Annotated in this window: 27 protein-coding genes; all 27 read left to right on the top strand. The window is 37.3% G+C overall.

Features of this window, described 5'->3' with window-relative positions; translation table 11 throughout:
• Positions 1-120 precede the first annotated feature (120 nt).
• Positions 121-1,572 (top strand): glycoside hydrolase family 30 beta sandwich domain-containing protein, encoded by a 1,452-nt coding sequence (locus ABYT26_RS10130; RefSeq protein WP_372753473.1) that lies wholly within the window; start codon positions 121-123, stop codon positions 1,570-1,572.
• A 124-nt stretch (positions 1,573-1,696) separates the two neighbouring features.
• Positions 1,697-3,343, top strand: coding sequence for a hypothetical protein (locus ABYT26_RS10125; protein ID WP_372753471.1), 1,647 nt, complete (start codon positions 1,697-1,699; stop codon positions 3,341-3,343).
• 68 nt (positions 3,344-3,411) lie between these two features.
• On the top strand, positions 3,412-5,061 hold the full coding sequence (locus ABYT26_RS10120; RefSeq protein WP_372753469.1) for a hypothetical protein: 1,650 nt from the start codon (positions 3,412-3,414) through the stop codon (positions 5,059-5,061).
• 45 nt (positions 5,062-5,106) lie between these two features.
• Entirely contained in the window at positions 5,107-5,907 is an 801-nt protein-coding gene (locus tag ABYT26_RS10115; protein WP_372753467.1) for a DUF1961 family protein, read from the top strand.
• Between the two features lie 161 nt (positions 5,908-6,068).
• On the top strand, positions 6,069-7,805 hold the full coding sequence (locus ABYT26_RS10110) for an alpha-L-fucosidase (protein WP_372753465.1): 1,737 nt from the start codon (positions 6,069-6,071) through the stop codon (positions 7,803-7,805).
• Between the two features lie 38 nt (positions 7,806-7,843).
• On the top strand, positions 7,844-11,335 hold the full coding sequence (locus tag ABYT26_RS10105) for a hypothetical protein (RefSeq protein WP_372753463.1): 3,492 nt from the start codon (positions 7,844-7,846) through the stop codon (positions 11,333-11,335).
• A 409-nt stretch (positions 11,336-11,744) separates the two neighbouring features.
• On the top strand, positions 11,745-13,763 hold the full coding sequence (locus ABYT26_RS10100; protein WP_372753461.1) for a glycoside hydrolase family 97 N-terminal domain-containing protein: 2,019 nt from the start codon (positions 11,745-11,747) through the stop codon (positions 13,761-13,763).
• Positions 13,764-13,782: 19 nt separating this feature from the next.
• Positions 13,783-15,234 carry a sulfatase-like hydrolase/transferase gene (locus ABYT26_RS10095; RefSeq protein WP_372753459.1) on the top strand — a complete coding sequence of 484 codons (1,452 nt, stop codon included), beginning with the start codon at positions 13,783-13,785 and terminating at the stop codon, positions 15,232-15,234.
• 37 nt (positions 15,235-15,271) lie between these two features.
• Positions 15,272-18,103, top strand: a complete 2,832-nt coding sequence (locus tag ABYT26_RS10090) for a hypothetical protein (RefSeq protein ID WP_372753457.1) — start codon at positions 15,272-15,274, stop codon at positions 18,101-18,103.
• A gap of 20 nt (positions 18,104-18,123) precedes the next feature.
• Positions 18,124-20,868: a six-hairpin glycosidase gene (locus tag ABYT26_RS10085; protein ID WP_372753455.1), complete on the top strand. Its 2,745-nt coding sequence runs from the start codon at positions 18,124-18,126 to the stop codon at positions 20,866-20,868.
• Between the two features lie 5 nt (positions 20,869-20,873).
• On the top strand, positions 20,874-21,539 hold the full coding sequence (locus ABYT26_RS10080) for a hypothetical protein (RefSeq protein WP_372753453.1): 666 nt from the start codon (positions 20,874-20,876) through the stop codon (positions 21,537-21,539).
• Between the two features lie 121 nt (positions 21,540-21,660).
• A complete protein-coding gene (locus ABYT26_RS10075) occupies positions 21,661-23,103 on the top strand; it encodes a sulfatase (protein WP_372753451.1) in 1,443 nt (480 codons plus the stop codon).
• 72 nt (positions 23,104-23,175) lie between these two features.
• Positions 23,176-25,134: a right-handed parallel beta-helix repeat-containing protein gene (locus ABYT26_RS10070; protein WP_372753449.1), complete on the top strand. Its 1,959-nt coding sequence runs from the start codon at positions 23,176-23,178 to the stop codon at positions 25,132-25,134.
• 37 nt (positions 25,135-25,171) lie between these two features.
• On the top strand, positions 25,172-25,978 hold the full coding sequence (locus ABYT26_RS10065) for an SGNH/GDSL hydrolase family protein (RefSeq protein ID WP_372753447.1): 807 nt from the start codon (positions 25,172-25,174) through the stop codon (positions 25,976-25,978).
• A gap of 97 nt (positions 25,979-26,075) precedes the next feature.
• On the top strand, positions 26,076-27,434 hold the full coding sequence (locus ABYT26_RS10060) for an alpha-L-fucosidase (RefSeq protein ID WP_372753445.1): 1,359 nt from the start codon (positions 26,076-26,078) through the stop codon (positions 27,432-27,434).
• Positions 27,435-27,486: 52 nt separating this feature from the next.
• Positions 27,487-30,282, top strand: a complete 2,796-nt coding sequence (locus ABYT26_RS10055; RefSeq protein ID WP_372753443.1) for a right-handed parallel beta-helix repeat-containing protein — start codon at positions 27,487-27,489, stop codon at positions 30,280-30,282.
• Between the two features lie 108 nt (positions 30,283-30,390).
• Complete coding sequence (locus ABYT26_RS10050) at positions 30,391-31,917, top strand: arylsulfatase (RefSeq protein ID WP_372753441.1); 1,527 nt, start codon at positions 30,391-30,393, stop codon at positions 31,915-31,917.
• A 17-nt stretch (positions 31,918-31,934) separates the two neighbouring features.
• Positions 31,935-33,077 (top strand): glycosyl hydrolase family 28-related protein, encoded by a 1,143-nt coding sequence (locus ABYT26_RS10045; protein ID WP_372753439.1) that lies wholly within the window; start codon positions 31,935-31,937, stop codon positions 33,075-33,077.
• Between the two features lie 105 nt (positions 33,078-33,182).
• Complete coding sequence (locus tag ABYT26_RS10040) at positions 33,183-35,162, top strand: SGNH/GDSL hydrolase family protein (RefSeq protein ID WP_372753437.1); 1,980 nt, start codon at positions 33,183-33,185, stop codon at positions 35,160-35,162.
• Positions 35,163-35,208: 46 nt separating this feature from the next.
• On the top strand, positions 35,209-37,008 hold the full coding sequence (locus ABYT26_RS10035; RefSeq protein ID WP_372753435.1) for an arylsulfatase: 1,800 nt from the start codon (positions 35,209-35,211) through the stop codon (positions 37,006-37,008).
• A gap of 109 nt (positions 37,009-37,117) precedes the next feature.
• Entirely contained in the window at positions 37,118-39,037 is a 1,920-nt protein-coding gene (locus tag ABYT26_RS10030; RefSeq protein WP_372753433.1) for a glycoside hydrolase family 97 catalytic domain-containing protein, read from the top strand.
• An 11-nt stretch (positions 39,038-39,048) separates the two neighbouring features.
• Positions 39,049-40,059 (top strand): family 43 glycosylhydrolase, encoded by a 1,011-nt coding sequence (locus ABYT26_RS10025; RefSeq protein ID WP_372753431.1) that lies wholly within the window; start codon positions 39,049-39,051, stop codon positions 40,057-40,059.
• Between the two features lie 74 nt (positions 40,060-40,133).
• Positions 40,134-41,525: a sulfatase gene (locus tag ABYT26_RS10020; RefSeq protein WP_372753429.1), complete on the top strand. Its 1,392-nt coding sequence runs from the start codon at positions 40,134-40,136 to the stop codon at positions 41,523-41,525.
• 11 nt (positions 41,526-41,536) lie between these two features.
• Complete coding sequence (locus ABYT26_RS10015) at positions 41,537-43,216, top strand: family 16 glycoside hydrolase (RefSeq protein WP_372753427.1); 1,680 nt, start codon at positions 41,537-41,539, stop codon at positions 43,214-43,216.
• 149 nt (positions 43,217-43,365) lie between these two features.
• Positions 43,366-44,259 carry a ThuA domain-containing protein gene (locus ABYT26_RS10010; protein ID WP_372753425.1) on the top strand — a complete coding sequence of 298 codons (894 nt, stop codon included), beginning with the start codon at positions 43,366-43,368 and terminating at the stop codon, positions 44,257-44,259.
• A 146-nt stretch (positions 44,260-44,405) separates the two neighbouring features.
• A complete protein-coding gene (locus ABYT26_RS10005) occupies positions 44,406-45,629 on the top strand; it encodes an alpha/beta hydrolase family protein (RefSeq protein ID WP_372753423.1) in 1,224 nt (407 codons plus the stop codon).
• An 86-nt stretch (positions 45,630-45,715) separates the two neighbouring features.
• On the top strand, positions 45,716-46,037 hold a 322-nt coding region (locus tag ABYT26_RS10000), incomplete at its 3' end, for a glycoside hydrolase N-terminal domain-containing protein (protein WP_372753421.1).

The following is a 46,037-nucleotide window of genomic DNA, read 5'->3' as shown; positions in this document are numbered from 1 at the left end:
GAAGCTTTGTTACGATTGAAGAAAATTGAAGACTCAGAAAAAGAATAAAGGAATTATTGCGAGAAATTATCTATTTGAAAGCGTTAAAATAGGTTGATATCACTTATTAAAAAATGAATTATGAATAACAAGTTTTGTGATGTAAATATAAAATTGATCATGCTGTTGGTGTTGTTGGCAATAGGTAATATAACACATGCGCAGAAGGTAGATTTAGTCTACACTACATCATCGGCTAGATGGGTGAAGGGAAAGAAGGCAGTTCGTCTTACTAAAGATAAACTTGCTAAAGCAGACATTACCGTTTTTGCTGATAGTACATTACAGGTAATTGATGGAATAGGTGGAGCTTTTAATGAGCTAGGTTGGACTGCCGTTAAGGAACTTTCCGATGAAGCTGCAAATGAAGTCTTTGATGCTTTATTTAGTAAAGAAGGTTGTAATTTTTCAATGGGTAGGGTGCCAATAGGCGCAAGCGATTATGCTTTAAGTTACTACTCGATGGACGATGTGCCTGAAGATTTTGAAATGAGAGATTTTAATATCGACCGCGATCGTTTTATAATGATTCCTTACCTAAAAGAAGCTTTTAAACGTCGTCCCGATTTTAAATTGTGGGGATCTCCATGGACTCCTCCAGCATGGATGAAAGTAAATGAACATTACTCGTTGCGAGCAGGTGAAATGGGAGAAGGTCGTACGGGAGGTAATAAAATGGATCCTGGTAAAGAAATTAGAACCAGTTCGACAGCATTTAAAATGCAAAAACGCTATTTAGAAGCTTATGCTTTGTATTTTTCAAAATTTGTGAAGGCCTATAAAGAAGCTGGAACACCTGTTTTCATGATTCAACCACAAAATGAAATATTGTATGCGCCAAACTGGCCTGCTTGTACTTGGTTTACTGAAGATATGTCCTATTTTATTGGAGACTTTTTAGGTCCTAAATTTGAAGCGGATAGTTTAGATACAGAAATATGGTTGGGAACAATAAATAGTCCCGATCCACGATATGTACAATATGCATTGAAGCATAAAAGTGCAAAAAAATACATCAAGGGTGTAGGTTTTCAGTGGAATGGCGAACGTTCAATTCCAACGATCTCGAAAGAATTCCCAACTATTAAATTAATGCAGACAGAGAATAAATGTGGCGAACAGGAAAATGATTGGACGTCATTAGAAAGATCTTGGAAATCGATGGTACATTATTTTAATAACGGTGCAGGATCTTATTTATACTGGAATATGATTTTAGATGAAACAGGTAAAAGTTCATGGGGATGGCCTCAAAACTCGATGGTAGTTATCGATAGTGAATCTAAAAAAGTTACCTATAACGATGAGTTTTACTTATTCAAGCACCTTTCTCACTTTGTACAGCCTGGCGATCATTATCTGAAATCATCGGCAGGAGAGAACCATTTGGCATTTAAACTTCAGAATGGTAGTACAATCTTATTGGTTTATAATCGTGAAGATAAAGCAAAGACGGTAAACATTAAGGTAGGTGATATTGCGATTACAGCCGATTTGGAAGCTGTATCTATAAATACAATTTTGTTGAATTAATTTAGAAATTAATTAGAGGTTCCATTCTGCTATACAAACGGAATGGAACTTCTGTTTGTAAAGGTTTTGCGAGCACAATTGTTGAGGACTGGAAACAAAGCAATAGATTTAAATACAAGGGAAAATGAAAAAAATACATCTTAAAATATCAGCTTTACTATTACTTATGCTGTTTGTTGTATCAGGAACTGGTATTGCTCAGAATAAGGTAGAAATAGATACAAAAACCGAAGGAGTTACCTTTGAACATTTTTGGAGTAATTGTGTTGGGGCTGGCCGTGCAAATGAAGGATTGCGTGCAGGTTGGTTAGAGCAATTAGAATTGACACAGAAAAATTGTGGTTTTAAATCGGTTCGTTTTCATGGACTATTTCATGATGATATGTTTCCGGTATTGCAAGAGAAAGGGAAAACGGTTTACAACTGGCAATATATCGATGATTTATTCGATCGAATGTTAGATTTAAACGTGAGACCTTTTATCGAGCTTAGTTTTTTTCCAAAAAGTATAGCTGCTGAAAATAGCAAAACACAATTTTGGTGGAAAGCCAATATTACCCCTGATGAATCGAAATTTGGCGAATGGCACAATTTAGTGAAAGCATTTACTCAGCACTGTGTCGACAGATATGGTATTGATGAAGTATTAACCTGGTATTTTGAGGTTTGGAATGAACCGAATCTAATCAGAGGTTTTTGGGATGGTTCAAAATCGCAATATTTTGCTTTGTATAAGCAATCGGTAACAGCAGTACGCTCAGTTGATGAACGATTAAAAGTTGGAGGTCCTTCAACCAGCAACTTTGTTCCAGATGCTCGTTATGATGGGGAGCGTGAAAATAACAAAGGTTTTGAGGATGCTTTTTCGGTGAAAGATATTAATACATTGAATTGGAGAGGCGTTTGGATTAAAGATTTCTTGGACTATTGTGCAAAAGAAAAATTACCTGTTGATTTTATTAGTTGTCATCCTTATCCAACCGATTTTCCATTTAATCCTAAAAGCGGAAAAGGAAGAAATTTATCTCGCCACGTAACTTCTACCAAGGAAGATATGCAGTGGTTAAATAAAGTTTTAGAAGGAAGTGAATTTCCAAATGCTGAAATACATTTAACAGAATGGAATACCAGTCCAAGTAGTAGAGATGCAATGCACGATTTTCTTCCACCTGCTGCATACATTGTAAAAACGAATTTAGATTGCATTGGCTTAGTCAACTCTTTAGCATATTGGACTTTTACCGATATTTTTGAGGAAAAAGGCGGTGCGGCAAGTATTTTTCATGGCGGATTTGGTTTGATCAACTATCAAGGTCTCGTGAAACCAAGTTATCATGCCTATAGAATGTTGCATCAATTGGGTGATGAAAAATTATTTAGTGATGATCATCTTTTTGTGAGTCGCAATTCTGATAATGGAAAAATCATTGCTTTGGCCTATAACTATCCAGAAGAGTATTACAAATCTGTACCTAGAGGAAATAATAAGCGAGAAGAAGGAACCGCTAAAGAACTTAATTTCAAACTCAAAGATCTTCAACCAGGAACTATGTTTAAAGTAGAGGTTCTTGATAAGGATCATGGAAATATTCATAACTACTGGGAGAAAATGGGTAAGCCAGAACCTCCTACACGCGAACAAGTTAAGGTTATGAAAAAAGTAGCTGAAAACCTTAAAACTTCTATCCTTAAAGCGGATGAAAAAGGAGAGATCAGCATTCAGCAAGAATTATCTCCTTGGAGTGTTGTATTGATCGAGCAAATTAATTAGAAGAATAAAATAATTGTCGATTTGAGGATTGAAGAGAGAGAATTAGTTTATCAATAAAAATATAAAAAATGCGTATTAGAGTAATCATATTTATACTATTTGCAGCATTTCTGTCCAATAGCAATGCTGCAAACGCTCAAAAAAAGGCAACTGTTTCGGCAAATTCGGAAGGAGCTACTTTCGAGCATTTCTGGAGCAAGTGTGTGGGTGCTGGTCGTGCTAATGAAGCATTGCGTGCCGGTTGGTTAGAGCAATTGGAGAAAGTGGAAGAGAATTGTGGTTTTGAATACGTTCGCTTTCATGGGCTTTTTCACGATGATATGTTTCCAGTGTTTCAAGAGAAAGGAAAAACGGTTTACAACTGGCAATACATCGATGATGTTTTCGATCGTATGTTGGATATGAATGTTCGTCCTTTTGTAGAACTTGCCTTTCTTCCAACAAGTATGGCTGCTGAAAATTCGAAAACTGTATTTTGGTGGAAAGCCAATATCACACCAAAGGAAGATTCTTTTGTGGAATTTCATAAGTTGGTGAAAGCTTTTACACAGCACTGTGTAGATCGTTATGGAATTGATGAGGTCCTAAATTGGTATTTCGAGGTTTGGAATGAACCTAATTTGTATCCATTGTTCTGGGATGGTACTAAATCGCAATACTTCGAACTGTATAAGCAATCGGTGCTAGCAGTTCGTTCGGTAGATAATCGTTTGAAAGTTGGCGGACCAGCAACAAGTAATTTTGTTCCTGATGATCGTTTTGATGGAGAAGTGGAAGATCGTGAAGCTTCGAAAGAAGTATTTACTGTAAAAGATATTAATTCTCTTGATTGGCATGGTGTGTGGATCGAAGATTTCTTGAAATATTGCAAGAAAGAAAATCTACCTGTCGATTTCGTAAGTTGTCATCCTTATCCAACCGATTATGCTTTTAATCCGGAAACGGGTAAAGGTAGAGGTCTTACTCGTTTTGTTGGATCTGCAAAATTAGATTTAGAGTGGTTGAATAAAATTGTGAAAAATAGTGCTTATCCAAATGCAGAATTGCACTTAACCGAATGGAGTACGAGTCCTAGTAGTAGAGATAAAATGCACGATTTATTACCAGCGGCAGCTTATATTGTGAAAACAAATTTAGATTGTATCGGATTAACTAATTCTCTTTCGTATTGGACATTTACCGATATTTTCGAGGAAAAAGGGGGAGCTGCAAGTATTTTTCATGGCGGTTTTGGAATGATCAATTTTCAGGGTTTGGTAAAACCTTCCTATCATGCTTATCGGATGTTGAATCAATTGGGTGATGAGAAAATATACCAGAATGATAATTTAATGGTAAGCCGAAAATCTGCCGATGGAAAAATTGTTGCCTTGGCCTATAATTATCCTGAAGAAGCAAATGATGCAGTTCCTGCAGGTTATATGAGCTACGAAAAATTGGTAAATGGAACGCCTAAACAACTTAACTTTTCACTTAGCGATTTAAAACCAGGAACAATGTTTAAAATTGAAATTTTAGACAAAGATCATGGAAATGTAGAATCTTATTGGGAAAAAATGGGCAAACCAGAACCTCCAACACGCGAGCAGATTAAAGTAATGAAGGATGTTGCAGAAAACCTTAAAACCTCTTTCGTTAAAGCGGATGAAAAGGGAGAACTTATCATTCAACAAGAATTGGCTCCTTGGAACGTAGTGCTGATCGAACAAATCAACTAGGAAAATCTTAATAGATCCTTAATGTCAATTAACACATTTAACAATATGCAAAAGAAACTTACTTACTCTATATTATCAGCAATTATTTTACTGATGTGTTATAGCTGTAGTTATGATGCAAAATATGAATTTGAAAAAGTAAAAGAATCCGAAGAGTGGTCTCTACAGTTTTCAGATTCTTGCACGGGAAATTGGCAGGACAATTGGTTTTTAGATGGATTAATTGCAAAGGTAGAGAATAGTGATAAGGGAATGAATCTCATTGCAGGTCCTGAGCATAAAAATAATGCTCATCATTCGGTATTGTGGACGAAGCAGTCGTTTAAGGGCGATGTTAAAGTTGAATATGAATATACTCGAACAGATACTCAGTTAATCAATGTTAACATTCTTTACATTCAGGCTCAAGGAATTGGAAAAGGAGTTTACGATAAAGATATTTCGAAGTGGAATAAGTTAAGAGAAGTGCCTACAATGAGTATATACTACAACTATATGGATCCAATTCATATTAGTTACGCGGCATTCCCAATGACAAACGATGATCCAACTAAAGATTACATAAGGGTTAGAAAATATCCTGTAAAAGAAGGAATCACTTTCGATGATATGGCAGTAGAACCTTCTTTCTACAATATGGGATTGTTTTTACCGAATGTGCCTTATCAGGTAACTGTAATAAAAGCGGATTCGAAACTACACATGCAGGTAGTTGGCGATGGTAAAAATGAACTTTATACTTGGGATATGTCCGATAAAGAACCTTCGCTTGAGGGTAGAATTGGCCTGCGACACATGTTTACCCGTTCGGCCAGATATCGTGATTTTAAGGTTTCGGTAAAATAGGAATTGAACGATCAAGATATTCTTCATTCATTTTTATATGCAAGTTAATTTACAAGAGGACTTGTTGAGTTAACTTGCTTTTCGCTTTGTATAGTGATTTAATCTCTTTTTAAGCTTACAAAAAAGACGAAAAAAGAACCACAACTGATTAGCAAATAAGTATGAAAACGAAATTAATAGCAATTGTATTTTTGATGATGACTCTTGCTTCCTGCAATAAGAAAGTTACATCGGATAGTAATGAAATTACGGATGAAGAACGCATGGAATGGTGGCAGGAAGCACGATTTGGAATGTTTATTCATTGGGGTATTTATTCAGTTCCTGCTGGATTTTATAAAGGAGAGGCTCAAACAAATAGTGGTGAGTGGATCATGAATAAAGGTAAAATTCCAATTGCCGAGTATGAAAAATTTGCTGGACAATTCAATCCAACAGATTTTGATGCAAAAGCATTTGTTGGCCTGGCAAAAGAAGCAGGAATGAAATACATTGTTATTACAGCGAAACATCACGATGGTTTTGCCATGTTTCATTCCAAATGCAATCCTTTCAATATTGTAGATGCTACACCTTTCAAACGTGATGTGCTAAAAGAACTATCTGAAGAGTGCCAAAAGCAAGGTCTTCGTTTTGGATTTTATTATTCTCAGGCGCAAGATTGGCATCATCCTGGTGGAATGGGTAATAATTGGGATAAAACAATAAAACGAGTGAGTAGTGAGGAATATATTCTTGAAAAAGCGCTTCCTGAGGTGAATCAATTGCTAACAGAATATGGTCCAATCTCTATCTTTTGGTGGGATACTCCGCGTGATATGGGAAAAGAAGTGGTGGATAGCTTGTATCGAGTGACAACTGCGCTACAACCAGCCATTATTACCAACGATCGATTAGGAGAAGATTATCCTGGCGATCATAAAACTTATGAGCGAAGAATTCCACACAGAGCACCCAAAGATAAGTATTGGGAAGAGTGCATGCCAATAAGAGGCAGTTGGGGACACCGTAGCGATGATCGTAACTACAAATCAAAAACAATTTTAATTCGTAACCTAGTTGATATCGCGAGTAAGGGAGGAAACTATTTATTAAATGTGGGTCCAACAGCACAAGGTACTTTGTTACCCGAGTCGGTGGAACGTTTAAAATATATGGGACAATGGATGAAACGGAACAGCGAATCGATTTATGCTACACAAGCGAGTCCTTGTACACAAGCAGAGTGGGGAAGAGTAACAATGAAAATTAATGACCAAAAGGCAACGCTTTATTTAAACGTATTTAATTGGAAAAATGGAGCTGATATTGCTTTGGATTTAAACAATAATGTGGAAGCTTGTTACTTGTTGGAAGATAGTGAAAGAAGCTTTCTTACAGAATCATCTAAAGAGGGTATAGTGGTAAAACTTACTGGAGAAGCTGTTGATACAGTATCTACTGTAATCGTACTAAAACTGGATAGTTTGCCCAATCGTTTACCTCTTAAAGATATTGCGCAAGATGAGAAAGGCAATATTACCTTACTAGCAGAAAGAGCAGAATTTCAAAGTCTTGATGCTCCCGGTGCAGAATACGACGTTGAATTCAATTGTATTGGTTCTTGGAATCACGAAAAAGCAAAGGTTTACTGGACTTTCAATGTGAAAGAAGCTGGAACTTTTACACTTGAATCTAAATATACTGCAGAAAAACAATCAAAATTCACACTTTCATTAGCAGGTCAATCGGGTGAAGTGACTCTTGAACCAACAAAAAGCAGAAAGAGGTTTAATAAAGTGAATCTGGGTGAATTTGATATTCCCAAAGTAGGTGAATATACCCTTTCAATTAAGCCAGTTATGGGAGAATGGAATGCGGTACAACTTCAAGATATTTATTTGAATTGTGCGAAATAAATCAAGCTATGAATGATAGGACACCACAAAAAAATAGGATGAAGCAGAACAAGATGAAGGGAATTATATTAGTTGTCGTTCTTTTATTATCAGGAATAGTAAATGCGCAGCTTAAAACAGAGATTGGACAAGCTGATTTCTCTGATTGGAAAGGGATATCAAAAGTAAAAAATGCAATTGCTACGTTTAAAAATAGAAAAGTAATATCTTATGAATATTCAAATTGCAATCGGGTATATCCCGGTTTAATGCGCGATTTTTATGGCGATGCTGCTGATTTTAGTATTTATTCGGGATTAAGCTTCGATCTATTTTTGAAAGCGGAGACAATGGCCGAAGTTAGCCTGGTTTTAAAAGTAGATTCTCTAGATATTAATGAGCTAAACCCTGTGAATACTGCTAACCTTTGTGTGAGTGGTCAGGGCTGGCAAAAAGTATATATTCCTTGGGAACTACTCGATGTAAATGTGGGGCAACGTGGCAACACGCTTCAGGCGATTAAAAAGGTGGAGATTTGCGTAAAATCAAAAGACAATTCAAGCTATCAAATTAAAAATTTGCAGCTTACAAAAGGCGAATTAATTTCTGCAAATGCTAAAGTACTTGGTCGTTCGGCAAAGGGTGGAGAAAATGTAAGTTACGAGTTCGAAGTAGGCAATACTACCGATAAAAAACAGGGTGTACAATTGAAGTTGGAGACTCTGGGTTGGGAATCAATGAATGTGGCTCTAACACCTTCAAATTTTGAACTAGCTCCCAACGAAACTAAAGTATGTAAACTCGAAGTAAGTATTCCTAAATCTTTGCCACAAGGAATTCGCGAAAAGCAAACTGTGAAAATTATTCCCAATGGAAAAGGTTCTTCGGTACAGAAACTTGTGTTTACAACGGCAGTGGAAATCCCAACTCCTAATCTTGTTTTTACAGCTGATAAATGGCAAGATGTTAAAGATAAAATCGGAAATTACGATTGGGCGAAAGAGGCTTTGGCTGAATATGAAGAGAAAGCTTCAAGTTGGGAAGTACCCGAAGGGAATAAGGCGGTTCGAAATAAACAGATTTTTAACAAAGGGGAAGGCGATAGAATGTACGACTGCGGTGTTGCCTGGCAATTAACAGGTAATAAACTCTACGTTAAAAAGGCTTTAAAACTCTTGCGAAGATTAACGAGTCTTGAAAATGGATATCCAGTTACTCTTCATGGTGGTGGAAATTCTTTTGTTGCCGAAGGTGTTTTTTTTCAAGGTGTTGCTCGTTCCTATGATATGATTCGCGATTGCGATTTATTGACTGATGAGGATCATAAACTTATTGAGAATACATTCAGAATATTCATTGATAGAACAATTAAAGCAAATACTCGTGGGGGAATTAGCAATTGGAATGTTGCCGAAATTACCGGAGCTTTGTATTGCGCTCTAGCTCTTCAGGATTGGAATTCAATTGAGTGGTTATTGGAATCGCCAACTGGTATTTACAAGCAAATTGCCCATGGGGTGATGAGTGATGGTTGGTGGTACGAATGTGCTGTTGGCTATAATTTGTGGGTAGCTAGTGAATTCTCCGAAATTGCCATTGCCTTGCAGCCTTGGGGTATCAATTTAAAAGACATGCAGGTTCCCATTGGTACAACGCCTCATTTTTCTTTGAATCCAAGCCGAAGAGTGGGTGGGTTACATGGAATGCAATTTATGAAATGGGGTACAATTCAAAAGAACAATATTGGGATTAAAGACATGTGGGATGCGGTAATTCCATTTCTTGATTATCGTGGTGTTTTGCCTGCGGTAAACGATGCCAAAGAAGATATGGTGACAGGGAAGCCTTATGAATTGGCTTATTACCTATATCGTGATCCTGAATATGCAGCGGTAATTAATCGAGGAACTAAAAGAGATTTATTGTACGGTGTCCCTGATTTGCCAAGCGTTACATCCGAAAAGATGAAACAATCGGCTTATGCTGATAATATTGGCTTGGTTCAACTTCGTTCTCAAAGCAAAGGAAGAGAACAAAAAGATCAAATTCAAGCTGCTTTGCATTATGGTTCTCATGGAGGACATCATGGTCATTTCGATCGAACCAACTTTATAAGCATGATGCGTTATGGTCGAAGTTTCTACAATCCTGAAATGTATTGGTATGGATATGCGTCGTATTTGTATAAGTTTTTGGTGCAAACCTCCATCAATAAAAATATGGTGGTTGTCGATCAGAAAATGCAGGAACCCAAAGAGAGTTTTAAAACTCTTTTTTACACAGGAGATATGATGCAGGCAACTGCTGTTGAAACCAATACTCGCTGGAGTTATCCTCCTTATGGTGGTATGATTTACTCTAGTCAGCACGATATCGATTTTCCAGAAAAAATGTGGTTAGATGGTAAAAGCATCGAAATTCCTGAAGATAGACCCGAATATGGTTTGTGTACAGATTATACTGATCCTGTTTTGCAACGCCGTCTTATGATTATGATGGACGATTACATAGTTTTGGCTGATTATTTAGAGTCAGATCAAGAACATACTTTCGATTGGTTGATGCAGGTAAAAGGGTTCAAAGGCATTACTGCTGATGAAAAAGAATATGTTCGTCACGATAATCAAATGAGTACGGATCCGCTTGGAAGCTCTCAATTTATTATTGATTGCGATTGGTATAAAACAACAGGAACTTCAAGGACTAGTTTTGTAACTCGTTGGGGTGAAGGTGCTGATAATGAGGGTGCACGCATGCCTTTTAGTGAAGATGGTGAATTAAAAATGGATATTTTTAATGCTTGGCCACAACAAAATGAAGTGATGATTGGAACTGCTCCCGAAAGCTTTCGAGTTAGTAAGCAGTTGTGGTATTCGGTAATTGCTGATGATAAAACCATACTGAATGATAGTACGGGAGCTTGGATTTTAGGGAGTAAGCAAATCAATGTGGATATAAAAGGCAAATCGACCTTGGTTTTAGTAACAAAAACACCCGGTCGAAAATCGAACAATACCATTTTCTGGGGTGATGCAAAAGTAATTTTAAAGGATGGTTCCGAAGTATTTGTTTCAGATCTTCCAGTACAATACAAGAATGTTGAAATGCCTAAAACAAAAGGACTTGATTACTACGATGGACCCATAAAAATTGCGGGTGAGTTAATGGTTAATTCTACTCCAGCTAATCCAGAAAACACCAACGAGGAAGCTGTTATTACTGTTGATTTGTCGGGTATTGAAGCAGTAAGTTTCAGAGCCAAATTAGGCGGTGATTTTCCATTGGGAGACGAAACTCAACGTAGAAAAACCATGGCTGTTCGTAGCAAGGGAAAAACGGCTCGTTACTTATCGGTTGTGGAGCCTTACGAAACAGAACCCCTCATAAAATCGGTGAAAGCAGTAAATGCGAACAAATTGGTGGTTGAGTTAAAGGATGGAAGAGTTCAGGAAATTAGCATTTCCGAATTGGAAGGGGACGGGAAACATATTAATGTATCCGTTAAGGAAATGCTTGATGGGGTAATAATTCGAGAAGAGCAGATAAAATAATCTAAATTTCCAGAAGCATATTTGTTTAGAAAAGTTACAACAAAGAGTTTAAGTTGATAAGTGAAAATAGTGAGTAAAAGCGGAGTCCTAACCTAAAGTTAACGATTCCGCTTATTGTTTGTTGCCAAATACAACATTCTGCCTATTATTTGAACTTTTTCTCCGATTTTACGAGTCTGTTTTTAGCTAATTTTCAAGTGTATTTAAAGCACGATCCTCAATTCGAATTTGGTAGGTCTTTAAAAATGTAGGACAAATTTTAAGGGTGTACATGCAAATAAGAATTTGCTTGAAATTAATGTTTGATCAGCGGTGTGTTTTTCATAGAAAGCAGAAATATTTTTTGATCGTTTAAGGGGCGGAAACAACAAGAGTGAGTTTTTTTATTATTAATATTTAGATACTAAAAATGGCAAATAAGGATACAAAATATAATGTTTTGAGAATTAAGAACAGCTTATGTATTTTTCTGATTGGATTATTGCTAGTAGGCTGTTCTGAACAAAATATCGAACTACTATCCCCAGATGGAAATAATACAATTAAAGTTATTTCTTCGATTGAAAAGGAAGGAAAGAATGGATTTGCTTTCTCAGTTTCATACAAAGGAAAAGAAATTATTTTGCCTTCCATTATGGAATTGCGTTCAGCAGATATTGATTTTAATTCTGATTTTTCAATTGTGAAAACTGAAGAATCAACAGTTTGTAATGAGTGGACAGCGAAATTTGGTGAACGAAGTACAATTCCTGATAACTATAATCAAGTAAAAGTATATTTTGAAAGTAAATCAGCCAAACTTAATTTGATTTGTCGTGCTTACAACGAAGGTGTGGCTTTTTCTTATGAAATTCCAGAACAAAATAAGCTTACAAAGATAAATTTGGATGATGAAGTAATTAACTACCATTTTACTGCAGATCATGAGGTTTGGTCTACACCCAAAAGAGAGCCTGGGGTTTTAACAGCACAAGGACAATATCGTAAAATTCCATTGTCGGAATTAGAAGAAGGTTGTGAGCGTCCATTGGTAATTGAGATTGGTGAGGATGTGAAAATTGCTTTGGCAGAGGCTAAATTAGTTGATTATGCTCGTTTAAGTTATAAGGTGAGTAAAGAGTTCAAGTTCGGAATAACTTCTAGTCTGGATGGGAAATTGGAAGCATTAATGCAAGATACCATCACTGGAGCTTTGGAAGGACAATGGAGTCATCACTCTAAAATTGTAAAAAAGCTTCCTTTTCAATCGCCATGGCGAGTAGTGATGATGGCAGAAGATCACGGAAAATTAGTTGAAAATAATTATCTGATACAGAACTTGAATGATTCTTGTGCTATTAAAGATGTATCGTGGATTACACCTGGAAAAGTCCTTAGAGAAGGAACCTTAACAACGAAAGGAGCATTTGCGGCAATTGATTTTGTGGCTTCACACAATATGCAATACGTTCATTTTGATGCCGGATGGTATGGAAACGAAATGAACAGTAGCTCTGATGCAACGACTATTACCCTTGATCCGAAGCGCTCAAAAGGTCCTTTTGATATAGAGTCAATTTGTAAATATGCCAAAGAAAAAGGTGTTTTGGTGATGTTATATGTCAATCGTCGTGCTCTTGAAAAACAATTGGATGAAATTTTGCCTTTGTATAAAAAATGGGGTGTTGCTGGAATAAAGTATGGTTTTGTTCGTGTTGGTGATCAGGATGCAACTGAATGGTTACACAATGCGGTTCAGAAAACAGCTCAATACGAAATGATAATGGATGTTCATGATGAATATCGTCCAACCGGCTTTTCCAGAACTTATCCTAATTTACTGACTCAAGAAGGCATTGGTGGTGATGAAACTACAGTTACTAATGCTCAAACTTTAATCCACATGTTTACTCGTACTTTGGCAGGAGCTTCGGATAATACCGTTTGTTACTACAATTCTCGAGTTGAGAAAATGGGTTCGCATGCTTCTCAATTAGCTAAAACAGTGTGTATTTTCAGTCCACTTCAATTTCTATATTGGTACGATAAGGCTCCTTCTGCACCTGTTAAAAACGATGCACTGTGGGGAAATACCAATACCATTGGAAATGAGCCTGAATTGGAATTTTTTAACAATGTACCAACTACCTGGGATGAAACTAAGGTCTTAGAATGTAAAATAGGAGACTTAGGTGTGATAGCGCGCCGAAAAGGCGCCGATTGGTTTATTGGAGGCATTAACGGCGAGAAAGATAATAAAGTAAAAATCGATTTTTCATTTTTAAAAGAAGGAGTTAAATACTCTTCAAAAATATATACTGATGATGAGGAGGTTAAAACTCGAACACATGTAAAAATTGAAGAGAAACAATTGAATTCAAAAAGTTCTATCCAATTGAATCTAAAAGCCAATAATGGTTTTGCTATGCATTTGAAACGGAAAAATTAAGAAATATAAGTTTATAAATATGAAATTATCTGTATTTAAAATTGTTACTGTTCTGCTTGTCGCGATAAGCTTTGTAGGCTGTAAAAAAGAAGTGAGACAACCGAACTTTTTATTTGTTTTGGTGGATGATCAGTCACCCTTCGATTTAAATCTGTACGATTCGGCTTCTATATTAGAAACACCCAATATCGATAAGATCGCCAAAGGAGGAATGGTTTTCGAAAGCGCTCGCAATATGGGTTCAATGAATGGAGCTGTTTGTACGCCTTCTCGTCACATGATTATGAGTGGGCGTACGGTCTGGCATTTGCCGCCAAGTGCAGAGTTTCAGAAACAAACCAGTTTTAATTCTATCGATACCATGACCATTGGAGCTGTTTTTAATCGGGCAGGTTACAAAACCATGCGTACTTGTAAAAAAGGGAATTCCTATCCTGGTGCAAACAGACAGTTTACAGTGGTTCACGACAAAACAAAAAGAGGAGGAACTGAAGAGAGTGGAAGTGCTTGGCATTCGAAACAGGTACTGAATTATCTTAATGAGCGAGAAAATGCAAAAACGACTGATCCATTTTTTATCTACTTCGGATTCTCACATCCTCACGATACTAGAAACGGAACACCAGAACTATTAGCAAAATATGGAGCTGTAAATCACAAAGATCCGAACAGTTTGCCACCAGCGAATCCTAAACAACCCGAATTGCAGGATAATTACCTTGCTGCACAGCCATTTTTTCATGGGCATCCAAACTTGCGTGATGAAGAACGTGTGAGTGGTGTTTGGAAAAACAGAGATGAAAGAACTATCAGAAATGAGTTGGGACGAGAATATGCTTGTGATGAGAACATCGATATCCAAATAGGTAAAGTGCTGAAAAAATTGGAAGAAATGGGTGAGTTGGATAATACTTACATTATTTATACTGCCGATCATGGAATCTCTATTGGGCGACATGGTTTTATGGGAAAACAAAATTTATATGAGCACACATGGAGAGTTCCTTTTATTGTGAATGGTCCTGGAATTAAAGCAGGAACTCGCGTGAAAGGAAATATCTATTTACTAGATGTATTGCCTACTTTATGCGATTTGGCAGGTTTGGAAATACCTGAAACGGTAGAAGGAAAAAGCTTTAAGTCAGTTTTGGAAGGAAAAGAAAATACCATTAGAGATGTAATGTATGGTGTGTATTGCGGGGGAACAAAGCCAGGAATGCGTACCGTTAAAAAGGGCGATTGGAAGTTGATAAAATACGATGTGATGGATGGAGCCATTCATGAAACACAACTTTTTAATTTGGCCGAAAATCCAAACGAATATTTACCTGAACATGGTAAAACGGGAGAAATGGAAACCAATTTGGCAAATAACCCAAAATATACCGACAAATTGAAAGAGATGGAAGCGCTGCTGTTGGAGCAAATGGTAGAGAACGACGATCCTTACCGATTGTGGAATCAGAAATAATAGGATAGCCAAAATTATGAAGATAGAAAAGAAATAAATGGAGCGGGAACCAATGATATTTACCCTAAAAACAAAAATAGCGAAGAGCTTAATTACTTGTTTATTGTTAGTGTTTCCGCTTGTGGGAATGGCACAAATGCATAAACATCCTCGGATCTTAAATAATGAGGATGCAAAAGATGAGTTTCAGAAATCGATTTCCAATACTGAATGGAAGAAAAACTTCGTTGAAAAGAAAAAAGAAAACGTAGCTAAATGCCTGGAATTGTGCAAGAATGATCCAGAGTGGTTGGTGTCGCGTTTGCAGATGAACTGGAAAACCAAGCATTCAAATGTCTACTTGCGCGGAGGTGATTTTGCTTACTCTGATGGAGAAGCTCCTGTTCCAACCGTGCGGTATTCTGGAACACGCGATTGGGCTACCGATTACAAAGGCCTGGCACTTGAAGATATTGAGCCTTATTTTGATGATCCTAGAGGTTATTTTTTAGAGAACAAAGAAACGGGAAAAAAAGAGTGGGTGCATCCTTCAAAAACGGGGCATATGATAGAAGGCATTAACCGCCGTATTTTATCTATTGTTGAGGATGCTGCTTTTTTATATTGGTTAACAGGAGAAGAGAAATATGCTAAACTTGCTGAACCTGTGTTTAAAACTTACATCGATGGCATGTATTATCGTAACCCGCCTGAAATAATAGATGAATCAAGCCAGAGGTTTATTTCTGGATTGGCAACCTTCGAGGTGATTCACGAACAGGCTGTTATTCACTTGTCTGTAGCCTACGATTATCTGTATAATTATTTTGTTAATAACAAAAAAGACTTAAGTAAGACGGTAGCAGTATTGCAAAAATGGGGCGATCAGATTATTAAGTTTGGCATCCCAGATAATAACTGGAATTTATTTCAAGCCAGGTTCTTAACCTATATTGCATTGGCACTCGATAATGATTTTGAATACAAAAACGGTAAAGGGCAGCAGTATTATTTAAAGTATACTTATAATGAGTCTACACCAAGGCAAATTGCCATAAAAGATGCTTTACTGGTGTACGATCAGGAAACGGGTATTTGGCCAGAGTCTCCGTCATATTCCATGCATGTAAATACAAGTTTGCTCGAAATTTTGGCTTTGCTCGACAATGCAACAAATGCAAATGAGTTGGCTAATTTTCCAATTATTGAAAAGGCAGCATTAGCATGTTTTCAATACCTTTTTCCTAGTGGAAACAATGTAGGTTTTGGCGATTCAGGTCACGGGACTATACCCTTCGAAAATTTTGAAATGCTTATTGCTAACTACAATAAATACGATAATCTAGAAAAAGAGCGGCTGATTACTTCTTTGCTTAAACCTTACCTTGAAAATGGAGCCTACAAGCGAAGAGCCAAGAGCTTGTTTCAATTGTGTTTTTATGTAGATGAGCTATGCGATGTTCAGTCAAAAGCAGATTTGGAAAGCTCAGGTTTAATTACGCCAACTTTTTATGCACCCAATGTGAGTTGGTTTGTTCAACGAATGGGCAAAGGAGATGAAGCCATTATGGTTTCAACGGTGGGTTCTTTTGGTAATCATGCACATACAAATGGTATTGCTATGGAATTGTTTGCAAATAACTATGTTCACGGTCCAGATATGGGCAGAGGCAGAAGCTATTGGAGTGCTGACTTTAAGGAATACTATGCAAAAATGCCAGCGCACAACACGGTGGTGGTAAATGGGATATCCGACTATTCAAACATGCGTAGTTATCATCCCTTTAGTTTGGATAATTCTTTCCCAAAATCAGCTGTGTCAGATCCTCTTTTTAAGCAGATTTCCTTTTCTAAGGTTTCTTTTGTAGAACCTAAAACAAAAGCTAAACAACAACGATTATCGGCTATAATTAATACACCAACAGGTAAAGCTTATGTGTTGGATTTATTCAGATCGAAAACGGAGGATGAAGAAGAACAGAAACATGAATATTTTTACCATAACCTGGCACACTCATTCGATTTGTTAAGTAAGGATAATCAAACATTAAAACTTCATGAAACCAGTGATTTAACTTCGAAAGAAGGTCAGTTAAAAGCTTATGATTATTTAAGCGATAAAAAATCAGTTGCTTATGGAGAAGATGTAAAGGCTTTATTTACAATTGAAGAGGAGCTTAAGCCAAATAACCTCATGAAAGTTTGGATAAAAGGGGATAAAAGCCAAACGATATATTCCGTTAAAAGTCCAAAGAGTAATGCGATATCTAAAGGTACAGGTACTGCGCCAAAATCATTGATAGGTGAAAAAATGCCAACATTGATTCTTAAACGAGATCAGGAGGCTTGGCACAAACCATTTGTACTGGTTTTTAATCCATATTTCGAAAATAGAATCAATCCCATTAAAGATGTTCAGTTCAGGAACGTTGATGGTGATTGTCAGGAAATTATGATTACTCATTCCGACGCTGTTACAAATGATTTAATTCTAGCGACTCCTTCTGAAAATGATGTAGTATCCAACAAAACATTTTATCAGAAAGGTTTATTGTCTATCGTCAGGGAAAAGAAAGAAATAGTTATGCCTGAGTTTATTTTTGTTTCAGGAGTATTTCAATTTAAATACAAGCAATGGGAAGTGTTAGCTGTTAATCAATCTGCAACAGTTTCCATCGAAAAGAAAGAGGATGGATTTTGGCTTGAAAATGATGCGCCTCTTGTAATCAAAGTTCCGATTATTAGTGATTTTAAACCATCAAAGATTCGCTTGTTTGGCAAGGATGGAAGCTTTGTAGAACGAAAAGGAAATATCAACAGGAATAACCCAAATCAAATAGAATTTAGGTTAGAGAAAGCTTATAGTAAATCAATTATTGTTTCGGAATAAGAGTAAAAAATATTTAAACTATGATAAAAAAACTGACAATATTCATTGTATTTGCATGTTTGGCAAGTATCGTAAAGGCACAGGATAGTCATTTAATTCCGCTTCCTGAACATCTGCATGAAGGCTATCCTCGGTTGTATATCACGCAGGATGAAAAAGGAGCATTGGAAGAGACTATTCAACAAGAAGCCTGGGCCCAGGATGTGTTATCAGGGATTCACCAGCGTATTGACATGTATATCGATGATCCGGAATGGATGGTTTCGCGTTTGCAAATGCATTGGAAAACCAAAGCAATCAATGAATATGTAAACGGAATTTACTTTTCGCATTCCGATGGGGAAGCGCCGGTGCCTACGGTTCGTTTTACCGGTTCTCGCGATTATACAACAGTTTATGGAAGACCAAAATTGGAAGATATCATTCCATACATGGATGATGAGCGTGGCGTGTATTTGCCAAATTGTAGTAAAGAGGGAAATCCTTTCGAATGGGCAGAAGCATCAAAAACAGGAGGAATTATTCATAAAATAAATGAGGAGATCATTGGCTTAGCTCGCGATGCCGCATTTACCTATTGGTTGGAGAATGACGAGCGTTTTGCCAAATTTGCTTTCGAGGTATTCAATACCTATATGGCTGGAATGTACTATCGTCGCGAACCTGTTGACTTAATGAATGGACACATTCAAACACTGATCGGTTTTACTTGTTTTCAAGTGATTCATGAAAAAGCTTTGAAAGAGATTTCTGAGCTGTACGATTTTTTGCATCCTTATATTGAAGCGAATCATGCCGATAAAATTGACAATTACGATGTAACCATTAAGCGTTGGACTGATCAGGTGATAAAAAATGGAGTGCCACAAAATAATTGGAATCTTCATCAGGCAAATACCATTTTGAAGGCAGCCATGGTTTTGCGTGATAATAAAAACTACGAAGATCAAAAAGGTCGTGAGTATTACATCAATAGTATTTTAAATGTAACATCACCACGTCAATGGTCCATGGTTAAATTATTGGATTATGGATATGACGAAAGCAATGGAGTTTGGGCCGAATGTCCAGGTTATTCTCAAGGAGTGACCAAAGAATTGATGGCTTTTATTCGCGATTTCGATACTACTTTCGATCATAACATTTTGCCTTACACACCAGTGATGGATAAGGCGGTAAAAATGTTGCCGCAATATTTGTTCCCCAACGGACAAGCAGTAGCTTTTGGAGATTCTTATTACGATCACGTTTCTACCGAGCCAATGGCAGATATGATACATCTTGCCCAGAAATATCATAATACAAAGCAAGAAGAGGAATTTACGGCGATGTATCGTTTGTTCGGCGCTAATGCAGGTAAGAATGCCAAGGCATCTAAACCAAGAGCCAATGTATCGTCCTTTTTTGCAAATAAACCTTTAGAGTTGAATCCAAACTATAAAAAAGGAGTATTGGGCGATTATTTGACTCAAACTTTTTATGCACCAAATGTTAGTTGGCATGTACAACGTATGGGCACTGGCAAAGAGGGCTTAATGGTCTCCTTAAACGGATCTTTGGGAAATCACATGCATGCCAATGGTATCAGCATGGAACTGTATGGAAAAGGTTTAGTACAAGGAGCCGATCCTGGAAAAGGAGCGGGCTATCTTCAGCCTGTTTATTTGGAGTACTACTCTCAATTTCCAGCCCATAATACCGTAATGGTCGATGGAATTTCTTCCTACACCGAAATGTTAAGTTATCATGCTTTCGATTTAATGGGACAGTACCCAAAATCAGAGCAAAAAGAAGGCTTTTACAAGGATATTACCTATTCTGATGTTTACTTTTTAGAGCCAGAAAGTCAAAGTGACCAAAATAGGACGGTGAGTATTGTAAATACAGGAGAAACAACAGGTTACTATGTCGATATTTTCCGTTCTAAAAAACAACGCAGGGGAGATGTATATCACGATTACTTCTATCACAATTTAGGACAGACCATGACCATTACTGATACTAAAGGAAATCCGCTATCATTGACTCCAAGCGAGGAAATGGCTTTTGCTGGAGGTCACCTTTATGCATTGGATTATATGTGGGATAAAAAGTCGCTTCGTACTGCCGACGATTATCAGGCAGAATGGAAAATTGATAGACCTGAAGGTGAAGAAGATGTTTTCATGAGCCTTTGGATGAAAGGTACAGAAGGTCGCGAGGTCTTTTCTATCAAATCGCCTTCCTGTAAGTCATTTAAGGATAAAACAGGTATTCCTTACGATATTGATCATGAGCCATATTTAACCCTAGCGGCTCGTCAGCATGGCGAAGCTTGGGAGCATCCTTTTATTTCGGTGTACGAACCCTTTACCTCGACCGAAGGAAAGAGTATTAAAAGTATAAAAGCTTTCGCTGATGAAAATGGTAATAAAGACTTTGCAGGTCTGAAAATCACTCATAAATCGGGTCGTGAAGATCTTGTGTTTTCATCTTACAATGGAAAAATGGCTAGTTACCAAGATCAATCAAGTGATGCGACTTATGCTTTGGTTGGCAATAAAAAGAACGACGATTTTGTGTTGTTCATGGGTAATGGAACTCAGCTAGTGGCAAATGGATATGCTATTTCCACTACAGAAAAAGGAAATGTCGTTTTGGAAATGAAACAAGGCGTATTTTATTTAAATAACGAGGTAGATGTAACGATTACAGTAGGTAAAAAGCAAAAGCAATTTAGTGCGGGTGATTTAAGAGAAATTAAATTGTTGAAAAGAAAACGTTAAATCAGATGAAAGCAATTAAAACTTTAGCAATGACCTTACTGGTCATTGCTCCCTTTTTTCTGTCTGCTCAAAAAATAAGTCCTGAAGATTTGTTCAAATGGGATTTTTACGGACAGGGAACGAAGTTGGTAGAGAGTCATAATTCCTTTTTTATGAAGGAAGCTAAGGAGAGCAATGGTGTTATGATTGTGAGTCCTGAATCGTATTCAGAGGATGCCGTTTTTCAGTATGATATTATGACTTTGACACCAGCAACGGTTTGTGTGGCTATTTTATCCGCTTCAAATCCCGGTAAGGATACTAAATTAACTATTCCTAAAGATTACGACGGCTCTATGGATTTGTGGATTAATGATGTAGAAAGCTATTTTTATGCGTTCAGAAATTCACCTCATAATTACACTCCATTTATCAGAAAGTATCCTGTTGCCGAAGGGGAAGATCCCGCGTTGGTTTCTTTGGATAAAAACATCATGCTTCCTGGCATTTTTTATACTGTCGAAATTGGTCGTAAAAAGGACAGTCTTTGGCTAAAAATAGATGGGGAATTAGTACTAGAAACGCTTGATCAGAATGCCTTTTCAGGAGGTCATATCGCCATTAGGCTAAGAGGAACAGCTGGCGAATATGCAGCTTGCTTAATTCGGGATGCGGAATTGATTCATAAGTAAGTTGTAAGCTGTTTTAGATTATTTTTATTTTAAAAAATGTTTAAAACAGATATAAAACGGACAGAAGTAAGCATTTATTAATTAATCGAATTTTTACAGTTTTGTTAAAAAATATAAAGTGATGAAGAATAAGTTTCTACTAATTTTGACAGTATTATTTTCTGTACTGTTCGTAGCCTGCAAGCAGGAAGAATCTCAGCCTAACATTGTGGTTATTTTGTGCGATGATTTGGGCTATGGTGATTTATCTACATTTGGTCATCCTATTATTGAGACTCCGAATCTCGATCAGATGGCTGAAGAGGGAATGAAATTTACAAATTGTTATTCTGCAGCACCAGTTTGTTCGCCTTCACGAGCTGGTCTTTTAACTGGTAGAAGTCCTAATAAAGCAGGAATTTATGATTTTATTCCTAGTCCTAAACGAAGTGAAGATTGCCGAGATCTTGTTCATTTACAAGCAAAAGAGCAAACGATTCCAGCCATGTTAAAGACAGCTGGTTATGCAACTTGTTTGTCAGGAAAATGGCATTGTAGTTCACGCTTTAATAGCGATGCTCAGCCTACTCCGGGTTATTTTGGTTTCGATCATTGGTTTGCTACCCATAACAATGCAGCTCCTAGTCACGAGAATCCTATGAATTTTATTCGCAATGGCGAAAAGGTTGGCGAATTGAACGGTTTTAGTTGTCAGATAGTGGCAAATGAAGCAATTCAGTGGCTTACCAATAAAAAAGATGATAAGCCTTTTTACCTTCAGGTATGTTTTCACGAACCTCATGAACCTGTTGCTTCACCAAAGGATTTGGTTGATAAATATATGCCTCAAGTGGAAAATGAAAATCAGGCACAATATTTCGCCAATGTTACAAATATGGACAAGGCTGTTGGGCAGTTGATGCAATTTTTAAAAGAAAAGCATGGAGAAAATACCCTTGTGTTTTTCTCATCCGATAACGGTCCTGAAACACTTAATAGATACTACCGAGCTTCAAGGTCTTATGGTTCTCCTGGCGAATTGAAAGGAATGAAATTATGGACTAACGAAGCAGGATTTCATGTTCCTGGAATTTTATACTGGCTAGGAAAAAGTACTTTTCACGGAACAAGTGATGCCATTGTTTCATCGCTAGACTTACTACCTACTTTTGCCGAATTATCGGGCGCAGAATTACCAAACAGAAAATTAGACGGTGAGTCCATTACATCTCTTATAAAGACAGGAGAGAAGAAAAGAGTGAAGCCTTTAATTTGGGCTTTTTACGATGCCATAAACGAACATAGGGTTGCCATGCGAGTAGATGATTGGAAAATCATGTGTCGTTTGAAAGTAGATACTGCTTATTTAGGTCACGTGCATAATTTATGCGAAGGAAACGAGAGCTTGGTGAAAAATGCTGAAATGGTCGATTTTGAGTTGTTCGATATGAAAAATGACAGAGGCGAAACAAAGAATGTGGCGCAGCAATTTCCTGAAGTTTTTGGCAAGATGAAGGTACAGTTTGAATCGGAATATGCTGGTTTATTGAAAGAAAGTCATATTTGGAAAAGAGAATTGAAATAGCTTGATCAAAATGAAAATATCATAACAATTAAATTGAGAAAATATAAGATAATTAATCCATAGATTTTAAATATGAATAAGTTAAAAACTTTCGGACTACTTGTGATGTTGACGTTTTCGATGCTAGCACAAGCAAAGGAATATCATATTTCTACTTTAGGAGATAATTTTAATGCTGGAGATAAAGAGGCTCCATTCAAAACCATATCTAAGGCTGCTAAAATTGCTCAGCCAGGAGATGTGATTACTGTTCATCAAGGGGTTTACAGAGAATGGGTTAATCCAGTAAATGGAGGTGTAAACGATAGAAATCGAATTGTGTATCAGGCTGCTGAAAACGAAGAGGTCTGGATCAAAGGATCGGAAGAAATTTCAAATTGGAAAAAATACAAAGGAAATGTTTGGAAAGTTGTTCTGAATAATGAATTCTTTGGTGATTTTAATCCCTATCAAGAAATACTTTTTGGGGATTGGTTGACAAAAACTTATGGACGAGACCATCATTTAGGGGAAGTATATGTAAATGGAAAAGCCCTATATGAAATTGATAGTTTATCGAAAGTATTTTCTGAGACACCATTAGCAAGAGCGACAGATGGGGAGGCTTCTAAGTACAAATGGTACTGTGAGAGCACGCAGGAAACTACGACTATTTACGCGAATTTTAAGGGTGTAAATCCGAATAAGGAATTGGTTGAAATTAATGTCCGACCTACTGTGTTTTTTCCTAAGAAAACAGGAATTTCCTACATCACTGTTCGTGGGTTTAATATGTGTCATGCTGCAACACAATGGGCTCCTCCTACAGCAGAACAAGGTGGACTAATTGGTCCCAATTGGAGTAAGGGATGGATTATTGAGGATAATTTGATTTGTGATTCGAAATGTTCAGCTATTGTAATTGGAAAAGAAAGAGCTTCAGGTCAAAATCAGTGGATTAATGACAAGAAAAAGCATGGTACACAACGCGAGCGTGAAGTGGTTTTTAAAGCTTTGCAATTGGGTTGGTCGAAAGAGAATGTAGGCTCTCACATTATCAGAAATAATACCATTCGAGATTGTGAACAAGGTGGTATTATTGGCCATTTGGGTTGCATTTTTAGCGAGATAAGTAACAATCATATTTATAATATTAATGTAAGAAGACAATTTGATGGTTGGGAGATAGCAGGAATTAAATTGCATGCTGCTATTGATGTAATTATTAAAAATAATTGCATCCACGATAACCACCGAGGAATATGGCTAGATTGGCAGGCACAAGGTGCTCGCGTCAGTGGAAATCTATTTTTTAATCATACTAGTGAAGATTTATTTGTGGAAGTGAATCATGGTCCCATGATTGTAGATAATAATATTTTACTTTCAGAACTTTCGATTCTAAATGCATCGCAAGGGACTGCCTTTGTGAATAATTTAGTAGCTGGAAAAATTCAAACGCGCTCTGCTGCAAATCGATTTACTCATTATCATTTTCCACACTCAACCAAGGTAATGGGAATGATGACTGTAATTTTGGGTGATGATCGTTACTACAACAATATTTTTGCTTCAAATGCTGATTCTTTGGAAAATAGTCAATATCAGGGTTTAGATGCTTACAATGGTTTTCCATCAGCTTCATATGAATGGAAATCTCCAGGAGGTTTGAATGCTTACAACAAGCACAAATTTCCAATGTTTATTGATGCCAATCTTTATTTGAATAAAGCAGAACCTTCGAATATTGAAACTAATAATTTAGAAAATAGAAGCCTCAACCCAGCCATAAGTTTATCGGAAGATGAGGATGGTTTTTATTTGAATATTACTGCAGATGATACTTTTAAAAATGTAAAAACTCAATTTGTAGATACAGAACTATTGGGAACGGCTTTTCAGTCGGAAACACCATTTGAAAATAAGGATGGATCTCCAATTACTTTGACGGAAGATTATTTTGGAAACAATAGAAATACAGAAACACCTTTAGTTGGACCATTTGACAACTTGAAAATAGGTAATAATAAGATTAAGCTGTGGAGTAAATAATACATGAACTAGTTGGTTTTACTGATGTTTAAGAATTATGAAACGTAGAGAATTTGTGAAGATTATAGGTGTGAGTACATTAGGTATGGGATTGGTGCCGAGTGTATTTGCAGCTATCAATCTAAAAAAAACAGATCATGATATTTGCAAACATGTCTGGGAGCAATTGTGTGGCAATATTGGTAATGTTTATAAAACAGATGCTTTTAAATATATTATCCCATTAAAAAGAAAACCGAATGTGCTTATTTATGGCGATTCGGTTTCCATTAAATATTCTTCGGAAGTTAGAGAAAGTCTAGAGGGAAAAGCTAACGTAATTCGCTTGTTTAAGAATGGAGGATCAAGCCATAACTTTATTCCCAATATGGAAAAAATGCATGATTCTATGTTTCAGCCTAGTTTAGATAAAGGTTGGAATTTTAAGTGGGATTTGATCCATTTTAATGTTGGATTGCACGATTTAAAATACCTCAAGGGTAAACATTTGAGTAAGGAAGGTACACTAGTTTCATCTTTAAGTATCTACAAAAAGAATTTAGATGGGATCTGTAAATATTTGATGCTGAAGTTTCCTAAAACAAAATTAGTTTTTGCTACTACAACACCAGTTCCCGAAAATGCAAAAGGTCGTTACCAAGGAGACAGTATTAAATACAATAAGGCAGCATTGGAAGTGTTGGTAAACTATCCGAATATTGTTGTAAACGATCTTTATACATTCACTTTTCCACATCATAAAGAATGGATGCAAGAGCCTGGAAATGTTCATTATAATGAAGTGGGATTTGCCAAGCAGGGGAAAGAGGTTGCCCGAATAATGGCTGAAAATTTAAAAATCTGAACAAAATAACAAAAACAGAATAATGGATATTTACTGTTGTTTATACTGATATCTATTTCATTATTAAGAATTTGTAAACATTTAAGAAATCTATATTATGAAGTATGTGCTTGTAATTTTGTTGTTTTTTCCTCTGTGGCTAAATGCACAGGTAAATGCTGATGGTAGCATCGATACTGGTGATAAATTTGCCAATGCAAAATTGGAATCAAATGAATCTCCCGAAGTAATTGCCCAACGACTAGAATGGTGGAGCGAAGCTCGCTTTGGAATGTTTATCCACTGGGGATTGTATGCTCAGGATGGTTGCTTTTGGCAAGGACAAGACGGCCGTTCAGAACACATGATGCGAAATCTTCAAATTCCAATTGCCGAGTATGAGAAAATAGCAGACGTATTTAATCCTGAAAATTTTAATGCCGACAAATGGGTGAAGGTTGCTAAAGATGCAGGCATGAAGTACATGGTACTTACCTCTAAACATCATGATGGTTTTGCCATGTTCAATAGCCCATCTAATGCTTATAATATTCTTAAATCGACTCCTTGGAAACGCGATCCCCTTAAGGAATTGACCGAAGCTTGTGAAAAACAAGGTCTGAAATTCGGTGTGTATTACAGCTTAGGTAGAGATTGGCACGATCCGGATTGTAATTCGGTGAAGGGTTGGAGAAGTAATATTTGGGATTTCCCCGAGGAGGATCAGAAAGATTTCTCGAAGTATTTCGAAAGAAAGGTAAAGCCACAGATTACAGAGCTCATTACACAATATCATCCTGCTATTATTTGGTTTGATACGCCAGAGTTGATTAGCATGGAGGAAAGTCGTGAACTACTCTCGCTGATTCATAAGCTTGATTCTACCTGTATTGTTAACCAACGTGTAGGAAATAAGTTAGGCGATTATGCGGTTCGGGAACAAAAAATACCAGAAGGTGGAGAGCCACAACCATGGGAAACATGCATGACTTTAAATGGTGCTTGGGGATATCATAAAACCGATGATAATTGGAAATCGGCTGATTCTTTAGTGCATAGCTTGGTAGATATTGCCAGCAAAGGAGGTAATTTCCTACTTAATGTTGGTCCTACTGGGAAAGGTATTATTCCTCAAACTTCGGTAAATCGATTGAAAGAAGTTGGAGATTGGTTAGAGGTGAATGGAGAAGCTATTTATGGAACTAGTTCTAGTCCTTTTGGAAAATTTCCATGGGGACGTTGCACTAAAAAGCTAGGGAGAAAAAATGTAACTCTTTACCTTTCGGTATTCGAATGGCCTAAAAATGGGAAGCTTCAATTGGATTTTCCTGTGAAAGTAGTGCGAGCTTGTTTACTTAGTGATTCTGATAAAGACTTAAAAACGGAGGCGAATCAATCTGGTGTTTCCATCACAATACCTATAAAAGCACCAAACGAAATAGCAACAGTTGTAAAGCTAGTTGTAGAGCCATTTTGATTTTGACAGTTTAGTAGGCATAAATTAGGTTAACGAAATACAGAAAATAATAATGAGGACAATTTTTTTAGTAGTATTTATCTTTCTAGTGAATCAGCTGGGAGCAAAGGAAATTTTTGTTTCTCCTTCCGGAGATGATCAAAACTCTGGGAGTAAGCAGAATCCTTATCTTAGCTTCGAACGGGCCGTTTCAGAAGCACAGAAATATGTCGGAAAAGAAGCTGTGCATGTTTGGTTTGAAGAAGGAACCTACTATTTGAAGAGTACAATTGAAATTTCTTCTGAAATGTCTGGAACACCAGACTTTCCGGTTGTATATGCAGCTCAATTAGGGGCAGAAGTGACCGTAAAGGGATCGATGATTTTGAAAGATCCAAAGTGGACTGAATATCAGGATGGAATTTACGTGACTGATATTCCCGAAGGATTGGTTTTTGATCAATTGTTTGTGAATGGGGAAAGAAAGATTCGTGCCCGTTTTCCGAATTACGATTATGAGAATCCCATTCGGGGAGGAAAAGGTTACCTGAGTGTTACAGGCGGAACCAATCGTCGCTACGACAAATGGTTCACCTATAATCCTGAAACTTTTACAAGTAAAGAATGGCAGAATCCGAAAACGGGAATTGTGCATGCTTTCCAAAGTCATAATTGGGGGAATATGCAATATCGTATCGATAGTGTACAACGCGATGAGAGTAAAGTACTACTTGGCGAAGGTGGATGGCAGTTGCAGCGTGCATACGGCATTGGTGGCAAGGGATATAAATCTTCCAAATATTTTATTGATAATATTTTTGAGGAATTAGATGTAGCCGAAGAGTGGTTTCTGGATACAAAAAAGAACAAACTATACTACTTTCCAAAGGCAGGTGAAGATATCCGTAAAGCAAAGTTTGAACTTCCAGTTTTGAAAAATCTGATTCAACTAAAAGGAACAGCAGAAAATCCTGTTCAGTATCTCACCTTTAAAGGCTTCAAATTCACACAAAGCAGCTATACTTTTATGGATAAATATGAGCCAATGGCTCGTGGCGACTGGGCAATACATCGCGGAGGTGCTATCTACTTGGAGGGAGCCGAAAATTGTACAGTTGAAGATTGTAGTTTCGAATATTTAGGTGGAAACGGCGTTTTTATGAGCGAATACAATCGCAACAATTGCGTAAAATCTTGTCAGTTTGTGCACACGGGCGAAAGTGCCGTTTGTTTTGTGGGTTCTCCTTCTGCAGTACGTTTTTATCAAACCTGGGACGATAAAGAGATAAAGGGCAAAGATTGGCGCGAAATGCGCAAAGGAATGGATTTGGAGCCGGGTCCAAAAACACCTGATTATCCGAAAAATTGTGTGGTCGAAAATTGTGTGATGCACGATTTTGGAGATGTTGGAAAGCAAGTGGCCGGTGTATACATTGCCATGAGTCATAAGATACGGGTTTCTCATAATTCCATTTACAACTGTCCGCGTGCCGGAATTTGTATTAACGATGGAACTTGGGGAGGACATATTATTGAATTCTGTGACATCTGGGAAACCGTTTGTGAAACAGGAGAACACGGACCATTTAATTCCTGGGGACGAGAAAGACAATGGCTTGGAGGAAGTGGTGGCGATAGAGATTTTCAGAAAGAATTGACTCAATTGGATGCTTTGGATAATGTAATTGTTAGGAACAACAGAATTGCCAATTATCGTAAATCCATTAGTGCGGGAAACTGGACGATTGATTTGGATGATGGATCGAGTTATTTCGAAATATACAATAACCTGAGCCTGGGATCGACCATTAAACTACGAGATGGAATGGCTCGTAAGGTGCATAATAACATTACCGTGAGTGCAGTTCCATTAGGATGGCATGTTTGGCCAAAAGAATCGGAAGATGAGATTTATCAAAACATATTTGTGATTTCGGGAGCTGTTCCTGGCAAAAAAGAACCTACCAATCGATTTATTCGAGATGTAGGATTGCCCGATGATATGCCCTGGAGTACCAATCACAACAACAACCTGTTTTGGAATGTGAACTTTCCTGAAAATCCTAATATTCTGGAAGATAAATCGATGACAGATTGGCAAAAAGAAGGTTATGATCTGAACTCTATCATTGCTGATCCTTTGTTTGTGAATCCGAAAGAGGCAAACTATCAGGTGAACGAAAACTCACCCGCTTTGCAGCTTGGTTTTAAGAATTTTTCCATGGAAAAGTTTGGTCACGAAATGACTCGTATTGTTCCTTTCGGAGGAGATTTTAAAGAGGAGATCAGCCTAAGCATACTTGCCGATGTTAGAATGAAAAAAGGGGGAAGTGTACGATACACGCTTGATGGTTCGGAGCCGAATTTTCAATCACCAATTTATACAGATAAAATCAAACTAAAGGAAAGTACATGCATAAAATCGCTTTCCTTCGATGCGGATGGAAATGCAATTGGTTTTACAAACGAAGCGCAATTTACGAAGGTAGATCTTGTTGAATATCCCAATTGGTTAGCGACTCTTTTGGCAGGACAGTACCAGGGAGATCGATCCGTGATCACACCCAAAGCATTGAAGAAAAATGTGAAGGGTGCTTTACTCATTAACATTAGCGATGATGCCGATTTAATTGATGCCTCCGGAGGCTACAGTTATGGATGTTATATCCAATCCATTGATAAAACAGAAGGCAATATGTGGTTAAATGCTGGTCTTAGCAATGCCTGGACTCTTCAACATGTGAATGGGGAAAAGCTTGCTAATATATCTGATTTGGAAAGGATAATGAAAAAGCATAGTGGCGATAGTGTAAACGTTATCGCTGTAAAAAATTATACCTCTAAAACTTTTAAAGTAAAACTACCCTAAATTATGCAAACTAGAGAGAGTGAGATATTACCGATTTTGAGATTTTTAAGAAGTATGCGAAAGGAGAAAAATTTTATAGGTGTTTTTGTTAAATGCTTTCTGTTTTGCATGCTACTTGCATCTTGTTCCGAAAATATAGCCAAAGAAAAGAAACCCAACATCGTAATTATTTATACCGATGATCAGGGGTATGGTGATGTGAGTGCACTAAATCCAGAGGCAAAATTTAAAACGCCTAATATGGATAAACTGGCCAACGAAGGAATTATTTTTACGGACGGTCATAGCAGCGATGCAGTTTGCACTCCTTCAAGATATACTCTTTTAACAGGTCGTTATAGTTGGAGAACATCCCTAAAAAAAGGTGTTTTAAGAGCAGATGGTCCTTGTTTAATAGAAAAAGATCGCATGACAATTGCCAGCATGCTAAAAGCGCAAGGGTATAATACGGCTATGGTTGGAAAGTGGCATTTGCAAATGGAATTTGAGGGCAATAAAGGTGAAGGTCGCGATTGGTCGAAACCATTTACCGATGGGCCTATCGAAAAAGGATTTGATTACTTTTTTGGAGTGCCAGCATCGATGAATTTTGGAGTGTTAACCTTCCTGGAGAATGATAAAGTACTCGATCCTCCAGTCTTGTACACCAAAAAGAAGATGGATGTTACTCCTCGTACCTACCGAATGACTCCTCCATACAAAAACGAAATAGCAAAGGGACACGTCGAGGTGGCTCCTTCGTTTAATGATGAGTTGGTATTGGAAACTCTTGCAGGTAAGGCTGTAGAGTACATTAATAAATCGGCAAAAGAAGCTAAAAATGGCAAGCCTTTCTTTTTGTATTTTCCTTTAACCAGCCCGCATTTACCTCATTGTACACATCCCGATTTTCAGGGAATTAGTGAATGTGGTAATTATGGCGATTTTATGATGGAAACCGATTATAGAGTGGGTCAGGTACTAAATGCCTTGCAAGAGAATGGCTTAGAGGAAAATACTTTGGTTATTTTTTCATCGGATAATGGCGCAGAAACCAATTATGCCTATCAGCGCGATACCTACCAGCATTATTCTTGCATGAATTTTAAAGGTGGAAAACGAGATATTTACGAAGGCGGACACCGTGTTCCTTTTTTGATGCGTTGGCCTGGGTTTATAAAAGCAGGTAGTAAGGTGAATGTTCCTGTTTGCCAATCGGACTTTATGGCAACCGTAGCCGATATAATTGGGTATACTCTTCCTGATAATGCAGGCGTAGATAGTTACAGTCTGTATCCGCTAATTGCAAATGGAAGTGTTGATAGTTACGAATCGGAAAGAGCTGTGATACACCATTCTTTCACAGGTCATTTTGCCATCCGCCAAGGGAAATGGAAATTAAATATGTTGAGAGGTTCTGGCGGTTCTTTAGAGCCTAAGCTTTATGAACCAGCGGAAGGTGAAGCGCTTTACGAATTGTATAATATCGATGAAGATCCAGGAGAGACTACAAATTTGTATTTCGAATATCCTGAAGTAGTAAAAAGGCTTAAGGCAAATATTACTGATATCATTAAAAATGGGCGATCAACTGAAGGGGCACCTCAGAATTTTGTGAAGGAAGACTGGGAACAAGTTACCTGGATGAATTTTTAAATTTAAGTAGATTTATCATGAAGTTTTTAAAATACACATTAATTGTAGGCACTCTTGTCGTGATGTTATTTACATCGTGTACTGAAAGAAATGATGCTTTTTCGAAGGTAATTATTGAACCTGAAGTAGATTCAATTATGACAGCCAAATGGAATAGCGATTTTCAACATGCTGAATATCCGCAACAATGGCTTGATAATGTGATTACAGTAAAATCTACAGAATCAATTCAAAATGCGATTGATAAGGCAAGTGAAGCTGGTGGAGGTGTTGTTATTTTAAAAGAAGGAACTCATATTCTAGATGGTTCGATTACTTTAAAAAGCAATGTGACAATTGTTGGAGAAGGTAGAGGTAAGACCATTTTACTACAAGGAGCCAAGCTTGATAAGGCAGCTTTTAATGTGGAGGCAAAACCTACAATTACCGATGTATTAATAAAGGATCTGACTCTAAAAGGAACAAGATCTGGCAAAGTAAATGGAATACTTATTCGTGGAAGAAACGAAGATAGGCATAAACGAATTATGCTACAGAATGTTGACGTTACCGATTGGTCGGCACAGGGTGTTCACATCAAACGAACCAATCATATTATTATGGATAATTGCAATTTTCAGTACAATGGTTCAGCTGGAGGTTTGTATCACAATTGTTACTTTTTATACAATAAAAACATCTTGCAAAGTGATTTAAATATGTCTTATCCTGTTAAAGGGAAAGGTTGTAAATATACTTCCTGTGAGTATGTGTTGGCACAGCGATGTACCATTAAAAATACGCATGGAAATGGCATTCAGGCGGATCATGAACAAGCTGGATATGTTTTCTTTCATAAGTATCATATTTCGGGATGCGAGCGTGTTGCAATGTGGTTTCCTTGCGAAGATTATTACGATAAATTTACCTATAAAGAAGATCCTAAATATGCACCTCAATACATCATTTTAAATAGATGTGAGATTGTAGATAATACTTGGGGAGCTATGTGGAGATTGGTAAATGATTCTTACGTAATCAATAGTCATTTTTCCAATAAAAAAGTAGATATGGGTTTGCTAAAATGCGATGTCAGAATGGAAAAAAGTTCCTTTGAAAAGGGAAATCAGATTTATGAAGATATTAGCGAATGGCCCGAAGATGTTAAAATATTGTGGTAACAGAATAGGGATTTAAATCATAGAATCAGAATATTTAATGCTGCTTCCTTTGAATAAGAGTTTCGAATCAGCAGCTTTAAACGTTTAACGGAATAAAAATTAACAATGAGACATTATCAAGTACTTTTTACACTCTTATTTACTCTGTTTTTTACGAGTTCACTGCATGCCCAAAATGGGAAGAAGACCAACAATTTAATTTCAGTTAAGGAATCAACTTGGAAAGGATTTAAACAAATCAATTTTACAATAGAAGGTAAGGAGGCTCATGTAGTTTTTCCAGTAAAAGCATTGGCTGGTAATCCATGGCTCTGGAGAGCAAGGTTTCCAAATTATCATGCAAATATCGATAGTGCTTTGCTTGCCAAAGGTTTTCATGTTGCTTATGTGAATACTGATAATCAGTTTGGAAGCCCAAAGGCAATGAAGATATGGGATCAATTTTATGCGTATCTGATTGAGAATTATCAATTAGAGAAGAAAGTAGCATTGCATGCACACAGTCGTGGCGGTTTGTTTGTCTACAATTGGGCAAAACAGAATCCTGAGAAAATTGCCTGTATTTATGCCGATGCAGTTGTGTGCGATTTTAAGAGTTGGCCAGCTGGTTTTGGAGCGAGCGAGGGAGATAAAAATGCCTGGCAAACATTAAAGGCAGAGTATGGCTTTAGTAGCGATGAAGAAGCCAAAGCATACCTCGATAATCCCATTGATAATTTGGAAAATTTAGCAAAGCAAGGAGTTCCTGTTTTGCATACGATGAACTTGAAGGATCAGGTAGTTCCTCCCGAGGAAAATTCTCTACTATTGGTTAATAAATATGTTCGTGTAGGAGGAACAGCAACTTTAAGCCCTTGTTCTTCGGGTATTCAAAAATCAAAAGGACATCATTATCAGCTTGACGATCCGAAAATGATTGTTGATTTTATCAGCTATTACTGTGCTCAGAGCGGTCCATTGAATTCTTCAGATTATCACGAGATGCGCAGTGGTCTGCAAAATTGTCGCATTCAATTCGAACATTATAAAACAGGGCGAGTTGCTTTTCTAGGTGGTTCGATAACCTATAATCCGGGTTGGCGCGATAGCATTTGTGCCTATCTGGAAAAGCGTTTTCCGGAAACAGAATTTGAATTTATTACAGCAGGAATTCCATCCATGGGAACTACTCCCGGAGCTTTTCGCTTAGAGCGAGATGTTTTATCAAAAGGAAAAATAGATTTATTATTCGAGGAAGCAGCTGTAAACGATGCTGGAAATGGCCGCACAGCAAGCGAACAAGTGAGAGCTGTGGAAGGTATTGTACGCCATGCACGAAGTGAAAATCCTTCTACGGATATTGTACTCATGCATTTTGTGGATCCAGGGAAAATAGAAACTTACAGAGCTGGAAAAGTGCCGGATGTGATCCGAAATCACAATAAAGTGGCAGAATATTACAACATTCCTGTTATCAATTTGGCTAAAGAAGTAACTGATAGAATCGATAATGGAGAATTTACATGGAAAGATGACTTTAAGAATCTTCATCCTTCTCCTTTCGGTCAGGGAGTGTATGCACATTCAATGCTTCAGTTTTTAGACAATGCTTTTACCGGACATATCGATAATGATGACAAAATTGCTGCTCATCCTAAGCCTGATTACCTAGATCCTTTTTGCTATGAAAAGGGAGCTTTACTAGATATTTCAATTTGCAAACCCGCCAAAGGATGGGCTGTTGATTCTGTTTGGAATCCTAAGGATGGCAAAGGAACTCGCAGAAATTATGTAAATGTTCCTATGCTCATAAGTGAAAAGCCAGGAAGTAAGTTGAAGGTAACACTTTCTGGAAAAACATTGGGAATGACTGTGGCTGCAGGACCTGATGCGGGAATCATTGAGTATCGAATAGACAAAGGTGATTGGCAAAAATTGAATCTGTTTACTCGATGGAGTAAAGGATTACACTTGCCATGGTATTACAGACTAGTCAGTGATCTTGAAAATAAAAAACACAATCTAGAGATTAGAATTAGCGAGGAAAAAGATGAACAAAGTAAGGGTACAGCTTGTCGAATTCGCTACTTCTTCGTGAGTCAATAAAAATCAAGAAATTGAAAAACCATAATAGGAAACCAAACTATAAACCATGAGAAAAAGATTTATTTTGTCCGTTTTGTTAATTGGCTTTCTTGCCCCAATCAATCTAATAACAGGACAAGAAGTGCAAAAGTCAAAACAAAAGCCAAACATTGTTTTTGTGATGACTGATGATCAGGGAATGGGAGACCTGGCTTGTACAGGAAACCCTTATGTGAAAACTCCGAATATCGATCAATTTTATTCCGATGCTATTCGCCTGAGCAACTATCATGTGGGAACTACTTGTGCTCCAACTCGAAGTTCAATTATGTCTGGGCGTCACTGTAATCGGGTGAATGTTTACCATACCATTGCAGGTCGTTCTATTCTTTTCGAGGATGAGGTGATTTTGCCTCAGGTATTGGCCCGAAATGGTTATACCAATGCTATGTTTGGTAAATGGCACTTGGGTGATAACTATCCATATCGACCTGAAGATAGAGGATTTCAGGAAGTTGTTCGCCTTGGTGGTGGCGGTGTTGGCCAGGCCCCCGACTATTGGATGAATGATTATTTTGATGATACTTATTGGCACAATGGTGTGGAACAAAAATATGAGGGTTACTGTACGGATGTTTTCTTTTCGGAGGCCCTAAATTTTATCGAAGAAAATAAGGACAAGCCATTCTTCTGCTATATCGCCACCAACGCACCACATTCTCCTTACAATCTTCCAGAGGAATATTACGATCAGTATCAAGGTAAAAAATTCGAGAAGTTAGATCCCAGACTTCGACGTTTTTATGGCATGATTACCAACATTGATGATAATTTTAAAAAGTTGGAAGAAAAGTTGGATGAGCTTCACCTAACCGATAATACCATCCTCATTTTCACCACAGATAATGGAACCTCAGCAGGTGCTTCAACTTATAATGCCGGACTAAAAGGTGGAAAAGGTAGTCAGTACGATGGAGGTCATCGCGTACCATTTTTTATTCGCTGGCCAAATGGAGAATTAACTGGTGGTAAAGACATCGAAAAGTTAGCTGCGCATTACGATTTATTGCCCACTTTCGTGGATTTATTGGGACTTGATTTTAATCCGGTAAAACCTTTGGATGGAAAGAGTTTGAAACCACTTTTGAAGGAAGAAAATCCGCAATGGGCGAATCGTATTTTATACATGGACACGCAGCGGGAGCAGAATCTGATAAAGTATAAAAAATATACTGTAATGGACGATAATTGGCGTTTGGTAGATGGAAATGAACTCTACGAAATGGACAATGATCGCGGAGAAAATAAGAATGTAATAGATGCACATCCCGAAGTAGCTGCCCGTTTGGCTGAAGGCTATGAGCGCTGGTGGCAATCGTTTATGGACGATGGAGTAGACGAGAAATATGCTTACATCAAAGTAGGATCGCCATATGAAAATCCTACTAAAATTTGTTCCCACGATATGATTATTGGAAGATATTGTCCTGTTTGGCACCAAAATGGAGCAATTACTGGTGAGCAAGCTGGTGGTAGCTGGAAAATTGAATTTGTTGCCGATGGTGATTATCGTATTAGCTTACGCAGATTCCCACGCGAAAGTGGTTTAGCCATTAATGAAATTTTCCCTGCTCAGGAAAAAAGAGTTGAATTGGATAAAACGGCTCCAGCAGGAGTGAAAAACGATTTTACGGAAGCTCGTTTGTATGTAGCGGGAATTACCAAGTCTCTCGAAATTAAAGAAGGTCAGGACGAAGTTACTTTTACTATTAAAGTGCCCGCAGGAAAGTACGATATGGAAGCTCGGTTAATTGATGAAGCTAATCGTATTCATCCAGCTTACTATGTTTATATAGAAAAGTTGTAGGATATAAAAGACAATCACAATTCACCATTTTTGTGATGAAAATGGTGAATGTGTTTATTAGGCCGGTTCATCGACTGGACTTTTACTGTTTAAGATAAAAGCAATACCTATGAATACCATAAAAAGAAAATCTGTACTTGCAACACTTTGCCTAGTTTGTTTCCTTTCATCATGCCTAATGCAGAGTAATGAATATGAAATTGCCTCTCCTGATTCTAAAGTAAAAGTCTCGTTTGTTTCTGAGGATGGACTTTTGCAATACAGGCTTCAATGGCAGAACAAACTGATGATTGATTCATCGGCTATATATATTTTTCCTACTGCAGACATCACAATTCTGAGTTCGGAAATACATGCAAAAGATACTATATGGCAACCTGTTTGGGGACAGTTTAGCAAAATTCGTAATCATTATAATGAGTTGGCTCTGCGCATCGATGTTAACGGAAGCAAAGGAATTCTTTTTACTCGGGTTTTTGATGAGGGAATTGGTTTTCGATTTGAATTGGATGAGGTAAAAGAGCAAGATAAGCTTGATTTCTATTGCGAATATAATCTAAATAAAGAGGATGAAGTCTATTATCCTGCAGGAGAAACTTCCCCAAAAGGACCAATTGCAATCAAGGATTTACCAAAAACAAAATTGAATCTTAAAAGAATTGCTTTGCCTTTAGTTGTAGAAAAAAGCAATGAAAAACACCTTTCATTTTTAGAATCTGACTTGTATTCTGCGAAAGGCTTTAGTAGTATGAAAATTGAGTTTAATTCTAAAAAAGGACAACTAATATCTACAAGCAAACCTAGGTTGCAGAAAGGGAAAGTGATATCACCTTGGAGAGTAATTTTGTTGGGCGATGAAGCTGGAGATTTAGTTACAAGTACTGTCACAGTTAACTTAGCTGCCGATTGTCAGTTAGAAAATACCGATTGGATTAAGCCTGGAAAAACATTGTGGGATTGGCGTGTTCATGCTTATACAGCTCCCGATGGTTTCGTGTATGGAATTAATACCGAAAGCTATAAGCGCTTTATCGATTTTGCTGCCCAAAAAGGAATCGAATATTTTCTGATTGATGATTCGTGGTACACACATGCTTCTAAAGGACATTTTGAATTATCGGATAAATTGGATTTGAAAGAGGTGATTAGGTATGCGGCGGAGAAAGAGGTTGAGCTTATTTTGTATTACGATAGAAAAAATGGTGAGTATGGCGACAAAGCACTCTTTCCATACTATCAGTCGCTAGGAATGAAAGGAATTAAGTATGGTTTTATGGGGAATGATGCTGATTTTTCTCGTGATGCCATTCGCCAAAGTGCACAAAGTGAGTTGCTCATCGATTTTCACGATGGACCAGTTCCTTATACAGGTGTTCGAAGAACTTTTCCTAATGCGATTACTCGCGAATACTGTCATGCACAGCAAGATTCTCGTAGAGCATTTACTCCTGAGGCATTTATTAAAATGGCTTTGATTAATGCGATTCAGGGGCCATTGGATATGAATAATGGCAATTTCGATATCAAAGGGATTAATAGCGGCTTAAGAGAAAAAGGTCCTCGTATTAAAGGTTCCTATCTAACAACAGTAGTTTCCGAAGTTGCACGAACACTTATCATTTTTAGTGGTTTAGTTTGTATTCCCGATGCTCCGGAAGCTTATGAAGCAAAAGCAGATTTATTTGAATTCATTCAGAAGATGCCCGTAGGAAAATGGGATGAAAGTCGAATTTTAAATTCTAAAATAGGCGAGTATATTACTACAGCTCGTCGTCATGGAGAGGAGTGGTTTGTGGGGAGTGTTATGAATCAGAAGGGTGGAGATTTAGACATCAAACTTGATTTTCTGAAGGAAGGACAAACTTACGAAGCAACTTTTTATGAGGATACAGACGAAACGAATTGTAAAACAAATCCTGAGGCTTACCAAATCCGTAAAGAAATAGTTAGAAATGCAGATGTAATTAAAGCAACAATGGCTCCAGGAGGAGGTCATTGCATGTGGATTAGACCCAGTGAAGTAAACTAATTATGTCATTTATGCCTTCAATAAAAAATCTAACGATTATTTTAGTTGCACTGTTAATAGCTGCATGTACTAGTCAGAACAAATCGAAAGGAAGCAAGAATTTTATTTCTCAATCCGATTCTCTTAGTTTTCAATATTCTGAAGTTACTGGTATTGGGCTTGACTCAGTTTATAACCGTCGTGATAATAGCGACGTGATAAAAGTAGGAAACACGTATTACGTTTGGTACACACGAATGGATAGTCCTGTTACCTCAGGTTATTGGGGAAGTATTTGGTATGCAACTTCCGTGGATGAGGGGCATACCTGGCAAGAACAGGGCAAGGCTGTAGGATTAGGAGAAGAGGGCGCTTTCGACAGTCATTCCGTGTTTACGCCTAATATTCTGGTATTCCAGAATAAATATTACCTGTATTACACAGGTGTTAAACCAACTCTCGGGCGTTCGGATAAGGTTTTTGAAGGGAACTCTACCAATGATTTTACGGCCATTGGTTTGGCTGTGGCAGATAGTCCTGATGGGCCATTTAAACGAGTGGAGAATAATCCAGTTTTAAGGGTATCAAAGCTTGCAGAAGATTTTGATAGCTATCGTATTGACGATGCGAGTCTAATTATTCGTGATAAAAAAATTTGGCTTTATTACAAAGGTCGTTCCATTGTTGATGGTAAAAATGGGCCAAGAAGAACAAAAATGGGAGTGGCTATTGCCAATCAGCCTGAAGGTCCATTTACAAAAACTAAAGGAGCCATTATGGATAAAAGTCATGAGGTATTGATATGGAAAGAGGGCAAAGGAATTGCTTCGCTGGCTTCCGTAAATTTTTCGATTAATTATGCCGACGATGCTTTAAATTTTGAACCTTTATATTCCAATTTAAAACAGATTCCTAAAGCTCCAGGTTTATATCGACCTTTTTTAACGGATGCTGAAACATCTGAAATTCCAGGATGGGGAATCTGCATGATTTATGAGAACAAAAAGACGTATCTGCGAAGGTTTGAAATGTTGAGGCGTTAATTTTTAACAATAAGAAACTGATTTATTCTCCTAGTGATTTTGCGCTATAATTTGACCGAATAAAACGAATATTAATGAGACGTTTGAAAAGTATTTGTACAATTACTCTACTATCTATAATTGCATTATCATGCAATACAAATGGGAAAAATAAACCTAATATTGTTTTTATTGTTGCTGATGACTTGGGTTATTCTGATGTTGCCTACATGAACCAAAAGCCAGAGATACAAACTCCCAATATTAATGCTTTGGCGGAAAGTGGCGTCGTTTTTACCGATGCTTATGCGGCAGCTCCAGTTTGTTCACCTACTCGTGCAAGTTTAATGACAGGAAAATATCCAGCTAGCGTAAAACTGACTTGCCATATCCCAGGCATGGGAATGGAAAAGTATTTGAAGAAACTCAGCAAAGGAAAAAAACTGAAAGAAGCTTATTTTGGGGATCATTTATCGGAGAACGCGGTGACTATTGCTGAGCTTTTAAAAGAGCAAGGTTACGCAACAGGTTATATCGGTAAATGGCATTTGGGTGGCGAAGGTTCAATGTATACAAGTGATGGTATTGTCAATGATGCTTATCATCCCGAGTACTATGGTTTTGATGTAAATATTGGTGGTTGTGCTTACGGACAGCCCAAAACCTATTTTGATCCATACAAGAATGGAACCCTTAAAGACAGAAAAGAAGGAGAATATTTAACAGACCGACTTGGCGATGAGGCGGTACAATTTATTGAGGAGAACAAGGACAAACCTTTCTACCTAAACTTGGCAACTTATACAGTTCACACTCCTTTAACTGCACCGGTTGAGAATGTTGAGAAATATGCTAGCAATAAATATTTTGCCATGATCGAAAAATTGGATCAGAATTTGGGTAAGGTCATGGATAAGCTGAAAGAGGATCATTTATTAGAAAATACAGTAGTTATTTTTTATTCTGATAATGGCGGTTTGTGGGGTAATCCTCCGCTTAAAGGGAAAAAAGGGACCTTAAACGAAGGCGGGATTCGGGTTCCGATGATTGTAAGTTGGGCGAATAATATAAAAGCAGGGCAAACTTGTTCCGAACCAGTTACCTCTGTTGATTTTTTTCCTTCAATGTTGGAGTTGGCTGGAGTAGCTGCGTCAACACAATCTCAACTCGAAGGTCTTAGTTTTGTTCCTTTGCTATATGGGCAAGATTCATTGCCCGAAAGAGCCATTTACTGGCATTTTCCACATCACCGAAAGGAAGGTCTTTCTATGGGAGCTGCCATTCGAAAAGGCAAATGGAAGTTTATCATAGAGTTTGAAACAGAACAAAAATACCTTTACAATTTAGACGAAGATTTTGGCGAAGAAATTAACCTTATTAAGGAATATCCAGAAATTGCCGATAGTCTTTTTAGTGAATTAAAAGCATGGCAGAAAAAAGTAGGCGCTGAAATGCCTCAGCCAAATGAAAATTATTCGAACAATTAAAATTGGATCTCATGAGAGTATTATTCTTAATTATTTTTCTTTTTAGTTCACCTTTTGTATTTGGGCAAAATGCTGCTGAAACAGAAATACTAAAGGCTTTTAAGCACAAGGAAACTGTGGTATATAAAATGGTGGATGGAGCAAGCTTAAACATGGATATATTTTATCCTGATTCGGCTAAAATGCAGGAAAAAAATCCTTGGATGATACATGTGCATGGCGGAGGTTGGGCCGGAGGTAGTAAGTTTAATATCTTAAAACCTCCATTCCTGACTACTCTGCATACTCTTGTTGATAGTGGTGTTGTGTGTGTAAGCATAGAGTATCGAAAAGCTCGTGGCAATTCCAATGCCTACGATGCAGTTGTGGATGCTAAAGATGCCACTCGTTTTCTTTTGAAAAATGCAAAAAAATTCAAATTAGATAAGGAACGATATGGTATCTGGGGCGGTTCTGCGGGTGGACACCTTAGTTTGGTGACTGCTTTGGGTGCAGATTCTTATTTTCAGGGAGATTCGCAATTGTCCGATATTTCTACCCGATATAAGTGTGTAGTCTCCTATTTTCCTTTTACTTCCTGTTTAAATCCTGATTTAAGACCCGGTTCTATTTTTGAAGATGAGAGCCTTTTTGTTCGACTTTTGGGTGCACCATTAAAGGAGAAACCAGAATTGGCTCGTTTGCTCAGTCCAACAGAACTTTTAAAATCAAACAGTTCTCCAATACTTTTAATCCATGGCGATAAGGACGAAACCCTTCCAATTAAAAACTCTCTTTATATGATGGAGGTAGCAAAGAAGAAGAAGGCAGATGTTCAATTATTAAGCATTAAAAATGCAGGGCATAGTTTTAAAGGGACAAATATTTCTCCTTCAATGAAGGAGCTTAATGACTATTCTGCCAAGTATATTTTGTCTCATTTGAAAGATAAAGCACAAAGTAATTCTCAGATCAATGATGGTTTTGTAAAACTATTTAATGGCAAAAACTGGGATGGTTGGCATCTTAAATTAAGAAATGGAGATGAAGATATGGCTAAAAAAGTGTATGCCATTGAAGATGGAATGGTTCATGTTTTTAAAGATTTTCCTGATAGTATTGATGTAAGTACGGGTGTTAATGGAACGCACGGACTTTTTTATACGAATAAAAAATACAGTAAATACATTCTTCGATTTCAGTACAAATGGGGAAAGAAAATAGCTAATAATTTTGACAAATGGCAATACGATGCAGGAGTTTACTATCATGTAGTAGACGATAAGGTTTGGCCAACAGGAATTGAATTTCAAATCCGTTACGACCATACAAAATTGCGCAATCATACAGGTGATTTGATACGACCCAAAGGTGCCGATTATACGTGGTATTGCGATGAAGAAAGCAAGACTTACTTGCATCCTAATGATGGAGGAAAGCCTGAAGTAAAGCGAGATTGGATGCATTTGGCAACTCCTACAAAAAACTACAATGCATTAAATGACAAATGGAATCAATGCGAAATTATTGTCATGGGAACTGAATATGTTATTTATAAATTAAATGAAGATGTGGTGAATGTAGCTTTCAATCTAAGTCCTGGAGAAGGAATCTTAGGTTTTCAATCGGAGACTGCCGAAATTTATTACCAGAATATAGAAATTAAAGAATTCGATGAGATTATTCCTATTGAGCAATTGCTGGGGAAATAATAATTTAAGATGTTTCTTCAATATCAGCAATTGAAAAAATTGACAGAAGCTGGAAAAATAAAATTTACCTTCATTACTCCGATGTTTTTTGCGGTTATCATGCGAAAGCAAAAGTAATTTGAAACAGGTTGTTTAGAAATTAAATTCTTATGAAAATAGAATTTACCATACTCATACTTAGTGTTTTCATGTTTGGTTTACAAGCCAATGCCACAAAGGTGTTGTTACTCACTGGGCAAACCGACCCATACCACAATTGGGAGGTGACTTCATCCTATCTTAAAGCTACATTAGATCATCAAGCAATTTTTGAAACCGATGTGCTGCTTATTCCCAGTGAGGAAGAAATGGATACTTTTTCGCTTGATTTTTCAAAATATCAAGTTGTGGTATTGGACCAAAATGGACCGGATTGGCCCGATAAAGTTCAAAAAAATTTTGCTGACTACGTTTATAATGGAGGCGGTGTAGTTATTGTTCATGAGGCGAATAATGCTTTTCCAGATTGGAAAGAATACAATCAAATTTGTGGACTCGGTGGTTGGAAAGGCAGAAATGAAAAATCGGGTCCCTATTTATATTGGAAAGAGGGTAAAGCGGTAAAAGATTATTCTCCAGGTAAAGGAGGTTCTCACGGTAAGCGAGTTCTCTATGTTGTAAATATTCGAGATTCGGAACATCCGATTACCAAAGGATTGCCAATGAAATGGTTGCATCAGAACGATGAACTTTATGGTAATCTTCGTGGTCCAGCAGAGAATATTCATGTATTGGCCACAGCTTATTCCGATTCTGCAAGCAATGGGACTGGGAAAGAGGAATTGGTACTTTTTACAGTTACTTACGGAAAAGGGCGTGTTTTTCATACTGTAATGGGGCATACTCATGCTGATTTTTGCGATTCTGTGCAGGATGTTGGTTTTCAGGTTACTTTTTCGAGAGGAACAGAATGGGCAGCTACGGGTAAAGTAAAACAAGAACTTCCAGCTGAATTTCCTACCGAAACTCAGGTTTTATTGCGAGAATTATCACAATTAAAATAGGAGAAATTTTATTCTTGTATTTAGAAGATAGTTTATCCTATAAAAAAGTTATGGATCGTTTTTGTTTTAATATTTGGAGATAGGATATTTGTCAGTCTTTAAATTAGTAAGAGAAAAATATCCATAGTATTGACAGATTAAAAGTTATGTATATATTTTTAAAGAATAAATTAGTTTTTACAGTATTCTTAATTCTTGTCTCATTGTTTTCTGAGACACCCGTTTACTCTAAAGGGAAAGGGCCATGGAATTTAGATCAACTTTTTGAAGCGCCAAGCTTTCAGAAAACAGAGAAGGCTGCACAAGATGGCATGACTGGAATTTTATATGAATCAATTCCTGTCAATAATAATAAAGTACAGGTATTTGCATATTACAGTGCTCCAGAAGGAGAAGTTCCAGAAGAAGGATGGCCTGCTGTTGTTTGTGTGCACGGGGGAGGAGGTACTGCATTTTATGAATGGGTACAAAAATGGAACGATCATGGTTATGCTGCCATCAGTATGGATTTAGAAGGACATTATCCCATTCGAGAAGTTCAAGGAAATAAAAAAAGTCCTCGTCTGTCAACCGAAAATCCTGGACTAAGTCGTGTAGGAACATTCGAAGATTTTGAGAAGCCGATTGAACAGCAGTGGTACTACCATGCTGTTGCACAGGTTATATTGGCACATTCCTTACTTCGTTCCTTTCCGGAGGTAAATCCCGATAAAATTGGAATTACAGGAATCAGTTGGGGCGGAATTTTAACTAGTACCGTAATGGGAATTGATCCTCGTTTTAAATTTGCAATTCCGGTATATGGTTGTGGTTTTCTTCCCGGGTCGGATGGATATCAGGGAGAACGAATTAGGTCAGGTAAACAATCCGAAGTTGTGAATGCTTATTACGATGGTTCTGCCTATTTTAGAAATGCAAAAATACCTACATTCTGGCTTAATGGTACCACCGATCGACATTTTCCGATGCCATGTACACAACAATCTTATCAGGCAATTAAGGGTAAGTCTACTATTCGGTATCAGTTGGGAATGATACACGGACATAAGCCTGGGTGGAATCCGGAAGAAATTTATGCTTTTGCAAATAGTGTGGTGAAGAACGGTAAACCCTTGGTGAAATTTAAGGAGCTGAAAAGTAAAGGTAAAGAGGCGTATGTTTCTTTTAAAGCATCAAAACAAGTAAAAACCGTTGATTTGGTTTATACAAGCGATTCTGGAAAATGGAGCAAGCGAAAATGGCAGAATTCTCAAGCAAGTATTTCTGGTCCAAAAATTAGAGCGCAAATCCCAGCAGGAGCAACCTGTGTTTTTTTTACTGCTATCGATAAAGATAATATGATGGTAAGTTCGGATTATCTTGATCTCTAATCTAGAGATAGGTGCAAATCAAGTAATCTAAGCATGAATTTATTGAATGTGAGAATGATAAGTAAATGAAACCCAAAATAAATAGAATGAAGAAGATGAACCTTTTAGCTTTATTGCTAATTGTTGCACTAGCTTGTCAAAATAAAAAGCCTGGACAATTAAATCAAAGTAATTTAAAACTTTGGTATACGACTCCCGCAGCAGATTGGAATGGAGCTTTACCTCTTGGAAATGGTCGATTAGGAGCCATGGTATTTGGAATTCCGGGTCATGAAAATATTCAACTGAACGAAGCTACACTATGCGCTGGAGGACCTAACCGAAACGATAATCCAAAAGCTAAGAAATCCTTATCAGCGATTCGTAATTGCCTTTTTAATGATAAAACTGAGGAAGCTCTAAATATTG

This window comes from Labilibaculum sp., assembly GCF_041595635.1.
In the GTDB taxonomy this organism is placed as follows: domain Bacteria; phylum Bacteroidota; class Bacteroidia; order Bacteroidales; family Marinifilaceae; genus Labilibaculum.
Note: the sequence above shows the minus strand (reverse complement) of the source record. Positions and strands in the feature narration are given on the sequence as shown.

What these genes read in the sequence shown, in the direction of transcription:
- ABYT26_RS10130 (WP_372753473.1), top strand. Translation starts at nt 121, where the DNA reads ATGAATAACAAGTTTTGTGATGTAAATATAAAATTGATCATGCTGTTG.
- ABYT26_RS10125 (WP_372753471.1), top strand. Translation starts at nt 1,697, where the DNA reads ATGAAAAAAATACATCTTAAAATATCAGCTTTACTATTACTTATGCTG.
- ABYT26_RS10120 (WP_372753469.1), top strand. Translation starts at nt 3,412, where the DNA reads ATGCGTATTAGAGTAATCATATTTATACTATTTGCAGCATTTCTGTCC.
- ABYT26_RS10115 (WP_372753467.1), top strand. Translation starts at nt 5,107, where the DNA reads ATGCAAAAGAAACTTACTTACTCTATATTATCAGCAATTATTTTACTG.
- ABYT26_RS10110 (WP_372753465.1), top strand. Translation starts at nt 6,069, where the DNA reads ATGAAAACGAAATTAATAGCAATTGTATTTTTGATGATGACTCTTGCT.
- ABYT26_RS10105 (WP_372753463.1), top strand. Translation starts at nt 7,844, where the DNA reads ATGAAGCAGAACAAGATGAAGGGAATTATATTAGTTGTCGTTCTTTTA.
- ABYT26_RS10100 (WP_372753461.1), top strand. Translation starts at nt 11,745, where the DNA reads ATGGCAAATAAGGATACAAAATATAATGTTTTGAGAATTAAGAACAGC.
- ABYT26_RS10095 (WP_372753459.1), top strand. Translation starts at nt 13,783, where the DNA reads ATGAAATTATCTGTATTTAAAATTGTTACTGTTCTGCTTGTCGCGATA.
- ABYT26_RS10090 (WP_372753457.1), top strand. Translation starts at nt 15,272, where the DNA reads ATGGAGCGGGAACCAATGATATTTACCCTAAAAACAAAAATAGCGAAG.
- ABYT26_RS10085 (WP_372753455.1), top strand. Translation starts at nt 18,124, where the DNA reads ATGATAAAAAAACTGACAATATTCATTGTATTTGCATGTTTGGCAAGT.
- ABYT26_RS10080 (WP_372753453.1), top strand. Translation starts at nt 20,874, where the DNA reads ATGAAAGCAATTAAAACTTTAGCAATGACCTTACTGGTCATTGCTCCC.
- ABYT26_RS10075 (WP_372753451.1), top strand. Translation starts at nt 21,661, where the DNA reads ATGAAGAATAAGTTTCTACTAATTTTGACAGTATTATTTTCTGTACTG.
- ABYT26_RS10070 (WP_372753449.1), top strand. Translation starts at nt 23,176, where the DNA reads ATGAATAAGTTAAAAACTTTCGGACTACTTGTGATGTTGACGTTTTCG.
- ABYT26_RS10065 (WP_372753447.1), top strand. Translation starts at nt 25,172, where the DNA reads ATGAAACGTAGAGAATTTGTGAAGATTATAGGTGTGAGTACATTAGGT.
- ABYT26_RS10060 (WP_372753445.1), top strand. Translation starts at nt 26,076, where the DNA reads ATGAAGTATGTGCTTGTAATTTTGTTGTTTTTTCCTCTGTGGCTAAAT.
- ABYT26_RS10055 (WP_372753443.1), top strand. Translation starts at nt 27,487, where the DNA reads ATGAGGACAATTTTTTTAGTAGTATTTATCTTTCTAGTGAATCAGCTG.
- ABYT26_RS10050 (WP_372753441.1), top strand. Translation starts at nt 30,391, where the DNA reads ATGCTACTTGCATCTTGTTCCGAAAATATAGCCAAAGAAAAGAAACCC.
- ABYT26_RS10045 (WP_372753439.1), top strand. Translation starts at nt 31,935, where the DNA reads ATGAAGTTTTTAAAATACACATTAATTGTAGGCACTCTTGTCGTGATG.
- ABYT26_RS10040 (WP_372753437.1), top strand. Translation starts at nt 33,183, where the DNA reads ATGAGACATTATCAAGTACTTTTTACACTCTTATTTACTCTGTTTTTT.
- ABYT26_RS10035 (WP_372753435.1), top strand. Translation starts at nt 35,209, where the DNA reads ATGAGAAAAAGATTTATTTTGTCCGTTTTGTTAATTGGCTTTCTTGCC.
- ABYT26_RS10030 (WP_372753433.1), top strand. Translation starts at nt 37,118, where the DNA reads ATGAATACCATAAAAAGAAAATCTGTACTTGCAACACTTTGCCTAGTT.
- ABYT26_RS10025 (WP_372753431.1), top strand. Translation starts at nt 39,049, where the DNA reads ATGCCTTCAATAAAAAATCTAACGATTATTTTAGTTGCACTGTTAATA.
- ABYT26_RS10020 (WP_372753429.1), top strand. Translation starts at nt 40,134, where the DNA reads ATGAGACGTTTGAAAAGTATTTGTACAATTACTCTACTATCTATAATT.
- ABYT26_RS10015 (WP_372753427.1), top strand. Translation starts at nt 41,537, where the DNA reads ATGAGAGTATTATTCTTAATTATTTTTCTTTTTAGTTCACCTTTTGTA.
- ABYT26_RS10010 (WP_372753425.1), top strand. Translation starts at nt 43,366, where the DNA reads ATGAAAATAGAATTTACCATACTCATACTTAGTGTTTTCATGTTTGGT.
- ABYT26_RS10005 (WP_372753423.1), top strand. Translation starts at nt 44,406, where the DNA reads ATGTATATATTTTTAAAGAATAAATTAGTTTTTACAGTATTCTTAATT.